The sequence below is a fragment of the Mariniflexile fucanivorans genome (assembly GCF_004341235.1).
GTDB classification, from domain to species: Bacteria; Bacteroidota; Bacteroidia; order Flavobacteriales; family Flavobacteriaceae; genus Mariniflexile; species Mariniflexile fucanivorans.
In genome coordinates this window covers 288,358-346,028 of sequence record NZ_SLUP01000002.1, presented here as the reverse complement: position 1 = coordinate 346,028, position 57,671 = coordinate 288,358, and the positions used below count along the sequence as shown (strand labels likewise).

Below are 57,671 nucleotides of genomic sequence, written 5' to 3'. Positions count from 1 at the left end.
AAAAAGTCTTTGTAGAAAAGGTTGAAATCAATTACATTTGCACTCGCATTAATAATGCGTGCTACATGGTGGTTGTAGCTCAGTTGGTTAGAGCATTGGTTTGTGGTACCAAGGGTCGCCGGTTCGAGCCCGGTCTTCCACCCAAAACAAAAGCCTTTCAAGAAATTGGAAGGCTTTTTTTGTAAGATGAAGTTAAAATATAATTGCTTATGAAATCATTAAAAGTATTATTTGTTATTGCAACCTTATTGTTTTTTAGTTGTCCAAGTGATGATTTAGAAGATGATATAACCACTCAACCAGTTACCTATAAACTTTTAAGTTTTACATTTACACCTCAAACGGATCTTCAAGAAGACTCTTTATCCTATGAAATTGAATTTTTTAATTCAAATAATTTTGAAGTAAAAGGGATTCCACAAATAACACTAACAGTTGGAGATGGTAGCACAGTTACAGGTGCTCCTAATAGCCAATGTCGAGTTATATCAGCTAATAGTTCCTGTATTTTATCATATTATGCTGTGGACGATAGCCCTGAATTGTTTCCTATAGCACCTATTGAGTTTGTTAAAGCAGATTACGTTTTAGCTGAAGAATAAACATCCCAAACTAATCCAATTTAATCCGTTCATCTCTATTGGCTAATTCCCAAGCTGTATGAAAGATTAAACGGGTACGGGTTTCTAGAACGTCGTATTCTATTTTATCGGGTGTATCTGTTGGTTTATGGTAATCGGCGTGTGTACCATTAAAATAAAAGATAACCGGAATGTTGTTTTTAGCAAAGTTGTAATGGTCTGAGCGGTAATAAAAGCGGTTAGGGTCGTTATCCTCATTATATGTATAGTCAAATTTCATATTAAAATATTTCTTATTTACATTTTCAGAAATATTGTGTAACTCCTTGCTTAATTTGTCAGAGCCAATTAGGTATAAATAGTTGCGTTGGTTTTCATGTTTAGAGTCTACACGTCCAATCATATCTATGTTTAAGTTTGCTACGGTATTTTCTAAAGGAAAAACAGGATCTACATCGGCATAGTAGCGCGAACCATAAAGTCCTATTTCTTCGCCTGTAACGTGCAAAAACAGGACGCTTCGTTTTGGTCCGTCGCCTTTGTCTAAAGCGGTTTTAAAAGCTTTGGCAATTTCAATAATGGCAACCGTACCAGAACCATCATCATCTGCACCATTATTAACGTCTCCATCTTTAGAAATTCCAATATGGTCTAAATGGGCAGAAATTATAACAACTTCATCTGGTTTTTCAGAACCTTTTATATAAGCTAATACATTTTCAGATCCATTTGTTGCTTCACCATTAAAAAAAGAAGCTGGAATTTCTTGAAAATAATCACCTTCTGCAATAGGTGAAGGTATTCCTAAGGCTATATAATGGTTTTTAATAAATTCACTGGCTTTTTTTTGACCAGGTTCTCCTGTTTTTCTGCCTTCAAAATCATCAGACGAAAAAGTGTAAAGGTTCTCTTTTAAATTATTTGAAGAAATTGTTTTTGCATAATCGATAGCTTTTGCAGCATTTTTTGATGTGCTTTGGTTTTGACAAGTACTGCAACTAACTATTAATAAGGTGATGCAGGAAAGTAAAGTGCTTATTTTCATGTGTATTTATTGTCTTTTAATGGTAGCCTGCTGTTTCTCATAGTTCATTTCTTTTTAAGGAATGATTTCTAACATGCTTATTTCAATTTTTTGAAGCTAAAATATGCTATTATAATACAAAAATCAATTAAAGGAACCAATTTTTGAGCTAATTAAGATATTTGTTATTAGCATCTATTTCTAGTCTTTTTGCCTGATTTGCAATTTGCCATGCGGTAGCAAACACGAGTTTTGTACGTTTTTCTAATAACTTATAATCTATTTTGTCTGGCGTATCGGTTGGTTGGTGGTAATCGGTATGTTCACCGTTAAAATAGAAAATAACAGGGATGTTTTTTAAAGCAAAATTGTAATGGTCCGATCTGGTGTAATATTGATTTTTATCTCTTTCGTCATTGTACCTATAATCTAAATCTATGTTGAAAAAAGTATTGTTGACTTTTTCAGAAATGTAATGAAGTTCTTTGCTTAACCTGTCTGTTCCTATAAGGTAAATGTAGTTTTTATTGTTTTTGTGGATATCATCAACTCTACCAATCATATCAATATTAAGGTTGGTAATGATATTTTCTAAAGGAAATGCTGGATGAAGTACATAATATTCAGAACCTCTTTTACCTATTTCTTCAGCAGTTAAATGCAGAAAGAGTATGCTTCTTTTGGGGCCATGTCCTTCTTTTTTTGCCATGTTAAAAGCTTGTGCAATTTCCATAATAGCTACGGTGCCAGAGCCGTCATCATCTGCACCATAGTTTATTTTTCCTTCTTCGTTAATCCCAAGATGATCTAAATGTGCGGAAATTATAATTAATTCTTCTGGTTTTTCAGAACCTTTAATGTATGCTAATACATTTTCTGAGGCTTTAAAGCCATCTGAAAAAAAGTCTGCTGGTATATTTTGAAAATAATTATTAGCACCGTACGGCGAATTAATTTTTTCACTTTCGTAGTAGTTTTTAAGAAACTGTGCCGCTTTTTTTTGCCCTGGTTCACCTACACGTCTGCCTTCAAAATCTTTTGAAGAAAAGGTGTATAAATGAGTGCTTAATTCATCAGAAGTTATGGTATTGGCATAACTAATAACAAAAGTGCTATCTTCTAGCTTAATATTGTCCTTAAGGGTTTGTATTCTTGCAGTATATTTTGGTTTGGCACAAGTACCAAGTAACGCAAATGCTGAGAGTATGCAAAAGGTTTTCATGTATAAATTTAAAAGATGTTATTTATCTAGTAACTTACGGTAAAACCATTCTCTAGGGCAGGAAAATGTTTAGAATGTCCGTTTTTTTTATTATGTGTGTGGCAAATATAATAAATTAATTTAAGAAATTACTTACTGTTAATTCTCTAAATTTAAACTTTCAAGCTCAACATCTTCAATTTCAATGCTTTCTAGATCTAAATTTTCTAATTCTTCAATAGCTTCTTCTTCAAATTGAGCTTCTTTTTCATCTAAAACCGGGGTATTTACCACTTCGTTTTTAACAAAAAAAGCTTTGTAAGTTGTTATTGATAAAGCACATATAGTTAGTAAAAAAGTAAATGGAATAATTTTTTTTAATTTGCCAGCTTTCTTCGATAGAAAATAAGCAATACCACAAAAAATTAAAGCAAATGCAGCAGGAAAAATAGATAAATTTGAAATTGGTAATACTGAAAAAATAATAGCTATAGAACTGGTTATGATGGCTAGAATTGTAACTGTTTTTTTCATGTGTGATATTTATTGTTTTTTAATGGAAACATGTAATTTGCTATGAGGCATTTATTTAGCAAAGTGTTTTTAGCATGCTCGTTTCATTTTAAATTTAGTTTTTTAAACCTGAAGCCGATTTAATTTTTAATTCACCATTACCCACAGGTATTTTAAATTTGCCGTAAACAATTACCTTATTCTCATCGGCAGTTAACCATAAAAAATTATTATTTTTTCCTTGTAAAACATTGGTCTCGCTAGAGCCAACAGCCAGTTTGTAACATTCTTTTTTACCAATAGCTGTAGAAATGGTCTCTTTTCCCAAATAGGTTATCATACCTTTTATTTCTTCTTTGTCAAATAGAATTGTGAAGGTTTTTTTTGTGCCAACCGACATGTTTTTGTAGTCTAAAATTCGCATGTAGTATAAAGTAGATACAATATCTTTTGTTCCAGAATTAATTTTTAAGTTTTTATTTTCAACAAAATTATTTTTTCTTTTCATTACAGATTTCACTGTATTGGTACCATGGCTAAAGGTGTATTTCATGTTTTTAAAATAGTTTCCTTCATTCACGTCTCTATTGTATAAATAGGGCGTTAAGTTGGTTGGGTTTACATAACTTTCATATAAATCTCTAATTTTAAAAAAATTATCCCATTTACTATAAGTTGCGGCTGTGCATTTTAGTTTTAAAAGCGTCGCTTTTGAGGTTTTTACTTCACTCGCTTCCATGGTTACTTGAGCAATATCGGTTAAAACACCAGACATATTGTAGGAAGCTGTATAGGTTAGTTTTTCGCCTGAAGCTATGGCTTTATTTTGAGCAGAAACAGTAACTGTTAAAGCTACGAATAATAAAAAAACAATGGAGATTCGAGTCATATAATTAAATGAATTGATAACGTAATATTCAGCATTTATTGTGCCGAAAATACAATGCTTTCAGAAATAAAACTAATTTTTATTTGTATAAAATATTAACAGGTATGGCTGATATTTATCATAGTTTTCTAGTTGAACTCCCTTTATTTTTACTATAAATCAATTTTATTGTTACAGCATTGCTTGGTGTTAACTTTTTAAAAGTATATTCTAAATAAGCACTTTTAGCTAATAATGAAAATTATTGTGAAAATATAATGTTAAACAACATTAAAAACGTACACATGAAAGCTATATTATTGCCAACAGATTTTTCAAAAAACTCAATAAACGCTATAAATTATGCGATGGAACTTTATAAAAATACTCCATGTATTTTTTATATTCTGAATGTACAAAAAACATCATCATTTATTTCAGATGATTTTATGGTAGTGAATGCATCCACTACTATTTATGATACTATTGTTGATGCCTCAAAAAAATCCATTCATAATATTATAGAAAGAATAAAAGTAAAGTATAAGAATAACAAACATCAATTTAAAACTATTGTAGACTATGATAATATTATAGATTCCATTAATCAGGTTTCAGAAAAATATAAAATAGATTTAATAGTTATGGGAACCAAAGGTGCATCTGGAATAAGTAAAGTACTTTTTGGAAGCAATGCTGTTCACGTAATAAAAGGCAGTAAGGTACCTGTTTTGGCAATACCAGATCATTGTAAATATTCTAATTTAGAGAAAGTAGTATTCACAACAAGTTATGAACGAGTTTATAAGAAGCTTGAATTGAAACCATTAGCGAATATCCTATCTTTAGAGAACAGTCAATTATGTGTACTACACGTGTTTTGTGACAACGATTTATCTGAGGAATTGAACAGTGGTATAGATTTCTTCAACTCGAATTTTTCAAATCCTATTTTTGAAAATATGCATGTAGAAGACAACGATGTTTATAAAGCAATACACGACTATATAATTGCAAATAATATTAAAATGATTTCGATGCACATGAGTAAACATTCATTTTTAGAACGTTTATTTAATAAGAATACTTTCGAAAATATGGCACTTAAAATAGATATTCCATTTTTGGTGATGAAAAAACATCAAGATTGATTTTATAAATAAACAGCCATCATACCGTGTAGCGGTGGTTTATTTAAAGGAAAAGCGACTATTCTGAATAAATCAAAATAGTCGCTTTTATATTTATGAGATTTCTACTTGTGTAGATTTTATTAGCTATTTAGCATTACGGGCATCACAAGCATAGTTACTTGCTCGCCATCATCTAAACCATCAATAGGGGTTAAAATACCAGCTCTATTTGGCATACTCATTTCTAATTGCACATCGGTAGAACTTAGGTTATTTAACATTTCTGTTAAAAAGCGTGAGTTAAAACCAATTTGCATATCATCACCTTGGTAATCACAAGTTAAACGCTCTTCAGCTTTATTGCTGTAATCAATATCCTCAGCAGAAATATTAAGTTCTGCACCAGCAATTTTTAAACGTATTTGGTGTGTTGTTTTATTTGAGAAAATACTAACACGACGTACAGAATTTAAAAACTGTGTTCTATCAATTACTAATTTGTTCGGGTTTTCTTTAGGGATAACCGCTTCATAATTAGGATATTTTCCATCAATTAAACGACAGATTAATTCTGAATTTTCAAAAGTAAATTTAGCGTTAGAATCGTTATATTCTATAGTAACATCATTTTCACTTCCTGCTAAAATCCCTTTTAATAAATTTAAAGGTTTTTTAGGCATGATGAATTCTGCTACTTGGTTTGCTTTCACATCTTCACGGGTATATTTCACTAATTTGTGAGCATCTGTAGCAACAAATGTTAAACCTTGAGTTGAAAACTGAAAAAACACACCGCTCATTACCGGGCGTAAATCGTCGTTTCCAGCCGCAAAAATAGTTTTGCTTATTGCAGTTGCCAATACATCACCAAGAACTACGGTTTTACTTGGGTCTTCAAGCGAAACTGCTTTTGGAAATTCCTTTCCATCAGCATATGCTAAAGCATATTTACCATGGTTTGAGCTAATTTCAACGGTATTGTTATCTTCAACAACAAAAGTTAAAGGTTGCTCAGGAAATGTTTTTAAAGTATCTAATAATAGTCGAGCAGGAATTGCTACACTACCTGTACTATCGCTTTCTACTTCCAAAGAAGAAGCCATAGTGGTTTCTAAATCACTTGCTGAAACTGTTAATTTTGAATTATCTAATTCAAATAAGAAATTATCTAAAATAGGTAAGGTGTTTGAACTATTAATAACACCACCTAAAACCTGCAATTGTTTTAATAAATAGGTACTTGATACTATAAATTTCATGTGTTAATATTTATTTTTTTATCCCCTAAATCCCCAAAGGGGACTTGTTTGAGTTTTCATTTAATTAAAACATGTTGTTAGCTATTAATCATTTCCGTGGATAATGAAATTTTCAACATGCTCGTTTCATGTGTTAATACTTATTGTTTTAAGTTTAGATATTTCATCTAAAAAGAACTTAGTTTAAGTTTTAATTATACTACTTACAAATATATTCCATACCTATTAATATTGGAAACAAACTTATTAACATTTAAAACTACCTAAATGAAGTTGTTTATACCAGAATTAATATACTATTGTGCATATTTTTTTCGTCTGAAATAATTAAAAACCACCCCGAAAGCCCCTAATAATAAGAGCGGAAGCAAAATATTTATAAGTTGCCATTTGGTTTTTTCGTCAGCAATTTTATCCTGATTTAAAAATTCAACGGTTATTTCTTTCGAACGAATGTTTATAAGTCCGTTATCGTCCAATAAGTAATTAACCGCATTCAGCAAAAATTCTTTATTGCCAAAGGTTTGTCCTGTCCATCTATCAAATCCTAATTCTTGTGGTGCGTTTCTAAAAACATCGTTTTTTATAACATCGCCATCGGCAATAACAACCATTTTTGTGGGTACACTTTTGTTTAACTCTTTTTGAAGTTTGAAAGGTTTTATTCTATTTTCATAAACCGAACTAAATTTACCTTCTAATAAAACGGCCAAGGTTTGATTTCCTTTGTTAAATGTTGAAGGATCTTGTTCTTGTGTAACCACATCCAAACTAATTTCTCTGGGTGTACCTTCCAATTTGGTCATGGGCGCACTTTCAAGTAGAATAGTTTTCTTGATGTTGTTTTTTAAAGTATCTATTTGGTTGGCAAAATCAAACTTCACCAAATTCAAATTATTAACTATAGGGTGTGTATCGTTAGTTGAAGCTAAAGGAGAATACAGCCAGCGTAAGTGTTGAAATTGCGAATCACTTCCTTCACCCATAGCCAAAGTAATAGGAGCGGAGTAAAGCGTACTTACAATTACGGGATTAATTCGAACACCGTATTTAAAAAAGAAATCGGTTAAATTTAAGTCCCTAGCGGTTGCAAAGTTTTTACCAGAATCGTTGTATAAACTATCCTTTTCCATGGCCACGGCATCAATAAGCCACAAGCTTTTTCCACCATTCATGGTATATTGATCCAATACCAATTTTTCTTCTTCTGTAAAGGCTTCGGTAGGTTTTGCTGAAATTATTAAATCGAAATTTTCTAAATCTTTAAGAGTTTTTTGAGGATTGCTCGCAACACTATCTAAAGTAAAAGGTGCGATAAAATAATAGTCGCTAAGTTTTTTAATAAAATTGGCAACGTATTTATCTGCTAGCTGTTTATTACCTCGCAAAACAGCAATTTTGCGATGTTTTGGGTTTGTTAATTTGTTAAATCCATCAGCAAAAGCATATTCTAAATGCTGTACCGAGTTGGTAACTAAATCTTGTTGCGAAGCGCCAATTTTATTTTTCACTAATGAAATAATAACGGTTTCTCCATTATAACTCGCCAATGCCCAAGGAAAAATAATAGCTTGGGATGCTTTACCATTTTCTTGAACACTTAACTGCATAGGCGTTAAACCTCTTTCTGTTAATTGCTGAATGTTACGTTCGCGAGTCGCATCATCTTGTAACGGATTGATGAAATTGAAAATGATATTTTTATTTTCTGATGAAAACTCTTCAAGTAATTGTTTGGTTTCATTTTGAAGCCGTCGAAATTCCGAAGGAAAATCTTCACCAATTAAAAACACATCGATTTCAATGGGCGAATCAACTTTTTTAATAATATTGAGGGTAGCATCGCTTAAGGTGTAGCGTTTGTCTTCAGTTAAATCGAAACGTTTAAAAGCAAAACTACTTATATAGTTAATGGCTATTAATACAATTAATAATATTGCTATGTATTTAAGGTGCTTCTTCAAACTTAGTTTCTAATTGATATTGTTTAACACTTACAACTTTGTCGTTTTTAAATTCCAATTCCAAACATTCTTGGGTTAGGTTAAAAGCTCCTGGTTTGTATCCTAAATTGTAGTTCCATTTATTGGGCGAGTTGGCTTTAATACTATCATCCCATCCATACCATTCACTTTTACCCAAAACTGCTTTTACTTCACTTTTGGTTTTGCCTTTAAACATTTGTTCTTGCGTTATTTCATTACTCATTTCGTAGCGTAATGACGGTTTTGTTTCCCAAGCCTCCACATCAAAATGCTTTTCGTGATGGTAACTACTAAAAATGTTTATAAGCGGATAAAAAACATAAAAATATACAATAGGCGTTAATACGATGCTTATTAAAAAACTGAGCCATTTGCGTTTATCTATGGTGTTGGTAAAAGCCCAAACCAGTAAAAAAACGACTATTAAAAAAATAACGAACAGCGGTGTTAAAATCATTTTTCTTCTTTGTTGATATTAAGATTTGTTAGTATGATAAAAAATGCGGTAATGCTTAAAAAATAGATAATATCTCGCGTGTCAATAACCCCACGACTGATGCTTTTGTAGTGAACGTTCATACCTAATTGTTCTATAAAATTGCTTGAGGTGAAGTCTGCAACACTATCAAAACCAATGTAAAACATAAAACAAATAGCGACCGATGCTATAAACGCCACAATTTGGTTGTCTGATAAAGTAGAAGTAAATATGCCAATAGCCGTATAAGCAGCAATTAAAAATAAAAGTCCGAAATAAGAGCCCATTGTACTACCAAAATCTAAATTACCAACAGGATTTCCTAATTGATAAACCGTATATACATACAATAAAGTTGGTAATAAGGCGATTAAAATTAAAACAAAAGCCCCCAAATATTTGCCTAAAACAATGTTTAAATGGGTGATGGGTTTTGTAAGTAGTAACTCTAAGGTACCTTGTTTTTTTTCATCTGAAAAACTACGCATAGTAACCGCAGGAATTAGAAAAATTAAAATCCAAGGCGCTAATTGGAAGAAGGATGATAAATCGGCAAACCCATAATCGAGTATGTTGTTTTCACCTTTAAAAAGCCATAAGAACAAGCCGTTAAGTACTAAGAATATGCCAATAACCAAGTAGCCAATAGGCGATGCGAAAAATGTATTTATTTCTTTTTTAAGTATGGCGAGCATTAATTGGTTAAAAGTTTAAGAGTTTATAGTTTAAAAGTTTAAAGTGTTTCTCTGGTATTATATTTATTAATTTTTCATTATTAATTGTCAATTGCCAGTTGATTGCTCAAAATTACTAAGAAATCCTGTTTTAACAATTCTTATCAACATTTATTATTGATTTGATTCTCTTTTAATTACTCTAAGCTCTTTGGAAGCATAGATTCTGTGCTAAAATTAACGCTCACCGTATCCATTAAATAAAGCCCCATGAGTGTAGAGGCACTGCCAACGGTGGCACTATTGCTTTTGTAAACGGCTATCTCCAAAAAACCACCCGAATTAAAAACCACTAAGCCTCTGCCTTCATCGTGTCGTTTTTCTTCAGGAATTTCAAAATTTACAATATCGCTATATCGTTTATGTATTTTTTTAAACTTATTGTTTCTTGCCGAAACTTCAAACGTTCTGCCCTTTTGTATGGTTTCAAAAAAGGAACGTGTAATATTTGTAACCACGTTTCCATAATTATCAACATAAATAACGCTGCCAATTATTTGGGTTTTATCGTCGTTCACAAAAGGGGTAATGTATTTTGTAGGCTTAATTTCGGTAATGGTTTTTCCAATAACTTCTAAAGTACCACCACGCGCAATATGGCAAGCCACTTTTACAAAAACATCTAAAACAGGAAAACTACTTTGTATTCTATCATGGATATTGATTTCTACAATTTTTTCTGGTGCAATTTCAGAACAAATCATGCTCATAATCCCATTATTGGCACAAATAAAAAAATGGTCGTCTAGTTTTATGGCAATGTGTTTGTTTTCTTCGTTAATTTCAGAATCTATACCTATAATATGTATCGTCCCTTTCGGGAAACTGTTGTATGCATTTTGAATAATATATCCAGCCTCTAAAATATTAAAAGGCGAAACAGAATGTGAGATATCAACAATTTTAACATCGGGCAATTCACTGTAAATGGCACCTTTTGTAGCACCAGCAAAGTGGTCTTTTTCCCCAAAATCGGTAGTTAATGTTATGATGGCCATTGGTAAATTGTTGATATGTTTTTACTGTTAGTACACACAAATTTGTTTACATTTGAGTTTTAACTAAGATAAAACAAACCTACATAAATTTTTTGTTTTCATTTTTATGTTTAACATGAAAAATGTAGGTTTATGAAGATAAATTTATCAAATTTAAATAATTGAATAAAACTAATAAACCATTTCAGAATACTAGGTATTTATAGTATGAATCTGAGATGAAATTATAAACAAAATCTACGCCTTTGAACGAAATAATAATCGAACTTGAAGAAATTACCCCAAAAGAATTTTTTGGAGCCCATAATGCCAATATTGAATTATTAAAAAAGTATTTCCCTAAACTCAAAATTGTAGCAAGAGGCAATAAAATTAAAGCCTTTGGCGACGACGAATTGTTGGAAGAATTCGACCGCCGCATGAAAATGCTTTTAACTCATTTTACCAAATACAATAAGCTAGACGAGAACGTTATTGAACGTGTGCTAACCAGCCAAAGCAGTGACGATTATTCAACATCTGCATCTAGTGGTGAAGTTTTAGTGCATGGTGTTGGTGGTAAACTTATAAAAGCGCAAACCGCAAACCAACGTAAATTGGTTGAAAGTATGCGAGAAAACGATATGGTATTTGCCATCGGGCCAGCAGGAACAGGTAAAACCTATACAGGTGTTGCTTTGGCGGTTCGAGCGCTTAAAAATAAAGAGGTAAAACGTATTATTTTAACCCGTCCAGCAGTTGAAGCAGGGGAGAACCTAGGCTTTTTACCGGGCGATTTAAAAGAAAAACTAGACCCATATATGCAACCTCTGTATGATGCGTTGCGTGATATGATACCTGCCGAAAAACTGGCTATGTACATAGAAAACGGTACCATTCAAATAGCTCCATTAGCATTTATGCGTGGGCGTACCTTGGATAATGCTTTTGTGATTTTAGATGAAGGTCAGAATACTACGCACAACCAAATGAAGATGTTTTTAACCCGTATGGGGAAAAATGCTAAATTTTTATTAACAGGTGATCCTGGGCAAATAGATTTACCACGTCGTACTATTTCTGGTCTTAAAGAGGCTTTGTTAATATTAAGAGATGTTGAAGGTGTGGGCATGATATTTTTAGACGATAAAGACGTCATTCGTCACCGTTTGGTTAAGAAAGTGATTGAAGCTTATAAAAGCATTGAGCACGTCGATTAAATAAAAAACATACAATGTTATTTAAAAAAGCCAATTATAAATTTAATTGGCTTTTTTTATATCCTCTTTTTTATAAACAATTGATTTTCTGTTGAGTATATAAAACAGCCTTTTAATTCTATAAAATTCTATAAAAATCATGTAAATAGTTTAAAGGTTTTGTTGGCGAGATTTGCAATACAAACAATAAAAAAGAACATTATGAAAAAATTATTTTTAATTATCGCAATCAGTTTAATAGGATCAACTTCAATTTTTGCCCAACAAACAGATATAGACATTACACCAGACAATTCTTGGCTAAAAGCAGGTTTAACAGCTGGAATTCCAGTAGGTGATGCCAACGATGCCTCATCATTCAATTTAGGTGTAGATTTAAGAGGTCAGTATTTGTTCAACCCAAATTTTGCTATTGGTGTTGCTTCTGGTTATAGCCACTATTTTGGTAAAGATGGTTTTGAAGATTTTGGAATGGTTCCAATTGCTGGCTTCGCACGTTATTATTTTACACCTAATGGGCTTTTTGTGGGTACAGATGTGGGGTATGGTTTATTAACAAATATTGATAATAACGATGGTGGTTTATATGTAAATCCACAAGTAGGTTATCATAATAGAGACTGGAACATTTACGCTTTTTACCAAAATACATTTGCAGAAAACGATCTGGATTTACAAAATGTTGGGGTAGGCGTTACCTATAATATTCGTTTTAAATAATTAGCATAAAATTTATAAGGGTTAAAAAGGAGAAGGTTTATTTCTCCTTTTTTTATTTGCTATTGTTTGGCAAGCCTAAACAAATTACATTTGCAAAACAATCAACACACTACTTTTCATGAACACAATCACCACTACCAATTTCAATTTTCCAAATCAAAAATCTGTTTACCATGGAAAAGTTAGAGAAGTTTATAATATCAACAACGAGCAATTAGTTATGATTGCAACCGACCGCTTGTCGGCGTTCGATGTGGTGATGCCAAAAGGAATTCCGTATAAAGGGCAAATACTAAATCAAATAGCGACTAAAATGATGGCCGCTACCGAAGATTTAGTACCAAATTGGTTAACAGCAACGCCCGACCCAAACGTAGCTGTGGGGCATTTGTGCGAACCTTTTAAAGTAGAAATGGTAATACGTGGGTATATGAGTGGGCATGCAGCACGCGAATATAAAGCAGGAAAACGCATGCTTTGTGGTGTGGTGATGCCTGAGGGGATGAAAGAAAACGATAAGTTTCCAGAACCTATTATTACGCCTGCAACCAAAGCAGAAATGGGTGACCATGATGAGGATATTTCTCGTGAAGACATTTTAAAACGAGGTATTGTAAGTGAAGCCGATTATTTAGTGTTGGAAGATTATACCCGTAAATTATTCAATAGAGGCACAGAAATAGCAGCAAGCCGTGGTTTGATTTTAGTTGATACCAAATACGAATTTGGAAAAACCAAAGACGGACAAATAGTATTGATTGACGAAATACACACACCAGATTCCTCACGTTATTTTTATGCTGAAGGCTATGAAGAAAGACAAGCCAACAACGAAGCCCAAAAACAACTAAGTAAAGAGTTTGTACGCCAATGGTTAATTGCCAATAATTTTCAAGGCTTAAAAGGGCAAACGGTACCAGTTATGAGCGACGAATACATTGAAACCGTTAGCGAGCGTTACATAGAACTTTATGAAAATATTACAGGAGAAATTTTTGTGAAAGGTGATGTAAGCGATATACAAAAACGTATTGAAGCGAATGTTTTGGCTTATTTGAAGAAATAGCACTTTTTCAACTTCTTAGTCATTTCGACGTTAGGAGAAATCACATAATATTTGGTTTTAATAATTATATGCAATGCTTCAATAGCATCCAATTTTTACATAAGTGTGTCTATGATTTTTTAATATATTCACCATATGCAGCATAATTACTTTGTTTATATAACAGCCAATAAATACAGGACGACATTATATATTGGTTTTACCAATAATATTCAGAATAGATTATCTCAACATTATTTTGATAGTCAGAATGCTAAAAAATCATTTGCAGGTAAATATGCGTGCATTTATTTGGTTTATTATGAAACTTTTGAATTCCCAAAGCAAGGTATTGCTAGAGAAAAAGAGTTAAAAGGATGGAGACGAGAGAAGAAAAACAAGTTGATTTCAGATTTTAATCCTAAGTGGGAAGACTTGAATATGCAGATTTTTTAATTTCTCGGTCATTTCGACGTTAGGAGAAATCGCATAATTTATGTACTGCCAAGTATTATGTGATGTCTCAATCGTGCCTCATTTCGACATGATTACAAAAAATTACAGGCGAAATTTTTGTGAAACGAGATGTATGTGATATACAAAAACGTATTGAAACCAATGTTTTGGCTTATTTGAAGAAATAGAATTTTTTTAATTTCTCAGTCATTTCGACGTTAGGAGAAATCACATAATTTATGTACTGCCAAGCATTATGTGATGTTTCAATCGTGCCTCATTTCGACATGACTAAAAAACATTAGAGGCAAAACTATTGTAAAAGGTGATGTAAGTGATATACAAAAACGTATTGAAACCAATGTTTTGGCTTTTTTGAATTATTAATTTCGTTTATGTAAAATTGAAAAAAGCCTTAAATTATTAAGGTCTTTTTTATGGTGTTTATTAAGATAGCGCTTATCGGTAATGTATATGGAAAGTTGCGTGCTTGTAAGCGGCAATTTTCCGAAGGAAAATCAGATGCAAGCAAACAAAGCAACTCACATTGGTTAAGCACAAAATAGCAATTTTTTATATACGGTGTTATGCAACGGTTTTTATAGGTTTTTCTTATTCGGATTCTTACTGTTTGAAAACAAAGAAACAATCTCAATAGAACTTTTATTAATTCGATAATAAAGATTATTGTGTTTTTCGACTACAGCCTTTCTAATATTTTTTTTCTCGAATGATATTGGGAAAATTTCGGGTGATTTTGAAATCAGTTCTATTGTATGATCTAATTTTGCAGAAAATGTTCTTAATTCTCTTTCAGTCCATTTGTTTTCAAGATATTCAATAGTTTCTTTTAGTTCAGATATTGCGTGGTCAGTCCACAAAATTTTATAACCACTTTTCATAAATCCCTTTCACGTTTGAGTGAGAAGTCAATTTCCCGTTATCAGCATCTTGAATTCCTTTTTCAATAGACTCTTTTTCGCTTGCAGAAATTTCATTCCACCAATCGTTTTTCTCTTTCTCTCTCAATTTCATTAGTTTATCAATCAGAGAAGTATCGTTCAAAGTTGATAACCATTGAATTAATTCTATTTTTTTATTTTCTAAACTTAAATCCATAATATCAAATTTACAAATTTAATTTAAACATTCAATTTTTGAACGTGATTTTAACTGTTGCATAACGATTAGAATATGAATCCGTTTCAATGATTTATATTCACCGATAAGCGAATTTAGTTTTTTAAAATAACAAAATCAATATGTAATACAATATCTACATATAAAGTTTTCAACAAAAAGTTTGAGTTCTAAATTTGTTTCGATTAATACTTATAAAAATAAGTTTCTATTGGATATTAGTTTTCATCATTAATGTCTTTAAAATAACTTGTCCTTCTTCCCAATATTCTAGATTTGAGTCTGAATTTATATGCCCTTTAAAGCCAATGTTTATAAAATCGCTTCCCCATTGTTCTGCAAAATATTTAGCTCTATTGAGGCTTACAAATGCATCGTCTTCACTTGCTACCACTATGGAAGGAAACGTAAGTTTTGATGTTGGCATCCATGAAAAATCCCTTAGAATGTCTGGGGTGTGCGTTGGAGAATCCACATCGGCAGGAGCTACTAGCAAAGCGCCTTTTATATTGGGGTTTTTATACCTATTAGTCCAATGAAGCACTAATGAAACGGCGAGGCTATGAGCAACTAAAATTATTGGAGCATTATGTTTTACAATACTATCATTTAACTTATCTAACCAGTTTTTAAGGTTTGGTGCATCCCAATCGTCTTGAATCACTCGTATTGAGTTATCAAACTTTTTTAACCAAAGCGATTGCCAATGATGCTCGCCAGAGCCTCCAAGTCCAGGGATAATTATTAGTTTTATATTCTCATTTTCCATTTCATCGATGCTTTATATCTAAAGTAAGACGAAAGTAGTTTTTTAAAAAACGAAAATCAATGTGTAATAATAGGTTTGTACCAAAAGTTTTCAACAAACAGATGTTGTTGTGAATTTGGAATAAGTTCAGATTTAGGAAAAACAGTTTCAGAATTATTTTAAAATAAGCTAGTTCATTTTTTAATATGATATATATAAACTAAAAAATCCCGCTTTCGCAGGATTTTCAATATTAAAACATTTGACTAATACAATTATTTAATTATTATCAGTCATAATGGTATTCTAATTTAAAAACTTAGGTTTGATAACTAACATAGCCCAAGCCCAATTTTGTATATCGGCAGCATTGTCTTTTGTCAATGTGGTTAATTCTGGTCTTGTTCGCATTAATTCGTACATACCATCGGCTGCGAACATTTGCGAATAACCAAGAACCAAGCTGTAACCTTTGAACTTTTTAGAATATACTAAATCCAATTCGGTACCTAACTGTTTTTCGCCACTTGCTAAATCTTGCTCACCGCTAAAATTTAAAGCAGTAACCGATAAGCTAGATGTTTCATTTAAAGTGAAATTAGCACTTACATGCACGTCAAATAAACCAATGCTGTTAACGTGATTACCTACGAAGAAATAATCCATAAACCCATTAAATTTATGATTGGTTCCATATAGAGGGAAGAAGGCACTTGTTTCTCCGGCTCCTTTATCATTTCCGCTTATAATTTCAAGACCCGCACCCAAACCAACTTTGGCAGATGCTTTATATGTTAAATCCAAACCTAAAAGATATGCCCCTTTCACATCTACTTCACCAGCTGTTAATTGCTCTTTACCTGTTTGTATAAAAGCATTAGCAGCTAAACCAAAATTTCCTTTTTTATAATCTAAATGTGTACCAAAGGTTTGAAGGTTACTTGTGCCATCTACAACACTTGGATCAACAGTGGTATCAAAATTTTGGAATCCATTGTTAAGTAATATTAAACTTCCAGAAAAATTTTCCCAAGCTTGTTTTAAATACAGGTATTGCATGGTTTTGTATGTAAAGAACCCTGTAGTGTTATAAGCTGTACTTGTGGATTTAAATCCTGTAGGATCTGAATAATCTTGACTAAAAGCCAAACCAAGATCTGCCATAAATTTTCCTTTATTGTATTTAAGTAAAGCAGCATCATGGTTACGCCCTTGTTGTGCCCAATCCAAGCCTCCAAAAATGCGTTGGTCATCATAAGAAATAACTTGACGACCTAATTTGGTTGAAAATCCTTCACCTAAATTAATATCAGCCCAAGCTTCAAAAACAGCAAACGAGTTGTTTTGGTCGTAAGGTAAAATTTGTCTGTTTTCGCCCCAAACCATCACATCTTGAAGGCTTAAATAAAATTTGTATGATTCTGTGTTATAGCCAGCATTCAATCTAATACGTGTTGAAATTCCGAAACCTGCATCTGCAGCATCTGGAATAATGCTTCCAAATCCATTTCTGTATTCAGTTCGTGGTCTAAATTCGCCATCAAGAGTAAACTGTGCTTGTACAAGTTGCATGCATCCTAATAATAGCGCTAATATTACGTATTGTTTTTTCATTTTTTTAATTTTAAGTTATGGATGTTTTTTATTTAATCTATTTATCTTTCAAACAACAAAGATATTGTTAGCTATTTTTGCGGTTTATGATAATTATCATATTGTTTTTGTATACTTAAAAGCTCTTCAACGTATGTTTTTTCTAATCACACTTTGTAGATAGTCTTTTTAACTTTTTACTAATTAAACTATAAATAGCTTTATAAAAATTCAAATATAAGTATTAATACTTAATTATTGTAATTTAATTAAGTATTAATACTAAGTTTTTTTTTAATTTTGAAGTACTTTTAATAAGTAAGCTGAAGTTTATTCAGTTTTCATCTGCTTATTTCTAAAATAGGCTATTATGGCAACAACAACCATTAATAATGCTACAACATATACAAATTTTGGAATAGGTAAGGGGTCGCCTGCGGCGTAACTATGTAAACCTGAAAGGTAATAATTGACTCCAAAGGATGTCATGATTATAGACCAAAACGCAAACATACTCGCCACATTTAAAACGTAATTATTATTTAATTTTGGTATAAATCTTAAATGCAACACAATAGCATAAACGATGATGCTTATTAAGGCCCAAGTTTCTTTGGGATCCCAAGCCCAATAACGTCCCCAAGATTCGTTAGCCCACACACCACCTAAAAATGTTCCGATGGCTAAAACAAACAAACCAATGGTCATGGCTATTTCATTTATATAGCTAAGTTCTTTAACTTTAGTTTCTATAATAGCTTTGTTTTTTGGGTTTTTAAAAATTATAAGTATTAACGCCATGAGTCCTAGAACAGCAGATAAAGCCAAAGGTGCATAACTACTTACTATAGTTGCTACGTGAATTTTTAACCAATACGATTTTAATACAGGCATTAAATTGGTGATTTCTGGATTCAACCAATCCAAATAACTTACAAACAATAGGGCGCCAGAAAATAGGGTAGCCAGTGGTAGTGAAAAATCTGATTTTCTAAATGTTAATAAGCCACATAATAATAATACCCAAGCTACAAAAACCAACATTTCATAACCATTGCTCCAAGGGGCGTGTTGTGCCACATACCAACGCAAAATAATATTAGCTGTAAAGCATAAAAATGAAATTAATGTTAGAATTATAAAGGTGTTATTAATGAGTTCGATAATTTTTTTATGCGAAAACATCTTTAAAATAGCGATTACTAACAATACAAACCCAATGGTAAAGAATACTTGAAACAACCAAAAGTTTACATTTGTTTTGTTGTACCAAATTTCAGCTTCTATTCTTTCTGGGGTTGGAATGACTTCGGCACCTAAAACTTCTTGGTATTTTTTAATGTACATTAACTTTTCATGTGCATCATCATATTTAAAGGTTGCAACATCATTAAAATAAGCGGGAAGGATGCTTTGTGCAAATTTGGCATCTTCTTCTGGGAAATCGTTAAAATCGTGAATATAACTAAACCACGTGTTATTGGAATCGTTTTTGTTAGGGAATATTTTAAGATAATTGCCTATAAATAAGTTATATAGAATATTGAAACGTTCGTCAATTTTTAGTACTTCTTTATCAAATTCATTGCGTTCGGCAGGTTTTTTCTTATTAGCTTCCTCAACTTCTTTTGATAATAAATAGTTGCCGCTTGCGTCCATTAAACTTTTGAAAGACACCAATGTATTCGCCCCAATTTTCACATCTTTTAGAACATTTCCAGTTTTGTCAAAATCTACCTTTATCATAGGTATTTCTTGCCAAACATTAGGTGCCATATGAATTGCTAAAAACACTTGGTTGGCATCTAAAACTAATGTTTCGTTTTTAACGGGATATGAAAAGTTCGATTTTCTTGAAATTTTTCTAATAAATTCTGAAGCCAGTGTATTTATAGGTTTAATTCTTCCGTCTAAGTCTTGAACCAATAATCTACCAAAAAAGTCGGCATGTGCTTTATCTGTTTTTTGTGATTCCACCAATCTTTCAACAAAAATAGCCGTAGAATCTTTTGTGTTTTGGGAAAAACCAAATTGAATACCCAGCAATAAAATTAGAGTTGCCAAGGGTTTTTTTAATTGCTTTAGTTTTTTGTTTATAAAATGAAAGCGAGATGCTTTTCCGAAAAGGGCAAAAAACATACCCAACGTCAATAAAAGATAGCCTATGTATGTAACAATGGTGCCTAAACTATCGTGATTTACAGATAAAACGGTTCCCAATTCATCGGTATCATAACTTGCTTGAAAAAAACGATAGCCTTTATAATCCAGTACATTATTCATAAATATTTTATAAGGAATCATGTCTTCACCATCAAGTATTAAAACTTCACTGGCATACGCTGAAGGACTAGAAGAACCTGGGTAACGTTCTAATTGAAAATCGTTTAGCTTTATTGAAAAAGGCGTTTGAATAGCAGCGGCACCGTAAGAAAGTATAACGCGAACACCATCAATTTCTATGTCATGATGTGTTGGCAACATACCTTGTCTGTATAATAAATTTAAAGGTTTTTCTTTGCCATTTACAGATACATTTACTAGTAATGCATCGTCTTTTGTTTTGTCGTTATCTTTTGGTTTTGCAGAAGTGCTTTTAATTTTGAAAGCACCTTTTTCATGATAGGATAAGGGTACAAATGAAATATCTCCAGACCTGTACAACGTTCGTAAATTAATAGGGTGCAAACTATCTTTAACTAAGGTGCCTGCTTGTTGTGAAGCCATCATGAAAAAATCTAAGTCATGAGGTGATTTTATACTGAATGCGCCATTTTCTTCAACTATATTTATAATGCTTTCTTTTTCAGAATTAAAACCAATTTCATGTTGGTGATCGCCAAATTTTTGAATTTCACCATGTTTTAAATAGATGGTATTTCTACCTTCACCTTCGGTAACAACCATTTCTAATAAGGGTTCTCCATCTTCATCATTATCAACGACTTCTGCAATGGCATCTGGAATAAATTCTTTGTAAGAAATAATAATAGGCTTATTATTAAAAGTGGTTTCTAAAGAGAAATCATTATTTTGAATAGGTGAGAACGCTAATTTTTCTTTTAATATAGTTTTCGTTTTTCCATCGGTAATCGTAGCGTTCAAAAAATTAGTGTCAGATATAATAATGTTTGAAGAAGCACCTTCCCTAATACGCATAATACCTCCGTACGACGTATATCTTGTAATTGCCGAACCTAGAATGATGATGATAAAAGCCACATGAAATAAAAGGATAGCCCACTTTTCTTTTCGAAGCAATTTGTATTTAAATATGTTGGCTATAAATGAAATAACCAGACCTAGCATTACTAATTCAAACCACCAAGAATCGTATATAACTACCCATGCGGTTGCTGTTCCATAATCGTTTTCAACAAATGTAGCAATAGCCATAGCCGTTGCAAATACTAACAGTAACAGTAAAGCTAAACTTGACGAGGAGAAGAATTTATATAGTTTTTGCATGATGATAGTAAATAAAATAAGAAAGATAACTTTTAAGGTTTTTTAAAAAACCTTAAAAGCTACCTTTCTTGGTGACAAATTAAATCAAATAATTATTTAGTTAGTTATTTTGTGCAATTTTTTTACTGCCATAGGTAGATTCGCGTTTTTTTGCAGCCTCTAACCATTTTGGTACCAAATTTTTCTTAAATTCTTTTTTCTCTTGTTTTAATTTTTCAATATCTAAACCAATATACTCTTGAGCTTTTTCTTTAGTTGAAATATCTGGCATATCTACTGGTTTGTTATGTCCTAATTCCGCTAATAAACGTGCTAATTTTACACGAGCATCTTGAACAATTGAAAATCCACCACCTAAAACTCTAGCAATTTCAACGGGAGCATGAAAGGAAGCACCGTGAGATGCGGCAGCATAATCCCAACGCCATTGTGCATGACGGATATCCATTAGAATATCTTTCATTTGCTCTTCAGTAGCGCCTAAATCCCAAGCTTTTTTAGCTTCAATATGTGCTTTTACTAAGAAATCTTCAAGTTTAATTCTGTTTTCAGCTGCCTTTTGTTGACGATCGTAAACATTTAGTTTTAATTTTTCAGCTTCTTCTCTATGGCAAACTTGACATGCATTTGAAACATTATTTAAAGGCGATTGAATGTGGTGGTCGGTAAATTTTTGTCCACCTTCACTTTTATATGGCATGTGGCAGTCTGCACACGAAACACCTCTATCAGCATGAACACCTGTTAAATATGTTTCATAACCAGGATGTTGTGCTTTCAACATGGGTGCACGACTTAATTCGTGAGTCCAATCTGAAAATTCAATAGCATCATAATACTCTTCCATAGCTTCCACAGTCATTCCCTTTTCCCAAGGAAGCTTTAAATAAGGGATACCTTCTTTTCCTGGTATATTTTTATCAAAATAATATTCAACATGGCATTGCGCACAAACTAAAGAGCGCATTTCTTGGTGTGTTGCATTATTAATGTCTTTGCCCATAGATTGAAAAGCTTCAACCAAAGCAGGTCTTGAAATGGCTAATTTCATGGTTTTAGAGTCATGACAATCTGCACAACCAATAGGGTTTACAACTTCATCGCCTTTATCGGCCCATTTTCCAGAGTAAAATTCGGCAATACCTTTTTCGTTCATTAAACGCGGTACATCTGGACTTTTACATGTCCAGCATGTTGCAGGCATAGGGCCGTCACCTTCTCCTTTTGGAGCTCCAGTTCTTAAAGTATTTCGAATATCTTCAATTGCATATTGGTGTCCTCGACCTTGATTGTAATCTTTTGAAAAACCATAACCAGCCCATAGCACTACCATTCTGCTATCTTCATGTAGCATATCGCGCATCGCATTTCCACCTTGATAAGTAGCAAAACTAGTATCGGCTGTTTGTAGAAACGATTGGTATTCTGCTGGGTAATTCTTACCCCATTCAGCGTTTCTTGGTTCATTTTCTCCAATTTCAACCTGAGGAACATATTTATATTTAGCCTCATTTTTTCTATTAACTATACTTGAAGCTAATAGTCCTAGTAGAAATACAACTACTACAGTTACTATAAATAAAACTTTGTTTTTCATGAATGAATGATATTAATTTTTGGTTATTTGGTTTGCATTTCTTTTTCTAACCACCCAGGAATTACTGTTTTTTCCGTATCTGTTGGAATGGGTGCAATATTGTTTTTTATGGTTGAAATACCATGAACGGTACCATGTGGCACTTCTTGGTGGCAACTCCAACATTGTCTTTCTGTTCTGTTTTTAGCATGATCTTCAATCCAGCCATCAAACTTTGTTTGAGTAACTTGCTGAACATGGCAGCGGATACAATTATTTTGCACCACTTCTTGAGATTCTTCCCTCATGAACATAACCTCTGGTTCTGCTCTTAACGTAAACACTGAAGAGTGGAACAATCCATCTTTTGCTTTAAAATAATACTTATTAAAAACATTGTTATGGGGTACGTGGCAATCGTTGCAGGCAGCCCATTGCCTGTGCGAACTATGCATCCAGCTATTATAAACGGGTGTCATAACATGGCAGTTTACACACGCCAAAGGATCATCGGACATGTAAGATACTAGTGATGCTTCTTTAGACATGAATAGACCTAAACCCGTCATAACAGCAATTAAAAAAACGGCAACGGTTCGCCATCTTGATTTTTTGTCTGGGAAAATTTTTTTATAAAGATTCACACGTGTTATTTATCTGTTTTTGAATATTTTTTAACTAACTCTAAGAGATAGATAATTTATATAATTTTATAAAAATAATTATTAGTACACAAAATTCCTATATAATTTTAAATTAAATGCTGATAAAAATCATATCTATTAAAAGAAAGCTTTTCGTCATGTTTACTTTTTATGAAAAAAATGTTTGATTAAAATAGTATGATTCAAACAAAAAAATATATAGCAATTATATATAAAGAGTAAGGCTCTAAATAACAAAACTTTAAGTAAAGTGGTTACACATTTATATCAAACATGTAGCCACTTTACTTAATAAAGAAATTCTATTTATTTGTTAAATGTATAGCTTAACCCAAATTGAATCATGGAAGTTGTCATTTCGTAAGAAATAGACGTTCCTGGGATTGCTCCGTTAGGATTGCTTGGTGAAGCCATTAAGGGAGACAACATTTGTCCTTCAGTGGCTCCATTACTATCACCATAATGGTATACAGCATCGATTTTCCAACTATCATTTACTATATAACTAAACCCAAATTGATATGCGTTTTTAATGACGGCAGTGGCAGGAATATTAAAGAATGTTATTTCCTCTGGAATGGGGTTTGAACTATAGGTGTAGCCAATACGTAATGGTAATTTATTGATTCCTTTATATTGAAGTCCAGTAGAAAGAATAGAGATGTTTTCCCATCCAAACCCAGCTACGGAAGCTGTTGGAGTCCATCCAGTTTTTGCGAAACCTTCGGTATTTTCATAATCTACTCTTCTAAAGTCAAGTGCAAAATCTATATTGTTTATAGAGTAACCAAAACCGAGTGATAAAATCGCTGGATAATCCATTTGAAATGAAACATTTGGAGCAGCAGAACCATCTAAATACGTGTTGTTGAATTCAAAATCACTGAATTTTTGAGCCGTTTTATATGAAGCTCCAAGTTTTAATCCATAACCAGAATCGTAAAATAATCCAAATTGAGCACCAAAACCAATAGCTGTCGCTTTATCAGTAGTAGGGTATCCTAAGGTCATACTTGGTGAGGACAACGGACTAGGAGCTAATTCTAAAGCCGCATAATTTATGTTTGGCTGAATTCCAATAGAAAATTTATCTGAAATCTCATAAGCATACGATAAACCAACTTGTAACAGCATATAATCAGATTCTATATGACCAAAGCCCATAGCGGCTTGAGGATAATTTATAGGATTAGAATTTACCGTAGGATTAAAGGATGCACTCAATGGGTTATTGGCTTCTTCTGGAAATGTAACACCAAATCCGCTAATACCAAAAGCTGAAACACCAAAGGTGTGTTTGCTGTCTTCTTTACCCCAAACCATTGCTAACGCTGGCATAGGAGACATGCCTCTATCATCTTCAGTGGTACCACTTACTCCAGGAGCTCCAGTACCTAACATTCCTGCTGGTAATGAAGAAGATAGTTTTGGTGAAGAAAAGAATAGCCCTACATCGAGTTTTAAAATTTTACTGTCAAAAACTGAAAGCGTAGCAGGGTTCCATTGCATGGCTCCAGAAATATCAAGTGGTTGTGCTGTTGCAGCGCCACCCATAGACATGTTTACGGCGCCAACACCTTGCATAATGTGTCCTGCCTGTGCAAAAATGGATGTAGTAAAGATTAAAAACAAAAATTTTAAAATATTAGTTTTCATAATAAAAAGTGTGTTAAACATGTGAAAATAAAATGAACCAAGAAAATGGATGCATTAAACATGAAGAGTTAATTTAGGTTAGTTGAATAATTGTTAAATTTACTTGGTAAAAATTGCCATATCTATGACTTTTGTCATCGTTTTTTAATTATTCTACTAATTGTATATGAATATTTAACAAAAAAGTTTTTGTTTAATTTTTAGGAAGGAGGCATGCTTTGCTTAATTTTTTCATCATAGGATTTAAGCCAACCTCCAAAGTTTGTTTCATCACCTTCGAGTCATCTTTATGGCATTGTAAACAAGCACCTACTAATAATAGGCGTTTTTGTTCAGATACATTAAAGGGTCTGAAATCGGTTCTTGTGGATTTTATAATTGATTTATCTTCCTTTTTAAGGAAAGGTATCCATGCATCTTCGGGTAAATTGTCATTTTCGTTCAATGCGTATTCGGGTATAAAAACCCACTTGCCATTATTGTTTTTAATTTCATAAGTTAAAGTTCCATTTCCATAACCTAGAGTAGCAGCATTGGAATGGCACGATTTACAATCGCGAACATTTTTAGTAATGGTATGCGGAGAATTTGGTGCATATAACCTGTGAAAGGATACATCTTCACCTATGTTTTTATTGGAATAACTCCCTTTATCAATAGTTAAAATCATACCCGGTATAGCTGGCTCTATTTTTTTACCTTCTTTAGTTTCCCTTATGCCTAAAGCGGGTTTGGAAGATGAGAATTCTGCAACATATTCTTTCCATTGGCCTTTTACATATTTTTTATCTAATAAGTCGAAGCCACTAGTTTCATCTTTATCAAATTGATTATGGCAACCAATACAACGTGGTGTCCATGATGAATGACAACTGGAACAACTCACATTTTCATGCGCATTATCACCAGAACAAACTAAAGATTGTTGTTTTATATTATGAAGTTTGCCATCTTTTTTACCTATTAAAAATGCTTTTCCTTTTGAATCTATAAAGGTATTAACTAAAGGGTTCTTGTCTTTTTTAGTAACAATAATTTGCTTATCAGTATGTTTATAATCACGATGCAAAAACACCAGTCTACTTTCAGTATCTAAAGAATCATAAGGAATTGTGTTAGCTTTATTTTTAAAATGGCAATCAATACATTGAACTTTCACCGCTTGTTCAGCATGCGAATAGGTGTTTCCATCACCCATAACTTCGTGAGATGAATGGCAATCTATACACAACAAACCTTTTGTATGATGTACATCTTCTTCTATAAATTTATAAACGCGTTCATCTTCAAAAACCTTATATTCCGTTTTGTTTTTTACTTCTTCTTTATTCAATAAAGTTTCTTGAAAGCCTATATAATTGGTTGAAATTCTACTAGACCTGCTATGGCATCCAAAGCAATGGGTATCGTTTACAAAAATGTTTGTTGAAGGGTGAAATGATGGAAGTTTCTTTTTATTTGAAGCTAAATAGGCATCTAAATCATCTGTTGCTTCTTTGGAATAATTTAAATGACAGGCATTACAACCACCACCACGGCTTATTTCAGTAATGGGACCATAACTTGTTTTTTCTGCTCCTAAATGGCAATTAGCACATAAATCTCTAAGATGCTTGTCTGAAGGCGAATTTTTTATGTCCTTAATATGGTAATGATAATCTGGGGAATCCGCTTCACCAAAAATAAACTTATCTACAGCTACTAAACCACAATTGGTAGTCATTAACGACGTATTAATTTTATTTAGTTCGTTGGGATGGCATGTTCCGCAGGTTTCCTTAGCATCGGCTAAATTTCCTGGAATTAAAATCATGCCCTTGTGTGCCTCTTCTTTAGTAAATGCAATGGTATTTCCTAAATGACAACTTGCGCAACCAATAAGTTCAGGATTATGATAATTTGAAAAGCCTTTGGTCATTGTATGACAAGCAAAACATGATTCGGAATTTAAAATATGGTTGGTTGAAATACCATTTTCATATTTAGTATCACTTTCAAAAATATATTTATTTCTAAAAACAAATAATATGGCAAAAAGCAAAAATACTAGCGTAAAAAATCCTCTTAAATAATTCTTGTTTTTCATCATAAATATTGTAATTCAAAATTACAATATTTAAACCGATTTTAAATAATAAATGGAGGCCTTATGTAACATTTGTTACATATAAAATACTGATAACATGACATTTATCATAATATCACAATCCCTTTTTAAATATTTTTATCACAGACAAACAATTAAACTTATGACTACTTCGAGAAGAAAATTTATAAAAATTTCTGCCTTAGGTTTAGGAGGTTTAGCAACAGTTTCTACCGCCTACAAAATGTTTGGTGGTAATTCTTTAATAGATTCGGTTATTAAAGAAAACATTGCTAACAAATTTAAAAGAACGGCCACGTATTGTGAAGTATGCTTTTGGAAATGTGCAGGTTGGGCATATTCAGACGATAAAGGAAATGTACAAAAAATTATTGGAAATGATGACGATCCACATTGCAACGGCAGACTTTGCCCCAGAGGAACTGGTGGTGTAGGCATGTATAATGATGAAGACCGATTAAAAACGCCTTTAATTAGAACCACCATAAATGGAGAACAAACCTTTAGAGAAGCTAGTTGGGATGAAGCTTTGAACCTAGTTGCTTCAAAATTTAAAGGGATAAAAGAAAAATATGGTCCCGAAGCATTTGCTTTACTTAAACATGGTTGCCCAGGTTGGCATTTCGAACATTTATTTAGAGCCTATGGATCAGACACAAATGCAGAACCTGCTTTTGCACAATGTAGAGGGCCAAGAGAAACGGCTTTTGCCTTAACATATGGCTCTTGGGTAGGCTCTCCAGAACCAACCGATATACGGAATACGAAATGCTTGGTATTAATAGGTTCTCATATTGGAGAGAATATGCATAACTCCCAAGTACAAGAAATGTCTGACGCCATAGATAATGGCGCCACTATCATAACTGTAGATCCTCGTTTTTCAACTGCAGCTAGTAAATCACAACATTGGTTAGCCATTAAACCAGCTACCGATATTGCATTGTTACTTTCTTGGATGCATGTATTAATTGAAGAAAATCTATATGACAAAGAATATGTTGAAAAATATGCTTTAGGTTTTGATGAATTAAAAGCACATGTTAAACAATTCACACCCGAATGGGCTTACGGTGTAACGACCATAAAACCAGAAGAAATTAGAAAAACGGCTAGAGCCATGGCGCATGCAGCTCCTGCCGTCATTGTACATCCAGGCAGACATGTGGTTTGGTATGGAGATGATACACAAAGAGAACGCGCTATCGCTATTTTAAATGGATTATTAGGATCGTGGGGACGCCGTGGAGGGTTCTATTTTAAAGAAAGTATTTCGGTTCCAAATTTTCCTCATCCAGAATATCCTGAACCTAAATGGGATTGGCGAGATATAGGTGAAAATTTTCCGCTTGCACAAATGGGGCTTACCAATGAACTTATTAGGTGTTCAATTCCTAATAAAGATAATAAATACCCTATTAAAGCGTGGATGGTTGCAGGAACAAATCTAATTAAATCTATTCCAGATACTAAACAATTACAAGAAGCCTTAGAAGCTTTAGAGTTTTTAGTAGTAATAGACACCATGCCGATGGATATTACTGGGTATGCCGATGTGATTCTTCCAGAATGTACTTATCTAGAACGTACTGATATTGTGCGGTCTGCCACCAACAGAGAGCCTTCTATCGCAGTACGATTTGCAGCTGTACCACCTAAATATGAGTCTAAACCGGGTGCGTGGATAGCTAAAGAAATTGGCATGCGATTAGGCTTGGAAGACTATTATAATTATAACGATTTTGATGAAGTTGTTGATTGGCAATTAAAAGAAATGGGAACTTCAAGAGAAGAAATGGAGAAAATTGGCGTTAAAAAATACCCGCGAACAACAGGCTCTATGTATTTGAATGAAGATGAAACTCATGTATTTCATACACCTAGTGGGAAAATTGAATTTTATTCGCACGAATTAGCTGAAAAAGGTTTTGATGCTCTGCCAGTTTATACACCGCATCCAGAACCGCCTCAAGGTTTCTACCGTTTAAATTACGGTCGTTCGCCTATGCATACTTTTAGCAGGACGTCTAACAACCCAAATTTAACCGAGCTAAAAAAAGAAAATGACCTATGGGTAAATCCTAAAGTAGCCCGAATTCTTGGACTGAAAAAGGGGCAATATGTTTGGTTAAAAAATCAAGATGACATTATTTCAACATTTTCAATAAAGGTAAGAGTTACAGAACGTGTTCGCTGGGATTCTGTTTATATGGTTCATGGCTTTGGAAATGATAATAAAAAATTAACTAGATCGTATGGTAAAGGCATTGACGATACCCAAATGATTTCGAGAATATTTACAGACCCTATCATGGGAGGAACTGGTATGAGAGGAAATTATGTTACTATACTTACTGAAGATCCACATAAAAACGAAGTGATATGAGATATGCGATGGTTATAGACACATTAAAATGTGTTGGATGTAGTGATTGTGTTGTTGCTTGTCAAACGGAAAATAATGTACCACTTGGATATTGCAGAGATTGGATTACCGAAACGGTTGATGGAACCTATCCTAACATTGTAATGGAATTAAAATCTGAACGTTGCAACCATTGTGATAATGCCCCTTGTGTACGCTGTTGCCCAACAGGAGCAAGTCATATTGTAGATGGAGGTATTGTTTTAGTCACCGCCGATGAATGTATAGGTTGTGGCGCTTGTATAGAGTCATGTCCTTACGATGCGCGTTACCAACATCCTGATGGTTATGTAGATAAATGTACATTCTGTCATCATCGGTTGGAAAAAGGACAACTTCCAGCATGTGTTTCTGTTTGCCCTACTAAGTGTATGTATTTTGGGGATTTAGATAATCCGAATAGTGAAGTTTCTCAATTGTTGAAAAACAGAAAATATAAAACCTTAGCACCAGAAGCAGGTACAAATCCACATGTATTTTACTTAATTTAAAATAACAATTATGCAAGAAGAATTATTTACTAGCGGAAGAAATATTCCAAATATAGATCCTTCATTACAAATCTGGCATTGGCCAATTTCCTTGTACTTATTTTTAGGTGGATTGGCAGCAGGTATTTTATTTTTTGCGGCGTTATTTTATATCTTAAAAAAAGATAATGAATACTCAACAGCCGTTAAAGTAATTTCCATTGTGCCTCCAATAGCATTATCTCTTGGATTAATGGCGTTAGTTTACGACTTAACCCACAAACTATACACCTGGCAACTTTATACAACCTTCAGAATAGAATCGCCCATGTCTTGGGGAGCTTGGGTTTTACTTATTGTAACGCCCTTATCATTTATCTGGACGTTCAGCTATTACAGAGAAGTATATCCAAAAACAGAAGCTAAATTAAAATTATTTCAACGCCTTAAATTCTTAAATACATTCGAACAATTCATTGTAAAAAATAGAATTTATATTGCCTATGCTCTAGTTCCATTAGCTTTAATTCTAGGCGTTTATACGGGTATTTTACTATCGGCATTTAATGCAAGACCACTTTGGAACAACGCTATTTTAGGCCCATTATTTTTAACTTCCGGACTTTCAACTGGTGCCGCAGCTATTATTTTATTATCCAAAAACACAAAAGAAAGACACTTATTTGGTAAAATAGATTTAGCATTAATAATTATTGAATTAGCATTAATTGTGCATATGATAATGGGCTATTACGCAGGTTCTCAAGTTCAATTAGAGGCTATGCAATTATTAGTTGGTGGCGATTTTACCGTTATGTTTTTTGGATTTGTAGTCATACTTGGATTGATAGTACCAGCTGTTATGGAACTTATTGAACTTATTGGTTACAAAGTACCGGTAATAGTTCCTGCAATGTTAGTAATTATTGGCGGAATCGTTTTCAGATTCGTTATGGTAGAAGCCGGACAATTAACACGTTTTCTTTATTAAAAACACTAAATTATGAAAATAGATAAACAAACAAATAGCCATACTTATTGGAATCCGTATTTCGGAGGATTCATTTTAGGTATCATCATCATTTTTACTTTTTACATCACAGGTAGAGGTTTAGGAGCTAGTGGAGCTATGAAAAGTAGCGTGGTTACTTTAGTAGATACTGTGGCGCCTTCGCATGCAGAACATAATGCTTATTATAGCACTTTTATTAGTGAAGACGATTCTCCTATGAATACCTGGTTGGTTTATGAAGCCTTAGGCGTTTTAATTGGAGCCTTTATTTCTGGAGGATTAAGCGGAAGAATTCGTTGGAGAGTTCAACATTCGCCAAAAATTAGTAGCAAACGCCGTTTGGTATTTGCTTTATTAGGAGGTGTTCTATTTGGCTTAGGAGCACAAATAGCTCGCGGTTGTACTAGTGGTGCTGCTTTAAGCGGTATGGCAGTACTCTCTACTGGTGGATTTGTTACGATGCTCGCCATATTTGGAACGGCATACGCCACGGCTTACTTTTTTAGAAAAAACTGGATTTAATTAATTAAAAAAATAAAACTATGGGACCATTAATTCCTAACAATTTAATTCCATTAGAATGGAATAGTATCATCGCAATTTTAATTGGAATCGTTTTCGGGTTTGTACTCGAAGCTTCTGGTTTTTCTTCTTCAAGAAAACTTGCAGGCGTATTTTATGGCTACGATTTTGCTGTATTGAAAGTGTTTTTTACAGCTGCAGTAGTTTCTGTAATTGGTCTGTATTATATGGATTATTTAGGTTATTTAGATATCACGCAACTGTATGTACATCCAACGTATTTATGGGGTGCTATTATAGGTGGTGCTATTATGGGCGTAGGTTTTGTAGCCGGTGGTTTTTGTCCAGGCACGAGTTTATGCGCTGTTGCCATTGGTAAACTAGATGCTTGGGTTTATGTGGGTGGTATATTACTCGGTATTTTTATGTTCTCTGAACTATTTAACTTCATCGAACCTATATACGATGGCTATTTTTTAGGAAATATCACATTAATGGACACCTTTAGCTGGAACCCATATTGGTTTATATTCATTTTTTCAATTATCGCCATAGTTGCATTTGCCTTTTCTGATTTTGTTCAGAAAAAGATAAAAAAAGTGTTTTACTAATTAAATAAAGCCACAAAATGACTAAAAAACAAACTGCAAAATTTCTTAACTTCAGATATAAGATTCTCGCATTAATACTCGTGGTTTTAGCTGGAGGATTGGTGTTATTGCCTAAATATCAAAAAAATGAAGGTATAAAACCAGAGCAATTACTTGCCAATACTATTAGTTTAGAACGCTACATTTCAACCGATCAAATGGCGCATAAGTTAATCAGCCAAGACCCTTCATTTATATTAGTGGACGTAAGAGATGAAAATAGTTATAATTCCTATACGCTTCCCAACGCCATTAATATTCCGCTTAAAAAATTATTAGATGATGAATCGAAGGCATATCTAAATCAAAATCAATTTGATGTCGTCTTTTTTTCAAATGATCATTATTATGCAGACCAAGCGTGGATTTTATGCAACAGATTGGGATTTAAAAATTTACGTGTTTTAAAAGGAGGGCTTAACCATTGGTTTAAAACCATAATAAACCCACCAAAACCCACCGAAGATATGCCCGAAGAAGCCTATAGTTTATATGATACTAGAAAAGCAGCCAGTATGTTTTTTGGTGTTGTATATCCAGATCAGGTACAGTCTAATGAAGTGGAAACACCTAAAATAGCACCTAAAAAAATAATTACAGTTAAAAAGAAAAAGAAAGTAGCAGAAGGTGGCTGTTAATTTAAATTGATTGTTTCCAATAAAAATTAAAAATAATAACATGAAAGAATTAGAAAAAGTTAAAAATATATCTATTGCTTCTACCTTATTTATATTGGCTGTAATTATTGGACTTCTTACCTATAAAAGACCAAAAAATACGTTTGCTTTAAATACAAAAACAGCGCTTGAGAAAATAACTAGCGATAGTTTTTTTGTGCCTTTAGTAAATGTAAATAACCAAAATTATAAATTAATTGATGTTAGAAGTTCCTATGAATTTGATAAAGGGCATTTGGATACTGCTATCAATATTTCAACTCCAGAGATTTTAAAAGAAGCTAATTTGGAAATTTTTAAAAGTTTAAAAAAAGCTGGAAAAACAGTTGTTTTGTACGGAAATAATCCTGAAGAAGTTAATACTACGTTATTAATTTTATACCAACTTGGGTACAATAATGTTAAGCTTTTAAAAGCTGAAATCAGTTATTTACAAAACAGATTAATAACAAAGAATAGTGATATTGAAAAATCTGAAAAAGATATAGCTGAATTTATTAAAGAATCTACAAAAAATGCAGATTCTAGCTCTGTAATTCAAATTGTGACGCCTCCTAAAAAAGTTATAACAGTAAAACAAAAAAAGAAAAAAACGGCAGAAGGCGGCTGTTAATTATATTATTCTGAATGAGCTATATGTCTATAACCTCTATTATATATTCAAAGTGAGCAAACAAGAACTTTTTTTAAGAAATAAAATCAAAAAATATTATCCAAAAACATTTGATAAAGAATTAATTGATGAAATCATTAAAGTTGGTGAATATAAAAAAATTAAAAGTGGTGAACTTTTAATTAATATTGGAGGCAAAATGTCTCATATTCCACTTATTTTAGAAGGTATTTTAAAAATAATAAGGAAAGAGAAAAATGGAGAAGAAATTGTTCTTTATTTCTTAGAAAGTGGTGATACTTGCGCCATTTCATTCGCCAATTGTATCAATAAAAAACGAAGTATTTTTAAAGGTATTGTTGAAAAAGACCTAGAAGCCATTTTTATACCTGTTGAATACATTGATGATTGGATAGTTACATATAAATCTTGGCGATATTTTATTATTGATAGTTATCATTTTCGATTACTAGAAATGGTTGATGCTATTGATAGTTTGGCATTTATGAATTTAAACGAACGTATTTTAAAATATTTAACACACAAAGCAGAGATTAATAATAATTGCGAACTTGAAATCACCCACCTAGAAATTGCTCACGATTTACATACTTCAAGAGTAGTGATTTCTAGAATAATGAAACAACTTAACGACGAAAATAAAATTTCTTCTGCACGAAATAAAATACGTGTTTTAGTTCCATTAACTAAATAGAAATTGATTTAAATCATTAAAAATTACGTTATATTTGTAAATACATAACGCATAGCAAATGATATCGATTTCAGAAGCCATTCAATTAGTTAAACACCACAGTTTTCCGCTTTTAAAAAAGGCACATAAACCCATTGAAAAATCAGGTGGCTATAAACTTTACGAGGATGTTTTTTCATCTATAAATATGCCTCCATTCAGGCAATCGGCCATGGATGGTTATGCTTTAAATTTGCATGACAATTTAGCCTATAGTTTAATAGGTGAAGTTAAAGCAGGAGATTCGCATCAACCCAAATTAAAAAAAGGAGAAGCCGTTAGAATTTTTACGGGTGCACCCGTTCCAGATTCTGCCAATGCAGTTATCATGCAGGAAAAGGTATTAGTTGATGGTTCTAAAATTACACTTCAAATTCAAATAAACATAAATCTAAACATTCGACCTGTAGGCGAACAAGTAAAAAACGGAGATTTAGCCTTACCAAAAGGTACAAAATTAACACCAGCAGCTATTGGGTATTTAAGTTCTTTAGGTGTTCAAAAAGTATCTGTATTTAAAAAACCAACTATTGCGATCCTCAATACAGGGAATGAATTGGTTGAAGCAGGTGAAGCATTAACGTATGGAAAAATTTACGAAAGCAATTCTAAAATGCTTCAAAATGCACTTTACAATCACAAGTATTATGATGTTACAATTCACAAAATCGAAGATGATTATAATAAAACGGTATCAAAATTAAATGAGGTTATAAATGCAAACGATTTAGTAATTATTTCTGGAGGCATTTCTGTTGGCGATTACGATTTTGTTGGTAAAGCTCTTGAAGAACTGAAGGTAGAACCCCTTTTTTATAAAGTAAAACAAAAACCAGGAAAGCCCATTTTCTTCGGAAAAAAAGATGACAAACTTATTTTTGCATTACCTGGAAATCCTGCAGCCGCTTTAACTTGTTTTTATATGTATGTGTATATCGCATTGCAGAAATTTATGGATAATTCGGACGTTGAATTACCTCGAATTAAAGCAAAATCAGTATCAAAATTCACTAAAAGTGGAGATAGACCACAATTTTTAAAAGCTATTTATAATACTGGTGAAGTTTCAATTTTAGAAGGACAAAGTTCTGCCATGTTACAAACATTTGCCGTTTCAAATGCCATGGTTTTTATGGATGAATCCCTTTCCAGTATTGAAATTGGAGACACTGTTGATGTTATTTTATTACCGCAATAAACCATCATTTATGAGTTATAAAATTAAAAGCAGAATTTGGATTGAATATGATGATCATGTATTATTAGGAGAAGGTCGCGTGCAGTTATTGAAAGCTATTGAAGAAACAGGATCCTTATCAAAAGCCGCAAAAACTCTAAATATTTCATATAAAAAAGCTTGGGATTTAATAGATTCTGTAAACAAATCGGCAGAGCAACCAGTCACTATAAATTCAATTGGAGGTAAAGGTGGAGGAGGTGCTCATTTAACCGCTTATGGTAAATCGTTAATTCGGGTCTTTGATGAAATTAATCAAAATTGTTGGGGGTTTTTGGATGCACAATTAGAAAAAATCAAAGATTTATAAAATGCTACAAACCGAAAACATATACCTTTTTTTAGTTTTATTGCCCATCGTAGCATTTCTATACGCGAGCGTGGGGCATGGTGGCGCCAGTGGGTATTTGGCACTTATGGCGTTATTTTCATTTGCACCAGAAACCATGAAACCAACAGCTTTAGTACTCAATTTGTTTGTAGCTGGTATTTCATTTTACTATTATTTTAAAGGAGGATATTTCAACAAAAAACTGTTTTTATCGTTTGCAATAGCATCCATTCCATTCGCATATTTAGGAGGTACTATAGAAATTGATGCTTCCGTTTACAAAAAAATATTAGCTATTTTATTGGTGTTTGCCATTTTAAAAATGCTGAATATTTTTGGAAAAGAAAGTGATTCTATAAAAGAAGTGAAGCTTTGGCAAGGGCTTTTAGTAGGAGGTATCATAGGTTTTTTTTCAGGACTTATTGGTATAGGTGGCGGCATTATTTTAACACCCATAATTTTACTTTTACATTGGGGGAATATGAAAGAAGCCGCAGCGGTTTCAGCGTTATTTATTTGGGTAAATTCAGCTGCTGGACTTGTAGGGCAATTAAGTAGTGGTGTGAAATTGGAAACCGAAACCTTTGTTTTGGTAGTAATAGCTTTAATTGGAGGTGTTTTAGGTGGTTATTTAGGAAGTAAAAAAATAAATAATCAAAATTTAAGATACATATTAGCTTTTGTACTCGCCATTGCCTGCGTAAAATTATTTTTCACTTAAAATGATAGACAAAAAACACATAACAGGCATTATTCTTTCCGGTGGAAAAAGTTCGCGCATGGGTACAGATAAAGGCTTTTTATTGTATGATGGTAAACCCTTTGTTCAGCATAGTATAGAAGCGTTGAAGCCATTAGTTTCAACTATAATAATTGTTTCAAATAATGAAGATTATGATGTTTTTGGGTATAACCGGATTGAAGATATTATTAAAAATGCGGGGCCATTGGCTGGTATTTATTCGGGGTTGAAACATTCATTAACAGATTATAATTTAGTGCTGAGTTGTGATATTCCTTTGGTTAAAACAGACCTATTAAAAAAACTTATTGATGCGATTGATGGTGAATCTGAAGTCATTCAAATTGAAAGTCAAGGTAAAAACATGCCTCTCATTGCACTTTATAAAAAGCCATGTGAAGCTGTGTTTTTAAAACTTTTAAACGAAGGGGAGCGCCGTTTGCAATTTGCAGTCAATCAATGTAAAGTAAAAAATGTGGTATTGAATAATGAAGATTCCTGCTTCACAAAAAACATCAATACTCCAGAACAATTAAATGATATTTTAAAATGAGAATCACTATAAAATATTTCGGATTGATAGCAGAAGTAACACAATGTGAAGAAGAAACGATTCAATTTTCTGGACATTTAATTTCTGAAGTATTAGAAATATTACATTCAAAATACACGGAATTAAAAAATAAAAATTTTCAAGTAGCTCAAAATCAAGAGTTGGTGTTTTTAGAAACTAGAGTTACAGGTCAAGAACTAGCATTATTGCCACCATTTGCTGGTGGATAAAAATATGAGTAGATATAGCAGGCATATTATCCTTTCGGAAATCGGACAAACAGGTCAAGATAAGTTATCGAACGCAAAAGTGTTGGTGGTTGGTGCTGGTGGTTTGGGTTGCCCTATTTTACAATATTTAACGGCAGCTGGAATTGGCACTTTGGGTGTTATAGATTTTGATGTGGTTGAAACATCTAATTTGCAACGTCAAGTATTATTTGGAACATCAAGTTTTGGGAAAAACAAAGCCGAAGCCGCAAAAAAACGGTTGGAAGATTTAAACAATGAAATTTCAATTATTGCTTATCCTGAAAAGTTAACCTATCAAAATGCATTAAACTTATTCAATCAATACGATATTATTGTTGATGGCTCCGATAATTTTGAAACGCGCTATTTGGTGAACGATGCGTGCATCATTACCAACAAACCTTTGGTTTTTGGAGCGATTTATAAATTTGAAGGTCAGGTGTCTGTTTTCAATTATCAAAACGGACCCAGTTATAGGTGTTTGTTTCCAAATCCACCAGAAAAAGATGCAGTTCCTAATTGTTCACAAGTTGGAGTTTTAGGAGTATTACCAGGGATTATTGGTAGCATGCAAGCCAATGAAGTTCTTAAAATTATCTTAGGAATTGGAACTGTTTTAAGCGGAAAATTACTTTGCTATAATGCTTTAAATTCTCAAACAGTTGTTTTGAAAATCACCAAATCGGAATTTGAAATAGCTCAGGTTTTAAAAGAACAAAGCGATTTTAATAATAAGAAATTAATTGAAAATTGCGAATTTGAACCTCTTGAAATTTCTATCAATGATATTTCAACACTTGAAAATATTCAGTTTATAGATGTTCGGGAATTACATGAACTTCCAAAAATAAATGGTATTGAAATTACAGCGATTCCATTAAATGAACTGGAAAACTCTCTTTATAAAATCGATTCTAAAAAACAGAAAGTTATTTTTTGTCAATCAGGAATTAGAAGTAAGCAAGCGGTTTCCATACTAAATCAATTAAATATTAATAATTGTTTTAGTTTAAAAGAAGGTGTTTTTGAAATAAAAAATATAATCGATAAACGTCATTGCGAAGAAGGAACGACTGAAGCAATCTTTTCCAAATAGAAAGATTGCTTCGTACCTCGCAATGACTAACAACATATAAAATGACAGATAAAAAACCAAAAAGTGTTTTCAAGCAAGGAGCCATTTCTTCGGAATTTATAGGAGAATCCATTGCAAAACATCAAACTAAAACAAGTATTGGTGCACACAATATATTTTTAGGACAAGTACGCGCTGATGTAATTGATGGAAAAGCAGTTGCAGCTATTGAATACACAGCGTATGAAGACATGGCTAACCAAAAATTTAGCGAGATTCGTGAAGCCACTTTCGATAAATTCGAATTAACCTGTATGCATATTTACCACAGTTTAGGTATTGTAAAAGCTGGGGAAATTTGCTTATTCGTTTTTGTTTCATCACCAAGAAGAAAAGTGGTTTTTGAAGCTCTAGAGTATATAGTTGAAGAAATAAAAGCTCATGTACCTGTATTTGGAAAAGAGATTTTTGAAGATGATTCGCATCAATGGAAAGTCAACAATTGATTATTTTTTATTGATTATTTAATATTAAAATCCTTCTATGAAAGAACAATTAAAGTTAAGGACTAAAGTATTTGCCCACAACTGTGTTAAATTAACGCAATCATTCCCAAATACTTATCTAGCTAATCACATTAAAGGACAGCTAATTAGATGTTCAACTTCTGTAGCAGCAAATTACAGAGCAACATGTATTGCGCAGTCTAAACCAAGTTTCGTAGCTAAAATTAGTATCGTTATTGAAGAAGTGGACGAATCTAATTTTTGGTTAGAATTTGCTTTAGATGAAAACTTAGTCCTAAAAGAAGTTATTGAATCAATTATGAAAGAATCTAGCGAATTAACTTCTATTTTCATAGCTTCAAGGAAAACTGCTAGTTCCAATAGTCAATAATAATTAAAATTAATAAATCGCAAAATGGTCGATATTACCAATAAAAATACAACACTTAGAATTGCAACTGCGCAAGCCATTGTAAAAGTGAGCAAACAGGAAACCATTGAAGCTATTGAAAACGATAGGGTTCCTAAAGGAAACGTGTTTGCTATGAGTAAAGCTGCAGGCTTATTAGGTGTTAAACGAACACCCGATATTTTACCTGATTGCCACCCTTTACCGATTGAATATACGGGTGTTGAATATGAGATTAACGGATTGGAAATTAACGTTTTATTCACTGTAAAAACCATTTATAAAACAGGGGTAGAAGTAGAAGCCATGCATGGAGCAAGCGTTGTGGCTTTAAATATGTATGATATGTTGAAACCTATAGATAAAGGCATCGAAATTCATCATATAAAACTGCTGAATAAAAAAGGTGGGAAATCAGATTTTAAAGACCGTTTCAGAAAGGATTTAACAGCAGCAGTTATTGTGTGTTCCGATACCATTTCCGCAGGGCAAAAAGAGGATAAAGCAGGGAAAGCCATTATTGAAAAGCTTAAAGCTTGTGGTGTACAAACAGAAGCTTATGAAATAATTCCTGATGAATTGGACGTGATTCAAAACAAAGCTAAACAGTATCAAGAACAAGGTGTTGATTTAATAATTTATACAGGCGGCACAGGGCTTTCTAGTCGTGATATTACACCCGAAGCTCTTATTCCTTTATTAGATAGACGGATTCCAGGTATTGAAGAAGCCATTCGTAGTTACGGACAAGATAGAACGCCATATTCCATGTTATCACGTAGTGTGGCAGGTACTATAAAGAATACTTTAGTGCTAGCATTACCAGGTTCAACCAATGGCGCCAGCGAATCCATGGATGCTATATTTCCATCCGTATTGCACATTTTTGGCATATTAAGAGGAGCTAGACATGACTAAAAATGTTTATTCATGGATTTGTTAAGTCGTTTAAACGATGACACAATTCAACGATTCAACAATTAAACAGAAGAAAGCAAAGAAATGAGTGAAAACAAAAACATATTACAAGATTTACACGGTAGAAACCATGCGTATTTACGTATTTCACTCATAGAACGATGCAATTTACGTTGTTCGTATTGTATGCCAGAAGAAGGAGTGCAGCTATCTCCTAAAAGTCATTTAATGACGTATGAAGAGATATACGACATAGCCAAAACCTTTGTAAAACATGGGGTTTCAAAAATAAGGTTAACAGGTGGTGAACCATTAATCAGAAAAGATATTCCTGTTATTTTAGAAAAACTGGCCACTCTTCCCGTTGAATTATCAATTACTTCAAACGCTGTTATAATTGATAAATTTATTGATGTTTTGAAAGTTAATGGCGTGAATAAAATCAATATCAGTTTAGATTCTTTAGACCGAGAAAAATTTAAAGAAATAACGCGTCGTGATCAGTTTGATATCGTATACAAAAACATGCTTCTTTTAGTGGATGAAGGTTTTACTGTGAAAGTGAATGTGGTGTTGATGAAAGGTTTCAATCAAAATGAAATTATCGACTTCATCAACTTAACTAAAGACTTGCCTATTGTAATCCGTTTTATTGAATTTATGCCTTTTGATGGTAATAAATGGGATATGGGTAAAATGGTTTCCTATGCAGAAGTGATGGAATATGTAAATGCTTCTTTTTCCGAAGAAAATATTGAACGCTTACAAGATGCACCAAATGATACGTCTAAAAACTATAAAATTTCTGGTTACAAAGGTAGTTTTGCGGTGATTAGTTCGGTTACCAATCCGTTTTGCGATTCGTGTAACAGATTGCGCTTAACCGCTAACGGACAATTAAAAAATTGCTTGTTTTCTTCCTCAGAATCCGATTTGTTAACAACCCTTCGAGCAGGAAACTCTATAGAACCCATCATTCAAAAAGCAGTGCAAGCCAAGTTTAAAGTGCGTGGTGGTATGGATACACTTAAAAAACTTCAAGAACCTAAATTGCATAATAATAACAGAAGTATGATTACGATAGGTGGGTAAATAATTAAATGATATTACACTCTCGTATTTTTACTTCTATTCTTAAAAATATCTAAATTTTAATTAGGATAAATTTGTCCGTTATTTAATTTAAATCTACATTTGCATCTTCTTAAAAAAAGTAATATTGAAAATAAGGACAAAAATATCCTAATTAAAAAAATGAGTTACTCAGTAAACATCATATCAACAGATAATAGTGTGGTAAAAATACCATTCAAACCCAATGCATACCCCAACTTAATGGAGTTGATTATAGATACCTATTATGAAGAAATAGGTGAGTGCCTAGGAAAAGGACTATGTGGTACATGCCATGTAAAAGTGGTTTCGGGCACTATGGAAGATTTCATGGATTCAACAGAAAAACAAACCTTAAGTAACACATATAATTCAGATTCCCAAAGCAGATTAGCTTGTCAAATCATGCTAACAAAACAAATAGACAAAATGACTTTTAAAATTATTAATGATAATATACTAAACCTTTAAAACTATGAATACCGCATCATTGGTAAAAGATATAACCTACCAAGAAAACAAACCGACAGTGACCGTTTTATTAAAAACGCAAACCACTAAAGAGATTAAGATTGTTATGAAAAAAGGACAATTTATGAAAGAACATAAAGCTCCCTATCCAATTGTTATTGAATTGTTCGAAGGTATTATCGAGTTCGGAGTAAATGGAGAAATTCAACTGCTTCAAACGGGAGATTTAATTGCTCTTGATGAAAATGTACCCCACGATTTAACCTGTATTTCAGATTGTATCATTCGATTATCTCTTTCAAATTTAGATACAGTTGAACGTGTTAACAATGTGAATAATTAAATAAAACCAACAAAATATAGTACAATGAAAAAAACATGGATTGCATTTATTAGTGTTGTAACACTATCGTTTATAATATTAATTTGGGTAGGCACAGAGGTTTATCAAACCCAACCTCCTATACCAGAAACGGTAATAATTAAAGGAACAAAAGAAGTTTTTTATACAAAAGAAGATATTCAAACAGGACAAAATGTTTGGGAATCTATTGGAGGTATGGAAGTTGGTTCTATTTGGGGACACGGAAGTTATGTAGCTCCCGATTGGACTGCCGATTGGATTCACAAAGAAGCCACTTTTATGCTTGAAACTTGGGCGCAAAAAGACTATAATTCTAACTACGAATCTTTAGGTGTTGAACAAAAAGCAGCATTAAAAGCGCGCTTAATTAAAGATCTTAAAACAAATACGTTTAATGAATCGGATAAATCGATTGCTATATCGGAGAGCAGATTAGCCGCCATTCAAGAAAACATCAAACATTATTCATCTATTTTTTCTGAAGGAAAAGAAGAATACGCCATACCAAAAGGTGCGCTTGTTGATAAAGAGAAGTTAGAACAATTGAACGCCTTCCTGTTTTGGACGTCTTGGGCAGCCAGTACGAATCGACCAGGAAAAGAGTATACCTATACATCCAACTGGCCACACGAACCATTAATTGACAACAATATTACAACCGATTCTATTATTTGGTCTGGTTTATCCATCGTACTACTTTTACTATTTATCGGTATTCTTACTTATTATTATTTGTTAAATCATGAAAAAGGGGAGTTGCTTGATAAACCAGAAACAGACCCCTTAACAAACTTAAAATTATTTCCTTCTCAAAAAGCCATCTTAAAATACTTCATAGTTATTTCATTATTAATTGCTTTGCAAGTTATTTTAGGTGCTGTTACAGTGCATTACACGGTAGAAGGACAAGCATTTTTTGGTTTTGATTTGTCTAAATACTTACCATATTCAATTACTAGAACTTGGCATACACAATTGGCTGTGTTTTGGATTGCAGCAACGTGGTTAGCCACAGGTTTGTTTTTAGCACCTATGATTTCTGGAAAAGAAATGAAATACCAACGTTTTGGTATCAACTTTTTATTCGTCGCTTTATTGGTAATCGTTTTAGGTTCTATGTTTGGCGAATGGTTGGGTGTACACCAATTTTTAGATTTAACTACCAATTTCTTCTTTGGTCACCAAGGTTATGAATACATGGATTTAGGTCGTTTTTGGCAAATATTCCTTGGCATTGGTTTAGTGCTTTGGGTGGTTATGGTGAGTCGCCATATTTTGTATGCCATTCGTAAAAACGATGCTTCAAAACATTTATTGATTATACTTTTAGTATCGGTAATGGCCATTGGTATGTTCTTTTTCTCTGGATTGATGTATGGTGAAAACAGCAGTTTACCAGTTATCAATTATTGGAGATGGTGGTTGGTACATCTTTGGGTGGAAGGATTCTTTGAGGTTTTTGCAACCGTTGTTATTGCTTATATATTTTCTCAAATGAAAATCATATCAGCTAAAACAGCTGGTCGTGTTTCCATAGCATCTGCATCTATATTTTTGGCAGGTGGTATTATTGGTACGCTTCACCATTTATATTATTCAGGCACACCGGTGCAAGCTATTGCTTTGGGCGCCACATTTAGTGCTTTGGAAGTAGTTCCATTAACTTTAATGGGTTTCGAAATTAGAGAAAACTGGAACCTTTTAAAAAGTAAACAATGGATGCAAAAATATAAATGGCCTATTTTCTTCTTTATAGCTGTTGCTTTTTGGAATTTTGTTGGTGCAGGTGTATTCGGCTTCTTAATAAATCCGCCAATCGCATTATATTATATACAAGGTTTAAACACAACTGCTGTACATGCACACACCGCATTATTTGGTGTTTACGGTATGCTAGGTATGGGCTTTATTTTAATTTGTTTACGTTTTTATTCTAATAGAGTTTGGGAGAGTAAAAAACTTAAACGTGCCTTTTGGTTTTTAAATATTGGTTTGGTGGCTATGGTAGTATTCAGTTTGTTACCCATAGGTATTATCCAAGCTTATACTTCAATTACACAGGGATATTCATTTGCAAGAGATTCTGAATTACTATATTCTCCAACCGTACAAACCCTTAAATGGATGCGTATGATTGGCGATGTGATATTCTCGGTTGGTATTTTCTATTTCTGTTGGTTTACCATCGATGAAACTATATATAATTTCAAAAGAAAGAAAGTAAATGGAGAGTAAATAAAATAAAAACTCATTTTATATTACGAGGCTGTCTGAAAAGTGTATTGTATTTACTTTGTCAGGTTGAGCTTGTCGAAACTGATATTGATTATCAGTAAGTTAAAATATTCCGACAGGCTCAATATGACACAGAATTACACTTTTCAGACAGTCTCTTTTTTATCCAAAAGGAACGATTATCAAATATTATTTTCATGAATCTTCATATTGAAAGATACATTTCTTACATTTAAGCAGTAAAGAAAATATATGTTAAAGAAAGTTTTTGCGAGCGCAGTATTTGGTGTGGAGGCTTCAACAATTACAGTTGAGGTGAATACAGATACAGGTATTGGTTACCATTTAGTTGGTTTACCCGATAATGCCATTAAAGAAAGTAATTTCCGAATTGCGGCAGCGCTTCAAAATAATGGGTATAGAATTCCTGGAAAAAAGTTAATCATTAATATGTCGCCTGCCGATTTACGAAAAGAAGGTTCTGCATACGATTTAACATTGGCAATAGGCATTCTAGCATCTTCAAACCAAATAAAAGCAGAAGATTTAGAACGATATATCATTATGGGTGAACTCTCGCTCGATGGAACCTTGCAACCTATAAAAGGAGCTTTACCCATTGCTGTAAAAGCAAGACAAGAAGGATTTAAAGGTTTTATTTTGCCGAGCCAGAATGCGAAGGAAGCTGCTATTGTAGATAATTTGGAGGTTTACGGTGTTGATAACATCAAACAGGTAATTGATTTTTTTGATAAAGGAGAAACCTTAGAGCAAACCATTGTAAATACGCGTGAAGAGTTCGAAAAAAACTTAAATTATCCAGAATTCGATTTTTCCGATGTAAAGGGGCAAGAAGGTATTAAACGCTGTATGGAAATTGCCGCAGCCGGTGGGCATAACATTATTTTAATTGGACCACCGGGTGCAGGAAAAACGATGTTGGCAAAACGTTTGCCAAGCATTTTACCGCCCATGACGCTTCATGAAGCTTTGGAAACCACTAAAATTCATTCGGTTGTTGGTAGGGTGAAAGAAACGGGGTTGATGGCGCAACGCCCCTTTAGGAGTCCACATCATACGATTTCAAATGTTGCTTTAGTTGGCGGTGGTAGTTATCCACAACCTGGTGAAATATCCTTATCGCATAATGGTGTATTATTTTTAGATGAATTACCCGAATTTAAGCGTGAAGTATTAGAAGTGATGCGTCAACCACTGGAAGATAGAGAAGTCACTATTTCACGAGCGAAATTCACGGTAACTTATCCCAGTAGTTTTATGTTGGTAGCGAGTATGAACCCGAGTCCGGGTGGTTATTTTAACGATCCCAATGCACCAGTAACGTCAAGTCCAGCCGAAATGCAACGCTATTTAAGTAAAATTTCAGGACCATTATTAGATAGAATTGATATTCATATAGAAGTAACGCCTGTTCCTTTTGAAAAACTTTCAGAAGACAGAAAGTCTGAAACCTCGGTGGAGATTAGAAAACGTGTTACAGCAGCCAGAGATATTCAAACCAATCGTTTTAAGGAGTCGGATACCGTACATTACAATGCACAAATGAACACTAAACAAATTCGGAAACATTGTGTTTTAGATGAACCCTCAAAACAATTATTAAAAACCGCCATGGAACGATTAAATTTATCGGCCCGCGCTTACGATAGAATTTTAAAAGTATCCAGAACCATAGCCGATTTAGAAGGTGTTGAAGATGTTAATGGTTCGCATATTAGTGAAGCCATTCAATATAGAAGTTTGGATAGAGAAGGGTGGTTGGGGTAACAAATTCCTGTGGAGGCAGGAATCTTTTGAAATTTAGTAAACACTAATTTTTAACGGTACGACTAAAAAAATCGTATTAGAGGAGTTATTCGTAAATTCTTTACGAAATAACCATTCATCAAAGTTGGAATGGTATTTTAAGCATATCTTTAACATTCGAATTTTTCAAAATGAAAACCACATTAATACTTATATTAGCTTTTTTTTCAACATTTATGTTCTCACAAAACGATGCTATTTCAGGTTCCTATTATCAAAGTAGTGGAAGTCCAGAAGGAGGTGCCAACTTTATTGTCATGCCAAATAACCACTTTGTAGTGGCATATTTTGGAGGTATTCAAAAAGGTACTTGGAAATTGGAAGCTGATGGTACTTACGAGTTTAAATATCATGCCGAACCAAAATTCGTGCTTTATGGACGTCATAATACACGGCTTAAAGATTCGATTTCTGTAAGTCTTGCAGTAGATGGAAATAAAGGTATTGCATTTCGTTTTAATGGTTCTACAGACGATATTTTTACACCAATGTTTAATAAAGGTGCCAATTGTTTTAGTTATCCTTATATCTATAAGCAAAAAGATAAACTTATAAGTTTAGATGCTTTTTCGCCCGATTATAAAAATTATGATGATGGAAGACAAGGCGATTTGCCTGGTTTTTACAGTTTTAAAATTGAAGAAAGCTATAACGATTTTATTGTCGCTGGTTTGTCTGAAGAATACTCTCAAGGTGGTTCATTCCGTGCTAAATATAAAGATGGTGTTTTATTACTAGACGAGATGACTAACCTTGAAAAAAGGGGGGATTCTGAAGATTTAGATGAAGAAACACTCAGTTTTGTAACCAGACATACGGAGTTTGAAATATTTCCTAAATTATTAGAATATAGGAATGAGTTTTTCCCTCATTACGATGATCCTACAGATGAAGATATGATACCTTATACAAAAATAGATTCGGTAAACAAATCTTCTAAAGACATTATAGTTTCAGAAGCGTATCTTTTTTATACGAGTTGTGAGGATTAACAGTTCTCTGAGCTTCAAAGTCTAACGACTTTGAGGAACAATATTATTTCCCATTAACACAAATTACATAAAACTCATTGATGAATGATTCATTGAATATAGAAAATCAAATTCGCTATGTAACAAATTTTAAAGAACTTGTTACGACACCTTTTTTCAAAGAAATGAATGCGATTTGTTGGACTCGTAAATTAATTGGTGATTTTTCTGAGATTGTTAGCAAGGTAGAAATAAAGGGAAATATGGTAGAACTTAGCGAAGAGGAGCTTAACGAACTTCAGTTGAGTGAACAAGGTAAGCTTGCTCGTGAAATTCTTTTAAAAGACTTGAAGTTGTTGAAAGCGCATGGCGCTTCTCCAATTCTTAATCTCATTAATTGCTATGAAAGAGATGATCTTTACCCATTTTTTCCGGCCGATGTTTATTCTTTTCATGTAGATCGCTCACCTATACCAACTGATACTTTTTTATGTACTTACCATGGTGAGTCCAGTGAGATATTACCAAATTCTCAATCCATTCAAAAAATATTGATTCCTGAAATACGTGATGAACTTAAAAAAATATATGGTGGAGCAGATGAAGGTTTTGAATCATTTTTAAGTGAAAATTTCTTTGATTTACACTATCAAGCTAAGCAAGAGGCACGCCCTATAAGCTTTGGTTTGGGACACTTATGGAAGATAGCGGTCGATCATCCTGAAAGTCAAGCCTTTCCTTGTGTTCACCGTGCACCAATGGAAAAAAATGGACAGAAGCGATTGTTGTTAATTTGCTGATTTAGAACTAATTAATAAGGGTTTTGTGTATTGATTGTAAGTGTTTTAAATTTATTTTAATTGCTTTTCCGTTAGTGCGAGCGACCTGCTCGTACCATTAAAAATTGAGAAATTTATTATATTAACGAAAGGAACGTTATTGCTAATAGGTCATAAAAAAAGAACGAAGCAAAACGTCGTTCTTTTTTTATCTAGCATTTTAATTAAATACCATTATGGAAGCTCTTTTTCATAAGTAAAAATAACGCTACTTGTAATAACAGCATCATTAACGTCTTTAAAATTAAGATTGGCTGAATAGGTAAATTCAGTATCATCTTCAGAAATTGTTAACACGGTACTTTGTGTAGTACAATAAGCTACCAATGTTAAGGTGCTTCCGCTTAATGCCCAAGTTCCCACAGATTCTAAATCATCGCAATCCGTAACATTTTCACCTTGGGTTAATGTATAATCTCTATCGGTCATAAAATTATAAACCAAATCATTTTGACAATCAGAGCTTTGTGAAAAAATATCTGTAGAAGGATTGTCAACATCGTCATCGGTTAAATCAATAGCTTCATCAGCAATAATATCCTTTAATTTCCAAGTTCCAGCAAATTCGGTTTCGGCTGTGTTTAATTCACCTTTAAGTGCATCTGGACAATCCGATCCATTATCATTGTTACAACTAACAGATAAAATACCAACAAGCAATAAGCTTTTTACTAATAAAATTGTTTTTTTCATAATTCAAATATTCTTTTTAATTCACTTTAAAGATGTTGGAATGACGAAATAGTTGCGTGAAAATAAAGAAAAAATTATAATTTAAATGATTTTTATCAGAATATAAGTGGTTAAATTACTGAATATCAATTTTTAATGTCTAAAATCATTTTTTACTAAATACACGATCAATTAAAACTTTATGAGTGATTAAATTTGGTAAAACCTCATATTTTTCTTTAGTTTGGTGATATTTAACTTCTAACTTCAATTAGCCTCCAATTAGTAACTATATGGGTAAAAACCACAAAGTATTTATCTAACTGTAAAAACTTAAAAAAAATTATCATCTTAATAGTTATTTTGTCTTTTTTTAAAGATTCTTTAATAAGATTAGGGTTGTAGCCAGTAAGATGAAATTTCATATTCACAATTCTGCAATTCTTAATTTTTATTAATAGATTAGCCTCAAAAATTGACTAAAAGTGAATTAGTTTAGTGAAGTCTTTTAATAAAAAATGCAGTAAAAATGAAAAAAAAAGTATTCGTATCTGGTTGTTTTGACATGTTGCATAGTGGACATATAGCTTTCTTTAAAGAGGCTTCATCTTATGGTGATTTATATGTAGGAATAGGATCGGATGCTACCATTGCAGAACTTAAAGGCCGTCATACCATCAATTCGGAACAAGAACGAATTTACATGATTAACTCAATAAGGTATGTAAAAGAGGCTTTTGTAAACTCAGGATCGGGCATGTTAGATTTTGAAGATGACCTTAAAAAACTGCAACCAGATTTATTTGTTGTAAATGAAGATGGGTTTTCACCAGCTAAAGAAGTGTTATGTAATGAACTTGGCATTGAGTTAAGAATGCTTAGCAGAATTCCAGATGCTGGATTACCTGAACGTTCTACAACAGCTTTAAGAACCGGCGGAAATTGCGCATTGCCTTATAGAATAGATTTAGCTGGTACGTGGATAGATCAGCCATATGTTTCAAAGCATCATCCAGGTTGGGCAATTACTGTATCGCTAGAACCGGTTATAGAATACAACGAACGTTGTGGTATGTCTACTTCTACCAGAAATGCGGCAAAAAAGATTTGGCCTTATTATTTGCCTATGGAAAAACCAGAAAAACTGGCTGAAATTCTTTTTAAATATGAAAACACGCCAGGTTCTGAATTAATTTCGGGTGCTCAAGATGCCATTGGAATCTGTATGCCGGGTCTTGTTAGGCATTACTACGATACGGACTATTGGCCAAAAAAAATCGAATCGGTGCACGACGAAGATATTCTTGTATGGTTAGAGACTCATATTAGCATGGCTTTACTTTGGCCAAGAGAAAATGGACTTGATCTTTTAAAAGATACCAGTGTTAATGAAACAAATGTGAAATCTTTGGCAAAAGCCGAAGAGGAGGTTTGGGATGCTATTCAGGAAATGGATTTAGATAAATTTGCTAAAGGGTTTTTAAAATCATTTAATGCACAAACTACCATGTTTCCTGAAATGGTTAACGACAGAATTAATAATGAAATTGAAAAATATAAAGACAAAGCCTTAGCTTGGAAATTAGCAGGTGCTGGTGGTGGAGGTTACTTAATATTAGTTTCTGAAAAACCAATTAAAGGTACGATGCGAATCAATATTAGAAGAAAGGAAGCTTTGTTGTAGGTTCTAATTTAAAAAAAATAATCTTACATAAATAACAAGAGGTCGTCTAAAAAGCAATTTTAAGACGATCTTTTTTTTTGTAAATGTTTAAGCTCTGTATATAGAAAGTATGAAAAATTTTAAGCTTTTACCTTTAAAATTTTTGATTGTTCATAAAAGTTCATAAATGCATAAAATTTTGTTTAAATTTATTCAACTTAATAAATATCCAAAATGAAGAAAATTTATGGCATGTTTTGTTTATTAATTTTGTTTCAATCATGCTCAAATAGAGAAGAGGATTCTAACGACAAAATTATAGGTAAATGGCAAGTAATAGAAACCTATCAATCTGGTTTGCTAGTAGAATCTTATGAATGTTCGGTATATTTATATTCTGAATTTAAAATTAATCATGAAATGCTTGGAGGCTTTATAGATTATAGCACCGCACCAAGTGATTGCACGAGCAACATTCAATTTGAAATGCTTTTATGGAAAAAAACCGGGAAAAATTCATATGAAATAAGAGATGCTTTGAATATAATAAAGTCTGTTGCTTATTTCGATGGCAATAATTTAATCATTGAAACATCAAATCTTCCATATAAGTATGTTTATAAGATGTTAGAATAAACTCATTTTTTAAGCTTTTACCTTTAAAATTTACATTTGAAAAGATGTGAATTTGCTTTGAAATAGTGGTTTTGTAAACATTAAGCAAATCAAAAAATATTTCGTAAACACCTAAAAAACATTTAAGTACAATAAAAAATCCCTAAAAATTACTCTATATATCTGAAATAAATTCTATAACTTTGGAATACAGCCAAAAAAACTAGAATTATGAACGACCAACAGATAGAAATTATTCTGAATCCAACTTCAGACTTTTTTGATGAAAATGATTCGCGATGGGCACAACAAAAAAATTTACTTGTTCGCGATTTACAGGGTAAAGCCACAAAAGTAGAAAAACGAACAGAGCCTGTAGAGGGCAAGAAAGGAGGTCTAGAAACACTGATTATCACTTTGGGTCCTGCAGTAATAACAGGAATAGTAGAAGTGGTTAAAGCGTGGTTGGCTAGAGATAAATCTACAAAAATTGAATTATCTGCAAACATAAACGGAAAGATTGTTTCTTTTACTGCCGATGCAAAAGGGATTGATAAAAACACGTTAAAAGAATTTCTTCAAAAAGCCGTAGAAAAAGCTACATAATATGAGTGTTACCTACAAAGCTATACTTGTGGGAAACAGTGAATTTCCCGAAGATCCGCATGAGTTATTAAAACTTAATGGGCCGGTAAATGATGTTGAATTATTAAAACGGGCACTTTGCGATTCAGATAAAGGATTGTTTGAAGAAAATAATATTACTACGCTTATAAACAAAACATCCGGAGAAATTTTATTAGCATTGGATCAGTTTTTTGCAGGCTTAACAAATAAAGATCAAGCACTATTTTATTATAGTGGGCACGGGGTACAAGATAGAATGAGCAGGTTGTTTCTATGTGCCAAAAATTCTAGGAAAGATTCGCTTATTTCTACAACAGTATCAGATCATACACTAAACATCTTGTTTGAAAATTGTCCGTCCAACAAACATATTATTATTCTCGATTGTTGCCACAGCGGTGGTTTTAAAGGGGGCGATTTGCCACAATCGTTACAAGGAGAAGGCAGATTTGTACTTACAAGTTCTAGTTCAATGGAATTGTCTAGCGATACTAGTTCACCCGATAGTCCTAGTCCGTTTACAAAATATCTTTCAGAAGCACTTTTAACCGAAAACATTGATGTGAATGACGATGGATATGTAAGCATTAATGAAGTTTATGAATATATTTTTCCTAAAATTTATCAAGAGTCAAAGCAAAGACCCCAAAGAAAATTTGGTGACACTTCTGGAGACCTACCACTTTGTAAACGAAAAAAAATATATAACCCAAATCCAACACCAAAAGATACTGATAATGATGGCGGGACTATGAATATAGGTACAGGAAAACCTAGGCTGAATGTGTCTGAGCAAAAAATTGACCATCTAGGTGTTGGGTCTGATGAAAAATTGCCTGATGAAATTATAGATGTATTTAATGAAGGGAGCGGGAAGTTAGACTGGACAGCTACTTGCAACGGTGATTGGATTGAGGTTGAAAACCATGGCACCTATATCAAACTAAAATTATCTCCTAAAACGGGTATGAACCGTGCTAGCATTCGTATAATAGATAAAAACGGTGGTGGTTCTAAAACCATACGTGTTGCTGTTGAAAAATTAAAAGAACTAGCTCCCATATGGTCCGAACCAGAAATAACAAACAAAAATATTGAAAAACCAGAAAAAAATATTTTAGAAGATGAACAACAAATTGCGCCAATTAAACTTTTAGCAACCTTTCAGGATGTAAAAATGCGACATGTTAATCAAGCAAAAAGCATTGTTGATAACTCAGAACAATCGGGAACTATTCAGGTTTTTTCCGATAGAATAGAATTTGTTGGTAATTTTAAAATCATTATAAAGGATATAGACATTTTAGACTATTACCCACAAGACATTAATCCTGGTTTTACGTTTAATTATATGGGTATTTCGGGTACTTATGATGGGGTTAAACAATTAATGTATTTCTATAATTTTAGTTGGTTTGGTGCAGGACAAACATGGAAAATGGCAGAACAAATTTATGCCTTAATAAAGAATAAGCAATTAACCGTTAACAACAATTTTAAAACTCATATTAACGCTAATCAACCCCCACCACAATCAGAGTCACCCCCACCACAAAATAATATATATATGCCAGGATCTTGGAATATTTATATTTACCAATTTGGGCAACAAATATCTTACTTAAACCTCTATTTTAATATGGGAGGAGCATTGAACGGAACTCAGCAAAGTGTAGATGGATATTCGCAAATTAGTGGTACCTGGGGGTATAATCCGCACACCAAATTATTAACATACAATGTGATGGTTTCTCTTGTTAACGGCGCAGTTCCAGACCATGGGAGTGTGAGCCTGCAAATAGAACCTAATGGTAACATATCTGGTACAGATCTTATTGGTAGGAAATGGGCGCTACAAAAAACGGGAAATTAATTGGTGACTTGAAAATAATTAATGTGTTCTCTACTAATATTATCAATTACAGTTATTTTATTGGTGCCTGGTTTTAAAATCTTACCAATAGGTCCAATCATTAAAACATAATAAGCAACATTTTCTTCTGTATAATATTCTGTAGATGAAATTAATTTAGCATACTTATCATTTATTTTTACTCTGGAAGGGGTATCAGTCATAGAGTTTATTAATTTATCGTTATTCGGGTTGTATTCAACCTTAATAAAGGAATCGCTTTTAGAAACTAATCTATTTTTGCCATTGTAAGGATATACTTTTTTTATTTTTTTATTATTGAGATTAGTCGTTTCTTTTTTAGTTGATACGTTCTTTTCTTCTGAATTTTTTTTAATTAAAGAATCATTTTTTATATTATTTATAGTGGTTTTGTGGCTTATTGGCGAGGTGTTTGTATTTTCATCTTTTTTTTCATGTTTTTTTAATCTAAGATATTTATTGGAAAGTAAATGGTCTTTAATTTTAATTTCTTCACTTACAAGTTTGTCTTCCTTATTAATAGCAATAGCTAAAAGTGAATCTAATTTTTCGTAATCATTAATTAAAAGTTTAATGCTATCGAGTTTATTATTATTTGTTTTTAAATCTTGTTCTAGGGTTTCAATCTGGGTTTCTTGTATATTGAGTTGGTTTTTTGTATAGCTGTAAGTAATAACTAAGCTCAATAGATATAAGGATAATATTAGAATAAAAACATATTTTAATTTCATTCTAATCTTCGATTAATATTTCTAATTTTCCTTCTATTTTAGCTGTTGTAGAATGTAATTTTTGAAATTCTTGGTAGAATTCAGTTTTCTGGTCTGATAATTTTTGGTTAATCGATTTGGTTATTTCGATGTTCTCAGTTAATTCCTTTTTCATATTTTGAAAAGTAAAAAAGTGAATAGCTGCAATAAAAGTAACACTTATTATACCTATAAGGAACTGTGGTTTTGAAACAATTCTGACACCTTCAATTTCAATTGGTTTTTGCTTTTTAGCCATGCTATTTTATCTAAGATTTTACTAAATATACTTTATTTTTATTTTCCAACAAAAAAGCAACCTTAAACAAGATAAAAAAACCAGTGAATTATTATGATATGCAAAAAGTTCTAAAATTATATTTAACGTTTTAAATTGGTTTAAATAGCATTATTTCTAAGCATTCATCATTAATTTTTAATAGCTCTATTGCTTATTAAAAATATCATGGCAACTTAAAAGTTTTATTAAAAGAAACCATGTTGTCAACTGTTTTTTGTAAATTCATTTGCTTACTTAAAAAATGAATTAAACCATTTCAATGACTAAAAAAACTTCAATAAAGATTTATATTTTACTTTTTTTTAGCTTGTTTTTTTCAACAACAAAAAGTTATAGTTCCATACTTTTGGATACCACACCTCTCGCTGCTACTTGGAGAACAGATATATCAGAACGATGTTTGGTAGATAGTTTTACTTTGGAAGATGTAATTATAGCTCCAACATGTACAACGTTAACAATGCCATTGGCAGGGGCAATTCATGTAGTAAAAGAAACGAATTTATCGTGGAATCCAGTTTCAAATGTAACAGGTTATAAATTAACGGTAGGCACAAGTTCTGGAGGCACCGATATATTAAACGCTTATAACGTAGGTGATGTGTTAAGCTATAATTTACCCAAAGATTTACCTGAAAACGCTACCATTTATGTTAAAATAACACCTTACAATTCAGATGGCGATGCAGTGTCTTGTGCTGAAGAAACATTTATAACACAAGATTTATCCTTGGTTCCAAACTGTACAAGTTTATTAGTGCCTTTGGCTGGTGCAAAAAACGTTCCTATTGAAACCAATTTGTCTTGGATGCCCGTTCCTGATGCGACGGGTTACATATTAACCGTTGAAACATTTACAACAGGCACAGATATAAGGAATACGTTCGATGTGGGCAACATAACCACTTATGATATACCGGCAAATTTACCTCAAAACACCACGATGTACATAACTATAGTGCCTTATAATTTAAGTGGAGAAGCAATGGGATGTCCCGAACAACGTTTTTTTACAGGAGTTGATGAAAGCCATTTGCCACCCAAATTCTTCACACCAAATAATGATAATACAAACGATTATTGGATAGTTCCAAACACATTAAATCTTGTATCTCGTGTTTTTATTTACGATCGTTATGGAAAGTTGCTGAAACAATTAGATGATTTTTCAACAGGGTGGGACGGTACCTTCAATGGAAACCCAATGCCAACTAACGATTATTGGTATCTTATAGTTTATAAGAATGGAATGAAGTTTAGAGGACATTTTAGTTTAGTTAGATAATATTTCTATATCTTACTTCCTATACAAAAAAAACAAAAAATGAAGAATTACATTGTTATACTATGTACGGTTTTGGTGGTAAATTGTAACAATTCAGAAAAAAATAATAAAACTGATGCACCAGAAATAAAACAAGAAAAAATACCAGTTCTAAATATAGAACAAGCCAACAAATTAGCGCAATTACCTTTAAGTTGTATGCATGTTGAGTATCCAAACAAATTATCCCAAACTTTGGGTGGTGATGCCGATTTAAAATCACCACAAACGTTGCACCCTGCCTTTTATGGCTGTTTCGATTGGCATTCAGCAGTTCATGCACATTGGAGCTTGGTGAGTTTGCTCAAACAGTTTCCAGATTTGGAACATGCCGAGGAAATCAAACAAAAGTTACTTCAAAATATTTCTAAAGAAAACATAGAAGTTGAAGTTGCTTTTTTCTTAGGTGAACACAACAAATCGTTTGAACGTACCTATGGTTGGGCATGGTTATTAAAGTTGGTTGAAGAACTTCACACTTGGGATGCACCTGTTGCTAAAACATTAGAAACCAATTTACAGCCTTTAACCAATTTGATTGTTGATAAATACATCGAATTTTTACCAAAATTAAACTATCCACAGCGTGTGGGGACGCATACTAATACCGCTTTTGGTTTGTCTTTTGCTTACGATTATGCTGAAACACTAAAAAACGAACCACTTAAAAAAGCAATTAAAGAACGTGCGGATTTTTTCTTTTTTAAAGATGAAAATTGCCCGATGGGTTGGGAACCTAGTGGAAGTGATTTTTTATCGCCAAGTTTGGAAGAAGCGGCTTTAATGAAGCGTTTGATGACCAAAGAAGATTTTAAACGTTGGATAAACGAATTTTTACCGCAACTAAATAATAAAAGCTTTATATTAGAAACAGGAAAAGTTTCCGATAGAACCGATGGTCAGTTGGTGCATTTAGATGGTGTTAATTTTTCGCGTGCTTGGAATTTAATCAAAATTGCTGAGGACCTTCCGGAATACAATCATTTAAATAATATCGCGTATGCGCACATAAATTATTCATTACCTAGTATTTTTGAAGATAGTTATGAAGGCGGCCATTGGTTAGGTAGTTTTGCTATTTATGCTTTAAATAACACTTCTAAATAATATAAAACAAAATCTGTGCAAACACAAAGTATCGATATAAATGTAGATGTAGGCGAAGGTATTGGCAACGAATCACTGTTAATTCCGTATGTATCGTCGTGCAATATTGCTTGTGGCGGACATGCGGGTACTAATAAAACCATGCGCAAAGTGGTTAAATTAGCCAAAAAGCACCGTGTTAAAATTGGTGCGCACCCATCGTTTCCAGATTTAGAAAATTTTGGCAGAAAACCCATGGAAATGCCCTGTGTGGCCTTGTTTACTTCATTGAAAGAGCAAATAAACGATTTAATGACCATTATTCAGGAGGAAAACACCATATTGCATCATATTAAACCCCACGGAGCCTTGTACAACATGGCTGTTACAGACGTTAGAATCGCTACAGTTATTGTTGAGGTTATTAGAAGTATGGCTTTACCTGTAAAACTTTATGTGCCCTATAAATCGGTTATAGAAACCTTAGCACTTCAAAGTAATATCCCAATTACTTACGAAGCGTTCGCCGATAGACATTATAATGATGATTTAACCTTGGTGTCGCGTACCCAAGAAAATGCATTAATTCATGATGCAGATGCCATGTTTGAACATGTGTTTTATATGA

At 32.8% G+C, this 57,671-nt stretch carries 58 protein-coding genes and 1 tRNA gene (1 of these 59 running past the window's edge); 38 read left to right on the top strand and 21 right to left on the bottom strand.

Going from position 1 to position 57,671, the window contains the following annotated elements; genetic code table 11:
- Window positions 1-67 precede the first annotated feature (67 nt).
- Together EV196_RS05020 and EV196_RS05015 are read left to right on the top strand one after the other, a co-directional pair.
- Window positions 68-143, top strand: a tRNA-His gene (locus EV196_RS05020).
- 66 nt (window positions 144-209) lie between these two features.
- Complete coding sequence (locus EV196_RS05015; RefSeq protein WP_132215579.1) at window positions 210-602, top strand: hypothetical protein; 393 nt, start codon at window positions 210-212, stop codon at window positions 600-602.
- A 10-nt stretch (window positions 603-612) separates the two neighbouring features.
- On the opposite strand, the gene EV196_RS05010 is transcribed toward EV196_RS05015, so the two are convergent.
- The 4 genes from EV196_RS05010 to EV196_RS04995 all read right to left on the bottom strand — a co-directional run bounded on the left by EV196_RS05010 (window position 613) and on the right by EV196_RS04995 (window position 4,208).
- A complete protein-coding gene (locus EV196_RS05010; protein ID WP_132215577.1) occupies window positions 613-1,626 on the bottom strand; it encodes a M28 family metallopeptidase in 1,014 nt (337 codons plus the stop codon).
- A 148-nt stretch (window positions 1,627-1,774) separates the two neighbouring features.
- Window positions 1,775-2,827: a M28 family peptidase gene (locus EV196_RS05005; RefSeq protein WP_132215574.1), complete on the bottom strand. Its 1,053-nt coding sequence runs from the start codon at window positions 2,825-2,827 to the stop codon at window positions 1,775-1,777.
- 138 nt (window positions 2,828-2,965) lie between these two features.
- A complete protein-coding gene (locus EV196_RS05000; protein ID WP_132215572.1) occupies window positions 2,966-3,340 on the bottom strand; it encodes an FUSC family protein in 375 nt (124 codons plus the stop codon).
- Window positions 3,341-3,434: 94 nt separating this feature from the next.
- The gene (locus EV196_RS04995; protein WP_132215569.1) at window positions 3,435-4,208 is read right to left on the bottom strand and encodes a DUF3108 domain-containing protein; all 774 of its coding nucleotides are present in this window, start codon (window positions 4,206-4,208) and stop codon (window positions 3,435-3,437) included.
- Window positions 4,209-4,492: 284 nt separating this feature from the next.
- Here EV196_RS04995 and EV196_RS04990 point away from each other — a divergent pair, with 284 nt between their 5' ends.
- On the top strand, window positions 4,493-5,338 hold the full coding sequence (locus tag EV196_RS04990; protein ID WP_165876104.1) for a universal stress protein: 846 nt from the start codon (window positions 4,493-4,495) through the stop codon (window positions 5,336-5,338).
- A 122-nt stretch (window positions 5,339-5,460) separates the two neighbouring features.
- Here the strand turns inward: EV196_RS04990 and dnaN are convergent, their stop codons facing one another.
- From dnaN to EV196_RS04965, 5 genes are all read right to left on the bottom strand, one after another.
- Complete coding sequence (gene dnaN, locus EV196_RS04985; RefSeq protein ID WP_132215563.1) at window positions 5,461-6,579, bottom strand: DNA polymerase III subunit beta; 1,119 nt, start codon at window positions 6,577-6,579, stop codon at window positions 5,461-5,463.
- 296 nt (window positions 6,580-6,875) lie between these two features.
- Complete coding sequence (gldG, locus tag EV196_RS04980) at window positions 6,876-8,543, bottom strand: gliding motility-associated ABC transporter substrate-binding protein GldG (protein WP_132215560.1); 1,668 nt, start codon at window positions 8,541-8,543, stop codon at window positions 6,876-6,878.
- Window positions 8,527-9,021, bottom strand: a complete 495-nt coding sequence (locus EV196_RS04975; RefSeq protein WP_132215557.1) for a hypothetical protein — start codon at window positions 9,019-9,021, stop codon at window positions 8,527-8,529. Before EV196_RS04975 ends, gldG begins: the two co-directional genes overlap by 17 nt.
- A complete protein-coding gene (gene gldF / locus EV196_RS04970) occupies window positions 9,018-9,737 on the bottom strand; it encodes a gliding motility-associated ABC transporter permease subunit GldF (RefSeq protein WP_132215555.1) in 720 nt (239 codons plus the stop codon). The genes EV196_RS04975 and gldF overlap by 4 nt, the downstream gene beginning before the upstream one ends.
- Window positions 9,738-9,913: 176 nt before the next feature.
- Window positions 9,914-10,774, bottom strand: a complete 861-nt coding sequence (locus tag EV196_RS04965) for an SAM hydrolase/SAM-dependent halogenase family protein (RefSeq protein ID WP_132215553.1) — start codon at window positions 10,772-10,774, stop codon at window positions 9,914-9,916.
- Between the two features lie 245 nt (window positions 10,775-11,019).
- Between EV196_RS04965 and EV196_RS04960 the strand changes: the two genes are divergently transcribed.
- The 4 genes from EV196_RS04960 (at window position 11,020) to EV196_RS04945 (ending at window position 14,194) form a co-directional block, all read left to right on the top strand.
- Window positions 11,020-11,973, top strand: coding sequence for a PhoH family protein (locus EV196_RS04960; protein ID WP_132215551.1), 954 nt, complete (start codon window positions 11,020-11,022; stop codon window positions 11,971-11,973).
- Between the two features lie 201 nt (window positions 11,974-12,174).
- The gene (locus EV196_RS04955) at window positions 12,175-12,693 is read left to right on the top strand and encodes a hypothetical protein (RefSeq protein WP_132215549.1); all 519 of its coding nucleotides are present in this window, start codon (window positions 12,175-12,177) and stop codon (window positions 12,691-12,693) included.
- Between the two features lie 118 nt (window positions 12,694-12,811).
- Window positions 12,812-13,759 (top strand): phosphoribosylaminoimidazolesuccinocarboxamide synthase, encoded by a 948-nt coding sequence (locus EV196_RS04950; RefSeq protein ID WP_132215547.1) that lies wholly within the window; start codon window positions 12,812-12,814, stop codon window positions 13,757-13,759.
- 135 nt (window positions 13,760-13,894) lie between these two features.
- Complete coding sequence (locus EV196_RS04945) at window positions 13,895-14,194, top strand: GIY-YIG nuclease family protein (protein WP_132215545.1); 300 nt, start codon at window positions 13,895-13,897, stop codon at window positions 14,192-14,194.
- A gap of 599 nt (window positions 14,195-14,793) precedes the next feature.
- On the opposite strand, the gene EV196_RS04940 is transcribed toward EV196_RS04945, so the two are convergent.
- The 9 genes from EV196_RS04940 to EV196_RS04900 all read right to left on the bottom strand — a co-directional run bounded on the left by EV196_RS04940 (window position 14,794) and on the right by EV196_RS04900 (window position 27,129).
- Window positions 14,794-15,096 carry a type II toxin-antitoxin system RelE/ParE family toxin gene (locus EV196_RS04940; RefSeq protein WP_132215543.1) on the bottom strand — a complete coding sequence of 101 codons (303 nt, stop codon included), beginning with the start codon at window positions 15,094-15,096 and terminating at the stop codon, window positions 14,794-14,796.
- Window positions 15,080-15,313 (bottom strand): hypothetical protein, encoded by a 234-nt coding sequence (locus tag EV196_RS04935; RefSeq protein ID WP_132215541.1) that lies wholly within the window; start codon window positions 15,311-15,313, stop codon window positions 15,080-15,082. The genes EV196_RS04940 and EV196_RS04935 overlap by 17 nt, the downstream gene beginning before the upstream one ends.
- Window positions 15,314-15,542: 229 nt before the next feature.
- Window positions 15,543-16,103 (bottom strand): RBBP9/YdeN family alpha/beta hydrolase, encoded by a 561-nt coding sequence (locus EV196_RS04930; protein WP_132215539.1) that lies wholly within the window; start codon window positions 16,101-16,103, stop codon window positions 15,543-15,545.
- Between the two features lie 285 nt (window positions 16,104-16,388).
- Window positions 16,389-17,696: an alginate export family protein gene (locus EV196_RS04925; RefSeq protein ID WP_132215537.1), complete on the bottom strand. Its 1,308-nt coding sequence runs from the start codon at window positions 17,694-17,696 to the stop codon at window positions 16,389-16,391.
- A 309-nt stretch (window positions 17,697-18,005) separates the two neighbouring features.
- A complete protein-coding gene (ccsA, locus tag EV196_RS04920) occupies window positions 18,006-21,143 on the bottom strand; it encodes a cytochrome c biogenesis protein (protein ID WP_132215535.1) in 3,138 nt (1,045 codons plus the stop codon).
- Between the two features lie 100 nt (window positions 21,144-21,243).
- A complete protein-coding gene (gene nrfA / locus EV196_RS04915; RefSeq protein WP_132215533.1) occupies window positions 21,244-22,740 on the bottom strand; it encodes an ammonia-forming cytochrome c nitrite reductase in 1,497 nt (498 codons plus the stop codon).
- A 23-nt stretch (window positions 22,741-22,763) separates the two neighbouring features.
- On the bottom strand, window positions 22,764-23,363 hold the full coding sequence (gene nrfH / locus EV196_RS04910; RefSeq protein ID WP_243652181.1) for a cytochrome c nitrite reductase small subunit: 600 nt from the start codon (window positions 23,361-23,363) through the stop codon (window positions 22,764-22,766).
- A gap of 327 nt (window positions 23,364-23,690) precedes the next feature.
- Window positions 23,691-25,040 (bottom strand): OmpP1/FadL family transporter, encoded by a 1,350-nt coding sequence (locus EV196_RS04905; protein WP_132215531.1) that lies wholly within the window; start codon window positions 25,038-25,040, stop codon window positions 23,691-23,693.
- Window positions 25,041-25,233: 193 nt separating this feature from the next.
- Window positions 25,234-27,129, bottom strand: coding sequence for a hypothetical protein (locus EV196_RS04900; RefSeq protein WP_132215529.1), 1,896 nt, complete (start codon window positions 27,127-27,129; stop codon window positions 25,234-25,236).
- 160 nt (window positions 27,130-27,289) lie between these two features.
- On the opposite strand from EV196_RS04900, the gene EV196_RS04895 reads away from it, so the two are divergent.
- The 24 genes from EV196_RS04895 to EV196_RS04780 all read left to right on the top strand — a co-directional run bounded on the left by EV196_RS04895 (window position 27,290) and on the right by EV196_RS04780 (window position 48,073).
- Window positions 27,290-29,533 (top strand): molybdopterin-containing oxidoreductase family protein, encoded by a 2,244-nt coding sequence (locus tag EV196_RS04895; RefSeq protein ID WP_132215527.1) that lies wholly within the window; start codon window positions 27,290-27,292, stop codon window positions 29,531-29,533.
- A complete protein-coding gene (locus EV196_RS04890) occupies window positions 29,530-30,063 on the top strand; it encodes a 4Fe-4S dicluster domain-containing protein (protein ID WP_132215525.1) in 534 nt (177 codons plus the stop codon). Before EV196_RS04895 ends, EV196_RS04890 begins: the two co-directional genes overlap by 4 nt.
- A gap of 10 nt (window positions 30,064-30,073) precedes the next feature.
- Window positions 30,074-31,033, top strand: coding sequence for an NrfD/PsrC family molybdoenzyme membrane anchor subunit (gene nrfD / locus EV196_RS04885; protein ID WP_132215523.1), 960 nt, complete (start codon window positions 30,074-30,076; stop codon window positions 31,031-31,033).
- 12 nt (window positions 31,034-31,045) lie between these two features.
- Window positions 31,046-31,576, top strand: a complete 531-nt coding sequence (locus EV196_RS04880; protein WP_132215521.1) for a YeeE/YedE thiosulfate transporter family protein — start codon at window positions 31,046-31,048, stop codon at window positions 31,574-31,576.
- 20 nt (window positions 31,577-31,596) lie between these two features.
- Window positions 31,597-32,187, top strand: a complete 591-nt coding sequence (locus EV196_RS04875) for a YeeE/YedE thiosulfate transporter family protein (RefSeq protein WP_132215518.1) — start codon at window positions 31,597-31,599, stop codon at window positions 32,185-32,187.
- Between the two features lie 17 nt (window positions 32,188-32,204).
- Window positions 32,205-32,864, top strand: a complete 660-nt coding sequence (locus EV196_RS04870; protein WP_132215516.1) for a rhodanese-like domain-containing protein — start codon at window positions 32,205-32,207, stop codon at window positions 32,862-32,864.
- Window positions 32,865-32,904: 40 nt separating this feature from the next.
- Window positions 32,905-33,516 carry a rhodanese-like domain-containing protein gene (locus EV196_RS04865; protein WP_132215514.1) on the top strand — a complete coding sequence of 204 codons (612 nt, stop codon included), beginning with the start codon at window positions 32,905-32,907 and terminating at the stop codon, window positions 33,514-33,516.
- 52 nt (window positions 33,517-33,568) lie between these two features.
- Window positions 33,569-34,231: a Crp/Fnr family transcriptional regulator gene (locus EV196_RS04860; protein ID WP_132215511.1), complete on the top strand. Its 663-nt coding sequence runs from the start codon at window positions 33,569-33,571 to the stop codon at window positions 34,229-34,231.
- A gap of 58 nt (window positions 34,232-34,289) precedes the next feature.
- Entirely contained in the window at window positions 34,290-35,468 is a 1,179-nt protein-coding gene (locus tag EV196_RS04855; protein ID WP_132215509.1) for a molybdopterin molybdotransferase MoeA, read from the top strand.
- 10 nt (window positions 35,469-35,478) lie between these two features.
- Window positions 35,479-35,817, top strand: a complete 339-nt coding sequence (locus tag EV196_RS04850; protein ID WP_132215507.1) for a winged helix-turn-helix domain-containing protein — start codon at window positions 35,479-35,481, stop codon at window positions 35,815-35,817.
- Between the two features lies 1 nt (window position 35,818).
- Window positions 35,819-36,559 (top strand): sulfite exporter TauE/SafE family protein, encoded by a 741-nt coding sequence (locus EV196_RS04845; RefSeq protein WP_132215505.1) that lies wholly within the window; start codon window positions 35,819-35,821, stop codon window positions 36,557-36,559.
- Between the two features lies 1 nt (window position 36,560).
- Window positions 36,561-37,133 carry a molybdenum cofactor guanylyltransferase gene (gene mobA, locus EV196_RS04840; RefSeq protein WP_132215503.1) on the top strand — a complete coding sequence of 191 codons (573 nt, stop codon included), beginning with the start codon at window positions 36,561-36,563 and terminating at the stop codon, window positions 37,131-37,133.
- Window positions 37,130-37,363: a MoaD/ThiS family protein gene (locus tag EV196_RS04835; RefSeq protein WP_132215501.1), complete on the top strand. Its 234-nt coding sequence runs from the start codon at window positions 37,130-37,132 to the stop codon at window positions 37,361-37,363. Before mobA ends, EV196_RS04835 begins: the two co-directional genes overlap by 4 nt.
- Before the next feature lie 4 nt (window positions 37,364-37,367).
- Window positions 37,368-38,480, top strand: a complete 1,113-nt coding sequence (gene moeB / locus EV196_RS04830; RefSeq protein ID WP_207902811.1) for a molybdopterin-synthase adenylyltransferase MoeB — start codon at window positions 37,368-37,370, stop codon at window positions 38,478-38,480.
- Between the two features lie 41 nt (window positions 38,481-38,521).
- On the top strand, window positions 38,522-38,965 hold the full coding sequence (locus EV196_RS04825) for a molybdenum cofactor biosynthesis protein MoaE (protein WP_132215496.1): 444 nt from the start codon (window positions 38,522-38,524) through the stop codon (window positions 38,963-38,965).
- Window positions 38,966-39,002: 37 nt separating this feature from the next.
- A complete protein-coding gene (locus EV196_RS04820) occupies window positions 39,003-39,356 on the top strand; it encodes a four helix bundle protein (protein ID WP_132215494.1) in 354 nt (117 codons plus the stop codon).
- Between the two features lie 24 nt (window positions 39,357-39,380).
- Window positions 39,381-40,292, top strand: a complete 912-nt coding sequence (moaCB, locus tag EV196_RS04815) for a bifunctional molybdenum cofactor biosynthesis protein MoaC/MoaB (protein ID WP_132215492.1) — start codon at window positions 39,381-39,383, stop codon at window positions 40,290-40,292.
- A gap of 84 nt (window positions 40,293-40,376) precedes the next feature.
- Window positions 40,377-41,384, top strand: coding sequence for a GTP 3',8-cyclase MoaA (gene moaA / locus EV196_RS04810; RefSeq protein WP_132215490.1), 1,008 nt, complete (start codon window positions 40,377-40,379; stop codon window positions 41,382-41,384).
- A 162-nt stretch (window positions 41,385-41,546) separates the two neighbouring features.
- Entirely contained in the window at window positions 41,547-41,876 is a 330-nt protein-coding gene (locus tag EV196_RS04805) for a 2Fe-2S iron-sulfur cluster-binding protein (protein ID WP_132215489.1), read from the top strand.
- Window positions 41,877-41,880: 4 nt separating this feature from the next.
- Complete coding sequence (locus tag EV196_RS04800; protein ID WP_132215487.1) at window positions 41,881-42,219, top strand: cupin domain-containing protein; 339 nt, start codon at window positions 41,881-41,883, stop codon at window positions 42,217-42,219.
- Between the two features lie 24 nt (window positions 42,220-42,243).
- Window positions 42,244-44,475 (top strand): nitric-oxide reductase large subunit, encoded by a 2,232-nt coding sequence (locus EV196_RS04795; RefSeq protein ID WP_132215485.1) that lies wholly within the window; start codon window positions 42,244-42,246, stop codon window positions 44,473-44,475.
- A 252-nt stretch (window positions 44,476-44,727) separates the two neighbouring features.
- Window positions 44,728-46,263, top strand: a complete 1,536-nt coding sequence (locus EV196_RS04790) for a YifB family Mg chelatase-like AAA ATPase (protein ID WP_132215483.1) — start codon at window positions 44,728-44,730, stop codon at window positions 46,261-46,263.
- Between the two features lie 170 nt (window positions 46,264-46,433).
- Entirely contained in the window at window positions 46,434-47,294 is an 861-nt protein-coding gene (locus EV196_RS04785) for a hypothetical protein (protein WP_132215481.1), read from the top strand.
- An 80-nt stretch (window positions 47,295-47,374) separates the two neighbouring features.
- Window positions 47,375-48,073: a hypothetical protein gene (locus tag EV196_RS04780; protein ID WP_132215479.1), complete on the top strand. Its 699-nt coding sequence runs from the start codon at window positions 47,375-47,377 to the stop codon at window positions 48,071-48,073.
- A gap of 213 nt (window positions 48,074-48,286) precedes the next feature.
- Here EV196_RS04780 and EV196_RS04775 read toward each other — a convergent pair whose 3' ends face one another.
- Window positions 48,287-48,805, bottom strand: a complete 519-nt coding sequence (locus tag EV196_RS04775; protein WP_132215477.1) for a DUF5004 domain-containing protein — start codon at window positions 48,803-48,805, stop codon at window positions 48,287-48,289.
- Between the two features lie 508 nt (window positions 48,806-49,313).
- On the opposite strand from EV196_RS04775, the gene EV196_RS04770 reads away from it, so the two are divergent.
- From EV196_RS04770 to EV196_RS04755, 4 genes are all read left to right on the top strand, one after another.
- Window positions 49,314-50,468: an adenylyltransferase/cytidyltransferase family protein gene (locus EV196_RS04770; RefSeq protein WP_132215475.1), complete on the top strand. Its 1,155-nt coding sequence runs from the start codon at window positions 49,314-49,316 to the stop codon at window positions 50,466-50,468.
- 213 nt (window positions 50,469-50,681) lie between these two features.
- Window positions 50,682-51,083 (top strand): hypothetical protein, encoded by a 402-nt coding sequence (locus EV196_RS04765; protein ID WP_132215473.1) that lies wholly within the window; start codon window positions 50,682-50,684, stop codon window positions 51,081-51,083.
- A 210-nt stretch (window positions 51,084-51,293) separates the two neighbouring features.
- The gene (locus EV196_RS04760; RefSeq protein WP_132215471.1) at window positions 51,294-51,668 is read left to right on the top strand and encodes a hypothetical protein; all 375 of its coding nucleotides are present in this window, start codon (window positions 51,294-51,296) and stop codon (window positions 51,666-51,668) included.
- A gap of 1 nt (window position 51,669) precedes the next feature.
- Window positions 51,670-53,562 (top strand): caspase family protein, encoded by a 1,893-nt coding sequence (locus tag EV196_RS04755; protein ID WP_132215469.1) that lies wholly within the window; start codon window positions 51,670-51,672, stop codon window positions 53,560-53,562.
- On the opposite strand, the gene EV196_RS04750 is transcribed toward EV196_RS04755, so the two are convergent.
- Entirely contained in the window at window positions 53,559-54,314 is a 756-nt protein-coding gene (locus tag EV196_RS04750) for a hypothetical protein (RefSeq protein WP_132215467.1), read from the bottom strand. The two genes, EV196_RS04755 and EV196_RS04750, sit on opposite strands and share 4 nt — an antisense overlap.
- 1 nt (window position 54,315) lies before the next feature.
- Window positions 54,316-54,591: a hypothetical protein gene (locus EV196_RS04745; RefSeq protein WP_132215465.1), complete on the bottom strand. Its 276-nt coding sequence runs from the start codon at window positions 54,589-54,591 to the stop codon at window positions 54,316-54,318.
- A 301-nt stretch (window positions 54,592-54,892) separates the two neighbouring features.
- Between EV196_RS04745 and EV196_RS04740 the strand changes: the two genes are divergently transcribed.
- The 3 genes in view from EV196_RS04740 to pxpA are tightly spaced (at most 39 nt apart) and all read left to right on the top strand, a layout consistent with a single transcriptional unit that may run on beyond the window.
- Window positions 54,893-55,918 (top strand): T9SS type B sorting domain-containing protein, encoded by a 1,026-nt coding sequence (locus tag EV196_RS04740; RefSeq protein ID WP_132215463.1) that lies wholly within the window; start codon window positions 54,893-54,895, stop codon window positions 55,916-55,918.
- 39 nt (window positions 55,919-55,957) lie between these two features.
- Complete coding sequence (locus tag EV196_RS04735; protein ID WP_132215461.1) at window positions 55,958-57,064, top strand: DUF2891 domain-containing protein; 1,107 nt, start codon at window positions 55,958-55,960, stop codon at window positions 57,062-57,064.
- A 15-nt stretch (window positions 57,065-57,079) separates the two neighbouring features.
- On the top strand, window positions 57,080-57,671 hold the 5' portion of the coding sequence (gene pxpA, locus EV196_RS04730; protein WP_132215459.1) for a 5-oxoprolinase subunit PxpA. It continues 149 nt past the right edge of the window; 592 of the gene's 741 nt are visible here — the first part of the coding sequence; the start codon lies at window positions 57,080-57,082; its stop codon lies beyond the right edge, outside the window.

Coding starts and splice junctions, on each gene's coding strand:
- EV196_RS05015 (WP_132215579.1), top strand. CDS start 210: ATGAAATCATTAAAAGTATTATTTGTTATTGCAACCTTATTGTTTTTT.
- EV196_RS05010 (WP_132215577.1), bottom strand. CDS start 1,626: ATGAAAATAAGCACTTTACTTTCCTGCATCACCTTATTAATAGTTAGT.
- EV196_RS05005 (WP_132215574.1), bottom strand. CDS start 2,827: ATGAAAACCTTTTGCATACTCTCAGCATTTGCGTTACTTGGTACTTGT.
- EV196_RS05000 (WP_132215572.1), bottom strand. CDS start 3,340: ATGAAAAAAACAGTTACAATTCTAGCCATCATAACCAGTTCTATAGCT.
- EV196_RS04995 (WP_132215569.1), bottom strand. CDS start 4,208: ATGACTCGAATCTCCATTGTTTTTTTATTATTCGTAGCTTTAACAGTT.
- EV196_RS04990 (WP_165876104.1), top strand. CDS start 4,493: ATGAAAGCTATATTATTGCCAACAGATTTTTCAAAAAACTCAATAAAC.
- dnaN (WP_132215563.1), bottom strand. CDS start 6,579: ATGAAATTTATAGTATCAAGTACCTATTTATTAAAACAATTGCAGGTT.
- EV196_RS04975 (WP_132215557.1), bottom strand. CDS start 9,021: ATGATTTTAACACCGCTGTTCGTTATTTTTTTAATAGTCGTTTTTTTA.
- gldF (WP_132215555.1), bottom strand. CDS start 9,737: ATGCTCGCCATACTTAAAAAAGAAATAAATACATTTTTCGCATCGCCT.
- EV196_RS04965 (WP_132215553.1), bottom strand. CDS start 10,774: ATGGCCATCATAACATTAACTACCGATTTTGGGGAAAAAGACCACTTT.
- EV196_RS04955 (WP_132215549.1), top strand. CDS start 12,175: ATGAAAAAATTATTTTTAATTATCGCAATCAGTTTAATAGGATCAACT.
- EV196_RS04950 (WP_132215547.1), top strand. CDS start 12,812: ATGAACACAATCACCACTACCAATTTCAATTTTCCAAATCAAAAATCT.
- EV196_RS04945 (WP_132215545.1), top strand. CDS start 13,895: ATGCAGCATAATTACTTTGTTTATATAACAGCCAATAAATACAGGACG.
- EV196_RS04940 (WP_132215543.1), bottom strand. CDS start 15,096: ATGAAAAGTGGTTATAAAATTTTGTGGACTGACCACGCAATATCTGAA.
- EV196_RS04935 (WP_132215541.1), bottom strand. CDS start 15,313: ATGGATTTAAGTTTAGAAAATAAAAAAATAGAATTAATTCAATGGTTA.
- EV196_RS04930 (WP_132215539.1), bottom strand. CDS start 16,103: ATGGAAAATGAGAATATAAAACTAATAATTATCCCTGGACTTGGAGGC.
- EV196_RS04925 (WP_132215537.1), bottom strand. CDS start 17,696: ATGAAAAAACAATACGTAATATTAGCGCTATTATTAGGATGCATGCAA.
- ccsA (WP_132215535.1), bottom strand. CDS start 21,143: ATGCAAAAACTATATAAATTCTTCTCCTCGTCAAGTTTAGCTTTACTG.
- nrfA (WP_132215533.1), bottom strand. CDS start 22,740: ATGAAAAACAAAGTTTTATTTATAGTAACTGTAGTAGTTGTATTTCTA.
- EV196_RS04905 (WP_132215531.1), bottom strand. CDS start 25,040: ATGAAAACTAATATTTTAAAATTTTTGTTTTTAATCTTTACTACATCC.
- EV196_RS04900 (WP_132215529.1), bottom strand. CDS start 27,129: ATGATGAAAAACAAGAATTATTTAAGAGGATTTTTTACGCTAGTATTT.
- EV196_RS04895 (WP_132215527.1), top strand. CDS start 27,290: ATGACTACTTCGAGAAGAAAATTTATAAAAATTTCTGCCTTAGGTTTA.
- EV196_RS04890 (WP_132215525.1), top strand. CDS start 29,530: ATGAGATATGCGATGGTTATAGACACATTAAAATGTGTTGGATGTAGT.
- nrfD (WP_132215523.1), top strand. CDS start 30,074: ATGCAAGAAGAATTATTTACTAGCGGAAGAAATATTCCAAATATAGAT.
- EV196_RS04880 (WP_132215521.1), top strand. CDS start 31,046: ATGAAAATAGATAAACAAACAAATAGCCATACTTATTGGAATCCGTAT.
- EV196_RS04875 (WP_132215518.1), top strand. CDS start 31,597: ATGGGACCATTAATTCCTAACAATTTAATTCCATTAGAATGGAATAGT.
- EV196_RS04870 (WP_132215516.1), top strand. CDS start 32,205: ATGACTAAAAAACAAACTGCAAAATTTCTTAACTTCAGATATAAGATT.
- EV196_RS04865 (WP_132215514.1), top strand. CDS start 32,905: ATGAAAGAATTAGAAAAAGTTAAAAATATATCTATTGCTTCTACCTTA.
- EV196_RS04855 (WP_132215509.1), top strand. CDS start 34,290: ATGATATCGATTTCAGAAGCCATTCAATTAGTTAAACACCACAGTTTT.
- EV196_RS04850 (WP_132215507.1), top strand. CDS start 35,479: ATGAGTTATAAAATTAAAAGCAGAATTTGGATTGAATATGATGATCAT.
- EV196_RS04845 (WP_132215505.1), top strand. CDS start 35,819: ATGCTACAAACCGAAAACATATACCTTTTTTTAGTTTTATTGCCCATC.
- mobA (WP_132215503.1), top strand. CDS start 36,561: ATGATAGACAAAAAACACATAACAGGCATTATTCTTTCCGGTGGAAAA.
- EV196_RS04835 (WP_132215501.1), top strand. CDS start 37,130: ATGAGAATCACTATAAAATATTTCGGATTGATAGCAGAAGTAACACAA.
- moeB (WP_207902811.1), top strand. CDS start 37,368: ATGAGTAGATATAGCAGGCATATTATCCTTTCGGAAATCGGACAAACA.
- EV196_RS04825 (WP_132215496.1), top strand. CDS start 38,522: ATGACAGATAAAAAACCAAAAAGTGTTTTCAAGCAAGGAGCCATTTCT.
- EV196_RS04820 (WP_132215494.1), top strand. CDS start 39,003: ATGAAAGAACAATTAAAGTTAAGGACTAAAGTATTTGCCCACAACTGT.
- moaCB (WP_132215492.1), top strand. CDS start 39,381: ATGGTCGATATTACCAATAAAAATACAACACTTAGAATTGCAACTGCG.
- moaA (WP_132215490.1), top strand. CDS start 40,377: ATGAGTGAAAACAAAAACATATTACAAGATTTACACGGTAGAAACCAT.
- EV196_RS04805 (WP_132215489.1), top strand. CDS start 41,547: ATGAGTTACTCAGTAAACATCATATCAACAGATAATAGTGTGGTAAAA.
- EV196_RS04800 (WP_132215487.1), top strand. CDS start 41,881: ATGAATACCGCATCATTGGTAAAAGATATAACCTACCAAGAAAACAAA.
- EV196_RS04795 (WP_132215485.1), top strand. CDS start 42,244: ATGAAAAAAACATGGATTGCATTTATTAGTGTTGTAACACTATCGTTT.
- EV196_RS04790 (WP_132215483.1), top strand. CDS start 44,728: ATGTTAAAGAAAGTTTTTGCGAGCGCAGTATTTGGTGTGGAGGCTTCA.
- EV196_RS04785 (WP_132215481.1), top strand. CDS start 46,434: ATGAAAACCACATTAATACTTATATTAGCTTTTTTTTCAACATTTATG.
- EV196_RS04780 (WP_132215479.1), top strand. CDS start 47,375: ATGAATGATTCATTGAATATAGAAAATCAAATTCGCTATGTAACAAAT.
- EV196_RS04775 (WP_132215477.1), bottom strand. CDS start 48,805: ATGAAAAAAACAATTTTATTAGTAAAAAGCTTATTGCTTGTTGGTATT.
- EV196_RS04770 (WP_132215475.1), top strand. CDS start 49,314: ATGAAAAAAAAAGTATTCGTATCTGGTTGTTTTGACATGTTGCATAGT.
- EV196_RS04765 (WP_132215473.1), top strand. CDS start 50,682: ATGAAGAAAATTTATGGCATGTTTTGTTTATTAATTTTGTTTCAATCA.
- EV196_RS04760 (WP_132215471.1), top strand. CDS start 51,294: ATGAACGACCAACAGATAGAAATTATTCTGAATCCAACTTCAGACTTT.
- EV196_RS04755 (WP_132215469.1), top strand. CDS start 51,670: ATGAGTGTTACCTACAAAGCTATACTTGTGGGAAACAGTGAATTTCCC.
- EV196_RS04750 (WP_132215467.1), bottom strand. CDS start 54,314: ATGAAATTAAAATATGTTTTTATTCTAATATTATCCTTATATCTATTG.
- EV196_RS04745 (WP_132215465.1), bottom strand. CDS start 54,591: ATGGCTAAAAAGCAAAAACCAATTGAAATTGAAGGTGTCAGAATTGTT.
- EV196_RS04740 (WP_132215463.1), top strand. CDS start 54,893: ATGACTAAAAAAACTTCAATAAAGATTTATATTTTACTTTTTTTTAGC.
- EV196_RS04735 (WP_132215461.1), top strand. CDS start 55,958: ATGAAGAATTACATTGTTATACTATGTACGGTTTTGGTGGTAAATTGT.